Raw genomic sequence first — 57,671 nt, 5'->3', positions numbered from 1 at the left:
TCTGCTTTTATTGTCCCGACCGATGCTGCCGGATTTTCGATTCGGGCTGATTATGACAAAATGGGCGTGCGCGCGTCTAATACGTGTGAACTTGTATTAGAGGACGTGCGGATCCCGAAAGAAAATGTATTAGGCGATCCAGAAAAAGGGTTTAGTCAATTTTTATATACACTTGACGGCGGCCGGATTTCTATCGCTGCACTTGCAGTTGGCATTGCCCAAGCGGCATTTGACCGGGCACTTGCTTATGCGCAAGAACGAAAGCAATTTGGAAAAGTGATTGGTGCTTTCCAAGCAATCCAATTTAAGTTAGCCGATATGGCGATGGAAATTGATTTGGCCCGGACGATGGTGCATAAGGCGGCGAGCTTAAAAGATGCCGGTCAACCGTTTGGCAAAGAGTCAGGATATGCAAAGTTGTTTGCTTCAGAAACAGCCACACGTGTTTGTAATCAAGCATTACAAATTCATGGTGGTTATGGCTATATGAAGGAATATGAAGTGGAACGGATGCTTCGTGATGCGAAATTGCTGGAAATCGGTGAAGGAACGTCGGAAATCCAACGACTCGTCATTGCCCGTCATTTAGGGCTACCACGGACGTAGCAAAGGAGCGAATTGAATGATTAAAAAAATACTAATCGCAAACCGCGGCGAGGTTGCTTGTCGCATTATCCGTACATGTAAGAAAATGGCGATCAAAACGGTCGCAGTTTATTCTGAGGCTGATAAAGACGCATTGCATACGAAACTGGCAGACGAGGCTTATCATATCGGTGGTGCCCGCGTTCATGAAAGCTATTTAAATCAAACACGAATCATTGAAGTCGCAAAAGAATCTGGAGCCGATGCAGTTCATCCAGGGTACGGGTTATTGTCGGAACAAGCGGACTTTGCGACGTTCTGTACCGTAGAGGGGCTCATTTTTATTGGACCTAATGCGACAACGATTGCGGCGATGGGAGATAAATTGCAGGCACGGGAAACGATGGTGAAAGCGGGTGTACCGGTTATCCCAGGCAGTAGCGCAGTGACAACAAAGGAAGAAGCGGTACAAGTTGCACAAGAGATGGGTTATCCTGTCATGTTGAAAGCTGCTTCAGGTGGCGGCGGGATTGGTATTGAGTTGTGTGAGGATGAGGAAGCGTGTGCACTTGCTTATGAGAGAACGCTCAAAAAGGCGCAAATGTTTTTTGGAGATGGTGCGATTTTCATTGAAAAATATATTGTACGTCCGCGCCACATTGAAATGCAAATTGTGGCCGACCAACCTGGAAATGTCGTTATTTTAGGGGAGCGAGATTGCTCAATTCAACGTCGGCATCAAAAAGTCGTTGAAGAAGCACCTTCACCATTTTTGACAAATGAGACGCGGGAAAAAATGATTGCGATGGCCAAGCAAGCAGCAACATTTATTGGCTATGAAAATGTTGGCACATTAGAATGTTTGGTTGCTGAAAATGGCGATTTTTACTTTTTAGAGATGAATACACGTTTACAAGTCGAGCATCCCGTAACAGAGGAGATTTTTGGGATTGACTTAGTGGAATGGCAAATTCGGATTGCCGCGGGAGAGGTATTGCCGTGGGCGCAAAAGGATTTGCAGCCGGAAGGGCATGCACTAGAAGTACGCATTTATGCTGAAGATCCGGTCAAATTTTTCCCATCTCCTGGAACGATTGCGACATTCAAACAGCCAGAAGCACCTGATATTCGCCACGAGTGTCCAGTCGGTGCAGGCAGTGTGATTACACCGTTCTATGACCCGATGATCGCGAAAATGATCGTCAAAAAGGCAACGCGAACAGAGGCTTGCGAAGCGATGGCTGAGGCGTTAGCCGCATATGATATTACAGGCATAAAAACGAATATCCCACTTTTAAAAGAGATTGTTGCTCATCCCATCTTTTGTGCAGGAGAGGCAACGACATCTTTTTTAAATACACACGCAAAAGATTTTGTGTTAGAGAAAAAGACATCTCCGTCTGAATCGTAAATGAGGCGGTAGGTATACTGGGGGTTGAACAACGTGATGAGTGCAATTCAATCGACGATGGCAGGGAATGTATGGAAAATAACTGTGTCCGTTGGAGATGAAGTAAAAGTTGGACAGGAAGTAGCCATTTTGGAATCGATGAAAATGGAAATCCCAATTGAGGCGCAAACGGCTGGAAAAGTGAAGACCATTTTAAAACCAGAGGGGGAGTTTGTGAATGAAGGAGACGACCTCATTGAGCTTGAATGATTTGTTAAAGCAAGGCCCATTAATTACGGCAGTAGAAGATCACTGTGCATGGTTGTATTTCAATCGACCGGAAGCGGCGAACGCATTATCGTTAAAATTATTAAAGGCATTGAAAGCGCAATGTGAAAAGATCAAAGAAGATCGTGACATCCGTGTTGTCGTCCTTACGGCTGCAACGGGGAAAGTGTTTTGTGCGGGCGCAGATTTAAAAGAACGGGCGGCAATGACAGAAGAAGAGGCCATAGAGACGGTCAAATTGATTGGTGAAACTGTCGAAGCGCTCGCGTCTTTGCCGCAGCCGGTCATTGTTGCGGCGGCTGGTCATGCTTTTGGGGGTGGATTGGAATTATGCCTTGCTGGTGATGTGCGGCTCTTCGCGAAGGACGCGCAATATGGGTTAACAGAAACGAGGTTAGCAATCATTCCTGGCGCAGGAGGGACACAACGCTTGCCCCGGCTCATTGGTCCAGGGAAAGCGAAAGAATTGATTTACACAGGAAGGCGTATTTCTGGCGCAGAAGCGTACGCGATTGGGTTATGTGAGCATGCCGTGCCAGTAGAAGAAATGGCAACCGCTGCCCGAGCACTTGCAATAGAAATGGCGCAAAGTGGGCCGCTCGCATTGCAAGCAGCGAAGCAAGCGATCGACGCCAGCGCAGATTTACCGCTAGCTGAGGGGTTACGACGTGAGCACAAGGCATACCAAACGATTTTACACACGAATGATCGGCTTGAAGGGCTTGCCGCGTTTAAAGAGAAAAGACAGCCGATATATAAGGGCAACTGAGGGAGGCATTGACATGACGGTTGAACAAATGCGCAATGAGAAGAAGAAACAAATTGAGCAAGGTGGGAAAGCACATTACCATGAGCAAAATGCGGAAAAAGGGAAGCTGTTTGTGCGGGAGCGTTTGCGCCTTCTTTTAGATGATGATTTGACATGTGAGGACGGCTTGTTTGCCAATAGTGAAGCAGAAGGTTTACCAGCTGACGGGGTTGTTTGTGGTATGGGGACAATTGGTGGGAAGCCTGTTTGCGTGATGGCCAATGATTCAACCGTAAAAGCGGGCTCGTGGGGTGCGCGTACGGTTGAAAAAATCATTCGCATTCAAGAAACAGCGGAAAAATTGCATGTGCCCATGCTTTATTTGGTCGATTCAGCTGGGGCGCGTATTACCGATCAAGTTGAAATGTTCCCAGGACGGCGCGGGGCTGGAAAAATTTTTCATAACCAAGTAAAGTTGTCTGGCAGAATCCCGCAAGTATGCATTTTATTTGGTCCATCTGCGGCAGGAGGCGCGTACATCCCGGCATTCTGTGATGTTGTCATTATGGTTGATGGCAATGCGTCAATGTATTTAGGTTCACCACGAATGGCGCAAATGGTCATTGGTGAAAATGTGACGCTAGAAGAAATGGGTGGCGCGTCGATGCATTGTAGTGTGTCTGGATGCGGGGATATTTTAGCGGCGAATGAACAAGAAGCAATTGAAAAAGCACGTGCTTATTTGCGCTATATGCCAAAAAGCTACGAAGAACAGCCGGCGCGCGAGACACCACGTCCACCAGCGGAATTACCAGGAACGATTGAATCACTCATTCCAGCCAATCAAAACGCACCGTTTAATATGTATGATTTCCTAGACAGACTCGTGGATGAAGAGAGTTTTTTTGAAATAAAAGCGTTATTTGCCCCAGAACTCATTACGGGGTTTGCCCATTTAGATGGTCGGGTCATCGGTATTGTTGCCAACCAACCGAAAGCAAAAGGGGGCGTGTTGTTTCATGACTCGGCTGATAAAGCAGCACGTTTTATTACGCTCTGCGATGCGTATCATATCCCGTTATTATTTTTAGCGGATATTCCCGGGTTTATGATTGGAACGAAAGTCGAACGCGCCGGGATTATTCGTCACGGGGCGAAGATGATTTCAGCGATGGCAGAAGCAACAGTACCAAAAATTTCGGTTGTTGTGCGCAAAGCGTATGGTGCAGGACTATATGCGATGGCAGGTCCAGCTTTTGATCCAGACTGTTGTCTCGCGTTACCACAAGCGCAAATTGCAGTGATGGGACCGGAAGCCGCAGTGAATGCCGTCTATGCGAAAAAGATTGCAGAGCTCCCAGAGGCTGATCGGGCAGCTTTCATTGCTGAGAAACGTGAAGAATATAAAGCAAATATTGATGTGTATCGTTTGGCGTCTGAGCTCGTGATTGACGGGATTGTTAATGGCAATGATTTACGGGCGGAGTTGATCAACCGTTTTCGTTTATATGAGCATAAAAATGTCACATTTACTGAGCGGAAGCACCCTGTTTATCCGGTGTGATGACATTCCATCGGACAGAAAGGAGGTTGTGTATCATGTGGCAACCGACAAAAGCACAAATAGAAAAGACGCGCTTATATCAGTGGATGAAGCGACTAGGTTATATAAATGATGAAGACTTTCACCGTGCTTCAATAGAAAATCCAGACTGGTTTTGGCATGAAGTGGTGCGTACACTTGGGATTGTTTGGAAAAAGCCGTATACATCCGTGTTAAATACGAATGAAGGCATCGCTTTCCCAAAATGGTTCCAAGATGGGACGCTTAATATTGTTGATAGTGCAGTGACGAAATGGACAGAAGACCCGCATATGCGCACGAAAAAAGCACTCGCTTGGGAAGGGGAGTGTGGGGCGACGATCGACATGACGTATCAAGCGCTTGCGGACAATGTCGAGAAACTTGCGGCAGGATTAAGCGCAAGAGGGATGAAAAAAGGAGATATTGCTGGGGTGCTCATGCCGATGACACCGGAAGTGGTCGTAATTATGCTTGCGTGTGCAAAGCTCGGCGTCATCACAACACCGATTTTTTCTGGCTATGGGGAAGAGGCGATTGCGACACGATTGAACGCATGTGAGGCAAGTGTGCTTTTTACCGCCGATGGTTTTTACCGCCGTGGCAACATCATTTCACTAAAAGAAACAGCAGACGCGGCGGCACAGTCTGTCCCTTCTCTAAAACAAATGATTGTGACAAAACGCGTTGGACAGTCAATTGATTGGGTAGAAGGGCGTGATGTGTCATATGACGATTGTTTATCTGTGGAGAGACATGTAGCTACAGTAGCGATGAAAACAGACGAGCCACTCATGTTACTCTATACATCAGGAACGACAGGGCGCCCAAAAGCAGCTGTCCATACGCATAGTGGTTTCCCGATCAAAGCCGCATTTGATGCAGGTATATGTATGGATGTTGGTCGTGAAGATGCTTTATTTTGGTATACCGATATGGGTTGGATGATGGGACCGTTTTTATTGTATGGCGCACTGCTCAATGGCGCAACGCTTGTTCTTTATGACGGGACACCTGACTATCCGCAAAAAACACGGCTATTTGATGTCGCAAAGAAGCATCAAGCGACGCACGTTGGGGTATCGCCTACGCTTATTCGGTCTTTAATGCCACACAAGGAAGCGGTGCCTAGCGACCCCCTTGAACATGTTCGCGTGTTTGCGTCGACCGGAGAGCCGTGGAATGATGATCCATGGTTATGGTTGTATGAAAAAATTGGACGAAAACGCATTCCGATTTTTAATTACAGTGGCGGCACGGAAATTGGCGGTGGGATTTTAGGTAATGTACTGACGAAACCAATTGGCGTATCGACATTTAACTGTGCCCTTCCTGGCATGGCTGCAGCGGTGTATGATCAAACGGGGCAAGCGGTTGAACATGCAGTCGGTGAGCTCGTATTGACGGCACCATGGGTCGGTATGACGGCGGGTTTTTGGCAAGAGCGTGAGCGTTATTTGCAGACGTATTGGCAGAGATTTGAGCATGTGTGGGTACATGGCGACTCGGTGTTGTATGAAAGCGGTGAGTGGCGTATTACGGGACGTTCAGATGATGTCTTAACCATTGCTGGTAAAAGGGTCGGACCAGCTGAAATAGAAACGGTGTTGGTCAGTCATTGTGATGTGATTGAGGCAGCGGTGATTGGTGTAAATGATGATGTAAAAGGAGAGGCAGCACTTGCTTTTGTTGTCGTAAAAGATCAAGTCGTCTTAGATGAAGAATTGATGCAAGTATTACAAACGTTAGTTGAGGTAAAGCTTGGAAAATCTTTACGATTCCGCGCGTGTTACGCAGTGAAGGCTTTGCCAAAGACGCGCAATGGTAAGGTGATGCGCCGTTTGTTGAAAAAAACTTTTCTCGGCGAGGATGTAGGCGACTTGTCAGCATTGGAAAATCATGATAGCTTGCACACCATTCGTGCATTACGCCACCCGTTGTAAAAGGGTGGTTTTTTTATGTATCTAAAATTTTTTTGTCATGATACATAAAATGTATTGCGTTGAGACATTCTATTTTCACATAGGGAGGTGAGATGATATGCAACATCAAAACAACTTGGTTGTACCTGGAGTACAACAAGCACTTGATCAAATGAAGTACGAAATTGCTTCTGAATTTGGTGTCAATCTTGGTCCAGATTCAACTTCTCGTGCGAACGGATCTGTTGGCGGTGAAATTACAAAGCGCCTTGTTCAAATGGGAGCTGGGAAACATTTCTAATTAGGATTCACAAAAATAATAAGCATTGCTTAAAGGGGAAGGCGACGGTCGTCGCCTTCTTACTTTTTAATCACGGATACGTCTTTCATCTTCAGGATTAAAGAAATGTGCTTTGTTCATATCAAGAGCAAGTTCTAGTACGTCACCGCTTTGGACATGGGTACGCGCATTGATGCGGGCGATAAACGACTGTCCAGCAATGTCAGAGTACAACATACTTTCAGCACCAGTGAGCTCAACGACACTAATCGGTGCTGAAATTAATGTGTTCGGGCTTGCCGAAATAAATAGTGGTTCTTCATGAATATCTTCAGGGCGAATGCCTAAAACGATGTCACCATGATCAAAACCTTTTTTACGCAAAAGCGACCGTTTTCCTTCTGGAATTTGGATACGTGTTTCACCAATGACGAAATCAGCCCCATCCAAACGTCCATGCAGGAAGTTCATTGCTGGGGAGCCAATAAATCCACCAACAAACATATTTTCTGGGTGATCATATACATCTTTTGGAGAACCAATTTGTTGCACAATGCCGTCTTTCATGACGACAATACGACTCGCCATCGTCATTGCTTCCGTTTGGTCGTGTGTCACATAAATTGTTGTCGCTTGTAAGCGTTGATGTAATTTAATAATTTCTGCACGCATTTGTACGCGCAATTTTGCATCTAAGTTGGATAAAGGCTCGTCCATCAGAAAGACTTTTGGATCACGAACGATCGCGCGTCCTAACGCAACGCGTTGTCGTTGTCCGCCTGACATCGCTTTCGGTTTGCGATCGAGCATGTGCTCAAGCCCTAAAATATTTGCGGCTTTTTTAATACGTTGGTCAATTTCAGACTGACTAAATTTACGCAGCTTCAAGCCGAATGCCATATTGTCATAGACGTTCATATGTGGATATAAGGCATAGTTTTGAAAGACCATCGCAATATCGCGGTCTTTTGGTGCAACTTCATTCATACGTTTCCCGTCGATGATGAGGTCTCCTTTTGAAATCTCTTCCAGCCCAGCAATCATTCGCAATGTTGTTGATTTCCCGCACCCTGATGGGCCAACAAAAACGATAAACTCTTTATCCTCAATAGTTAAATTGAAGTCGGTAACGGCGCTTACATTGCCCTCATAAATTTTATGAATATGTTTTAATTGAATCGATGCCATGATTATACCTCCATCATTTTCATGTACGTATGTTGTATGCGATTTCAACTTAATTGTACGAGAATTTACAGCTCTTTGGCTATTGTCAAGCTGCACAAAAAGAACGAGTATCACTTGGGCAGATAGACAATGGCTACACGTTTTGTCCCTGAAGGAGGAAATAGGTAATGGCAGCGTGAGGGAAGCGCCTTAAGTCTAGTCCAGTACGATTCATAAATTTGTTCAGACGGTATTGTAAACTATTTCGGTGTAAATGAAGTGCATTCGCTGCTTTTGAGATGTTCATATGATGGTTAAGATAAACGATAATAGCGCGGAGAAGTTCTTGATCCGTGAGTATTGGTGCTGGCAAAAAGTATCTCTTCACCTTCGCAAATTGTGTCGGTGTGATCGTTTGCGTCAGCCATGATATAGCAGTTTCCGCAGCGCATAAGACGTTCTTCTCCGGATGAATATTGTGGGCAAATGAAAACAATTGCTTCGAAAAGTGCAGCGCGTCATGGACATCTTTTATTGGTAACGGCATGCCTTTTAATAAAGCAACATTTGTATAAAAGTCACTTTGAAGGAGTGTTGCGAGCGCTTCAAGGTCGACATCATCTTCTAATGGTTGCACTGCATAGATGAATAGACCTTCTGTCGTACTTTCCCATATGATTGCTGTGTTATGGGGGAAAATATGATGCACAGCTTCTCTGAAGCTTGAGAGATCCATGGGCGCTGTAGTTAATTTGAAGTAAACAGGGATATATGTTTGATGAGGATCAGGATGAGGCGCTTGCTGCTCACGTAAACAGTGAAACCATTTTTTCTCAATCGCTGTTTTTGGTATCATACTTTCGTTAACCTCTGTGAATACGTGCGCAAGGAGCAGTTGCTCTCTTGCCGTGAGTTTCGTTCGATTGAGATGGATGACAGTGCATGTGTGAGGGTCTTGTAAAGACCAGCGGGCGGCTTTATTTTCTCCATTTTGCCAATGAGCATGACTAAAAGCATGTTTAATGTCGTCAATCATTTGATTCATCCTTTTTAAATGCAGTATTCATTGAAAAACAAGCTGGCATGTGCAGCTTGTTTTATGACTTAGCGGGTGGTTCTTCTTCTTTTAACGAGAGAGATTCCTCAATGAGCCCACCTGAGTGCGGATCAACACGTCCACCGCTTAAGCCTTCGTTAATGTAACGGTCGACGTCCATTTCATAGCACGCGCGACCATCACAGTCTTCTTTTGTTTGTTTCCGCTTCAACGTTTATCCCTTCTTTCGTGAGAACGAGTGATCTAATTGTATGACTCGCCTGTCTCATTTAGGATGGGGAGGATGATTCGGTTTTATGCATCGCAGGTTGGTGTTCAGATTCATATACATGATAAAGCATTAAATCGTGAATGGCCTCTTTTAACATAGGCTCTTCTTTTTTAGGGGGTGTTTGCCATGTAATATCTCCATTGTAATGGTACGTACCGGCAATAAATTGTTGTTTATAATAGCATTTAAAGGCCCAAGATTTTTTACGACCAATAGTTGATAATGGTTTATATTCAAAGTGGACAAGCATATCATTTCCTCCAGTCGTGATGAAAAGCTGTTTTTAGTGTAACATAGATGGAGTCATATGTAATGATGACATGCATGTGTAATGTGAATAGAAGGAGGGAGCTTGCTACGATTGAAAATGTAGTAAGCGTTGAGCGTGAATGTAATTGTATTAATTTTATTTATGGCAACCGTAGGTGCGCTCGTTGGTGCGGCGACCAATTTACTTGCCATTCGGATGTTATTTAGACCTTATCGTGCGTACAAAATCGGGCGTTATCAAGTCCCTTTTACCCCAGGTTTATTACCGAAGCGTCAGCAAGAATTGTCGGTACAGCTTGGCCGGATTGTCGGACAGCATTTATTAACAGCAGAAGGGATCGAAAAGCAGCTTGGAGCGAGTCCGTTTGTCAAAGAAATGACGACATGGACGCAGGAAACTGTGCGTGCGTGGTTACAACGTGAGGAAAGTGTGGCATACTTTTTTCAAAAATGGTTTCAGATCGATGTGCGACGAGAACGGTTGACGTCTTTGTCTAAAAAATGGCTCGAAACAAAGTTGACGACATTTTTGGAGGAAAATAAAGATAGACCAGTTGAAGCACTGCTACCTCCAGCGTTAGCACAACAAGTGACAGACTGGTTACCAAAGGCAGTCCATCTGTTTCTAGAAAAAGGGCAACAGTATATTGAGAGTGCAGAGGGGCAGAAAGCCATTTCAAGTATGGTTGAGCGTTTTATAGAAACGAAAGGGAAATTGGGAAGTATGGTTTCGATGTTTATCTCGCGGGAGAAATTAGTCGATATGCTGACACCAGAAATCAAACGCTTGCTGGCGGATGAGCGTACAAAAGAAATGGCGGAGCGCTTTTTACAACAAGAGTGGGAAAAATTTCAAACGCGCCCGTTACAGTCGTTTGAGTTGACAGCATATGTCTCCCCAATATCAGAAAAAGTGATCCTCACATTCGAAGGAGAAGTACCTTTGTTAGATTGGTTAGATGCACCGTTATATACATGGACATCTGCATATGAAAACAATGTTGTTGATGAGTGGGTACCGAATGTGGTACAGCAAGTGCTTGTTTACATACAAGGTCAAGTCAAATCACTGCTACAGAAGTTAAAAATAGAAGAGATCATTCAAGTCCAAGTGGCGTCATTGTCAATGCCGCATCTTGAGAAGTTAATTCTTGCGGTAACAAAGCAGGAACTACGAATGATTACGTATTTTGGTGGTCTAATTGGTGCGGTTGTTGGTTGTTTACAAGCGCTCATTGTCCAGTTTTTGTATTAAAGACATCGCTCAGACTGTATCTTCTGCACAAAACATGTTATAGTCGGTAAGACTGATTTTTGAGGAGCTGATAACATGTCAAAGACATATGACAAGGCACATGAGTTAAAGCAAGCACTAGCAGAAGACGCCGCATTTGTACAACTACAAGATTTACACAAACAAATTGCTGCTGATGATATTGCGCGGAAGATGTTCGATAATTTCCGGAAGTTACAGATGTCATTACAACAAAAGCAAATGCAAGGAATGGACATCTCACCTGAAGAGGCCGAGCAGGCACAAAAGCAGTTTGAGCTCGTTTCACAACATACGCTCATTTCAAAGTTGATGGAAACAGAGCAACAGATGAGCATGATCATTGCAGATGTGAATAAAATTATTACAGAACCGTTAGAAGAGATTTATGGACATTTAGCAGAAGAAGACGAATAACACCATGCGTAGATGAGGCCGGTCACAAAAGTGTGACGGGTCTTTTTTTAGCATCCGAGCGGTTCTACTTATTTGTCTTCTCACATACACCTAAAACAAGCACAAGCTATCTAAGAGGAGGGAACATCACGTGAAGACTTATAAGTTACTCGCAGTAAATATTGATGGTGTATTAGTAGGACCAGATGAGAAGATAAAAAGACGAACAAAGGATGCCATGAACTATTTAAAAAGGAAAGGCGTTAAAATCGTGTTAATGACGTCTAAGCCTTATACTTATGCGAGGAAAGTGGCAAAAGCATTAAAAATGGAATGTATGATTATTGCCCATGGTGGTGCCCTCATTTCCGATACGGAAAAAAAGGAATGGTTCGATCGTTCACTGCATATTGAAGTTGCATTAGATGCGTGTCATGTATTGGAACGGTTTCATGGCGATATTCGCCTCATGTATGATGATCATGCCGTTGCGAGTAAAGACAATCAAAAACAAACATTGCTTGCCCGCATATCGCTTACCTCTCCGGGCGATTACATTGTGTATCCGACGACCTATGTTGATTCCTTATATGAGCAAGTTTTAAAGGAAGGGAAAGGTCCACTTAACTTTACGCTTCGCTTTGAAAATGAATCGGATGCACGCTATGCTCGGGATATACTGGCAGAAGAGGTAGGGGACTTAGATATTGCGCGCACATCAGAGGGAAGCATGATGATACTCGGTCAAGGAGCCGCAAAAGGGCGCGCGTTGCAATGGTTGCTTCGTAGAGAAAACATCGCCGCGGAAGAGTTGGTCGTTATTGGGATGGGAGATGACGATCTAGAAGTTGTCGAGCACGCCGGACTCGGTGTTGCAATGGGGAATGCTAGTCCAGCGGTACAACAACAAGCAAGTTGGATAACGCGTACTGCAGAGGAGGATGGATTTGCTTATATGGTACATGAAGTGTTCCGAAAGCAATTTTCATTGTCAAATAGAGGCGCATTTACACAAAAAAGCGAACGTCTTTAAGGAGGTTCGCTTTAACGTGCGAATAGCAACAGTTTACCGCTACGTGTGAGACGGTGGGTCCGTTCCAATGCATCATTTTTTGCTAACATGTCTTTAGCCAATGCCATGGCTTCTATATCCGATGTCGCATCAAAACGCTCATTGAGGAGTGATGCACCATCCTTTGCGAAAGCTGTTAAAAAATAAACCATGATCATATCACCTTCCTGGTAGCGGTTTCATGTATGTTTGTTGAGGAGCAATCTTTTTTTATAGTATAACATGAGTGGCTATGTCATTCACCTATTTTTTTTTCAAGAATAGAATGGTTAGAGAGGAAGGAGGGAATGAGAATGACCGATGAACATAAGCAATCGCTCATGTCATTAGGACAACAGTATACAAATTATCCAGTGAAATTAACGATGGGAGACGGGCAAGAATTTGAATCCATTATCGAATATGTTGATGAAAATTATTTGTATGTCATGTATCCCGTGGATGAACATGATCAGCCACTTCTTTTGTCTCAAATAGAAGGATATGAGGCAACACAAAACCGGCAATTTGGTTATGGTTATCCTTATTACGGCTATCCACCTCATCGTCCTCGTCCATACGGTTGGCGGCGCTGGATATTACCATTAACAGCGTTGGCGGCAATTGTATTGCTGTAAATATGGTTTCAGGGCTTCTTCATCGGAAGTCCTTTTCTTATTTTTCTTGCTAAAATTTCGGCAAAAAGATAAAAAAGTATGGGAGTGTGGCATAATATTGCATAAAATCGCCCATAATTTCGTTTTTTACATTAAATGATGTAAAATGGGTTTAAACCATCGAGTAAGAGGAGGAAATAAAAGGTGGAACAATATCAAATATATTTAGTTGAAGACGAAGAAAACTTAGCTGAAGTGCTTAAGACGTATTTACAAAAAGAAGGTTGGCAAGTAACCGTATTTACGAATGGACATGACGCCATGCAAGCTGTAAATGATGAACCGCATTTATGGGTTTTAGATATTATGTTGCCTGGAAGAGATGGCTATCAAGTGTTAAAGGCCATTAAGCAACGCGCGGATACACCCGTGATTTTCATTTCGGCACGCGATCAAGATTTAGATCGTGTTCTTGGATTAGAGATGGGGAGCGATGATTACTTGGCAAAGCCATTTTTGCCACAAGAGCTCATCATTCGGGCGAAAAAATTGTTGAATCGTGTGTATGGGACAAGCGTGTTAGAAGTGAACAACATGTTGCTCAGTGGCTATAACATTGATCCTGTGAGTCGTGTCATTGTGGACAAGGAAAATGAAGATGAGGTCATTGAAATGACAACAAAAGAGATGGATGTCACATTGTTGCTAATATCAGAGATTGGCAAAGCTTTTTCACGTGAATTCATTTTGAAGAAGGTATGGGACCGAAAATATATAGGCTCAGCGCGTGCAGTTGACGATGTTGTCCGTCGCGTCCGTAAAAAAATGCCACGATTGCATGTAGAAACATTGTACGGTTATGGATACCGTGTTTTGCGTTCATGATCAAAATGAATTTGACGCGCCGCATTTGGCTCGCGTTTGTCTCGCTCATTGTACTCGTCACATTGTCAATTATGATTGTGTATCCTTTATCGATTAGAGGAACGATGACGGAAGAAACGTATCGCATGATTGAAAATCATATTCAAATGCGTCTGAATGATGAGGTCGATTATTCCTCTAGGCTTGCACCATGGGAACATGGTTTTCATCAAGCGTCAGAAGGAAAAGGAATGATTAGCTACTTCTTGATGCGGTTGCCAGAGGGCAAGGCGAGAATTGACGACACACAAGACCCCATTATTACGAAAATGATGGAGAATGCGGCAAACCAAAAAAAAGAGCGTCAACGTTATGAAATGACGTTTGATGGACAAACATTGTTTTATGTCATGCAGGAGTTAAAGCATGAAGTGTATATTGTTTCGTTTATGTGGGATACCTATCGCGACGAGATGGTTGATCGTCTTTGGGAACGGTTGCTCTATTTAGTCCTTTTAACAAGTGTTCTTAGTTTATTGCCAGCGATATGGCTAAAGCACTATTTAAAACAACCGCTTGCGTTGCTCGGTCACCGACTTGAACAAATCGCAAATCGTAACTGGCAAGAAGCTTTACACTGGGAAGGTGATCCCGACTTTGAACGATTGTCGTTTCAATTTGAAAAAATGAGGAAGAATTTGAACCGGTATGATCGTTCACAAAAGACGTTCATTCAACATGCGTCACATGAACTAAAGACACCTATTATGGTTATTAAAAGTTATGCTGCTTCCGTCAAAGATGGCATGATGCCAAAGGATAGCTTAGAGCAAACAATGGATGTCATTACTGAAGAGGCAAATCGGATGGAACGTCGTGTCATTGATATGTTGTATTATACAAAGCTTGACCAAATGCAACAAGAACAGTTGCAAGTACAAACATTTTTGTTTGGACAACTGGCTTACCAAATTGAGGAGCGTTTTCGTTACCAACGTGACGATGTCACGATTCATGTTGGTGGTGCAGATGTTGTACTTCAGGCTGATTTAGAGCAATGTGAAGTATTACTGGAGAATTTAGTAGAAAATGGTCTTCGTTATGCCACAGGTCATTTATCGATTCGCGCAATTGATCGTTCAAAGACGGTTGATTTGATTGTTGAAAACCAAGGTGAACCGATTGACGACGATTTGACGAAGTTGTTCCAGCCGTTTTATAAAGGGAATAAAGGAAAGTTCGGTTTAGGGCTAGCGATTGTCAAACAAATTGCGACGCTTCATCACGGGACAGCTCAAGTGGAAAATACAGAAGACGGCGTTCGATTCACCATTTCAATTCCTAAACAGTCCTCAACACAACAAGTACCGGCGGAAAAGAAAAAGAAAAAAGAGCGTAGACGAGGAAAGGGTAACGTAGAAAAAAAGTGACATCATGGTAAAAATAAATAGGCCGGATGCAGGATCATACCTGCACCCGGTCTATTTATAATATGTCTGCTGGTGTTTTTTGAAAGGCTGGTTTGTAAAAACGGCGTTGTTCAAGTGCCATCACTCTTTCTGAAAATTGGCCTGGTTCAATGTTCACGAGTGCATCGTTCATCATCGTAATCCTCGCATCGAATTGATCAATAAGGTGAAGGACTTCTGCTTCACGAATCATCGGTGATTTAGGGCTCCCCCACTCCCCTTTCCCATGATGACTGAGGACGAGATGTTGTAACGCGACAACCTCTTCCCCGTCTATGTGTAATTCCTTTGCTGTCTCAGCAATTTCAGCAGCAATAATGGAAATATGACCAATCAATGTTCCTTCTACCGTATATGTTGTATCAATGGCCCCAGATAGTTCTCTTACTTTGCCAAGGTCATGCAAAATGACACCTGCATAAAGCAAGTCTTGATCTATATCTGGATAGAGGTTAACAATGCTTTTAGCAAGGTTTAACATAGAGACAACGTGATAAGCGAGACCAGACATAAATTCATGATGGTTTCTTGTTGCTGCAGGTGACTCTAAAAATGCTTGCTCGTGTTTTTTGATTAATGACCTTGTTAATCGTTGAAGATTGGGGTTGCGAATGTCAAAAATAAATTCATTAATGACCGCAAGCATATCGTCTTTTTGTAACGGAGCAGTACGAATAAGGTCCTCAATTTTCACATGATCATCTGCAGTCACTTGGCGGATGCTGCTAATTTTTAATTGTAGACGTCCACGGTAATCAATGACTTCTCCTCGAACATGTACCATTGTTTTATTACAAAATGTGGTTTCATCTTTTTCGTTAATGCCCCATAGCTTTGCCTCTATTTCGCCAGTTTGGTCTCCTAGTATGAGGGTAAGGAAAGGTTTATGATTACTAGCAATTTGTTTTGTGGCGGTTTTGATGAGTAAGTAGTGGTCAATAGGGGTACCTGCGCGTGCATGCTGAATGCCTTTTTTCATAATTTCACCTCTTGAATGACGGAGTTGTTTTTCAGTATATCATAGCTAGGCGTATGCGTGTCTTTTAATTTCACTAGATGGTCGTTCTACTTCTGCCGGACAAGTCATAGGGTAGCTATATAAGGAATGAAAACATCGGCATAGTCGTCGTTATCCTTATTACACAAGGAGATCAAATATAGTTGGAGGGATGATTGGAAGATGAAGTCAAATCAAATGAGTCAAATGATTGCCTTAGTGTCCGTAGTTGCTTTAGTGATTGCGTTCCTTCTCACACAAACATCACTAGGTACCTTTATTGTCCAAAGTCCGTGGTGGGTATATGCTGTGCTTGCAGGCGTTTTCGTTAGTGGGTATATGTGGCTGAAAACGATGAGGGAAGAGAACGAAGTAGAACAGGAAAGCATTGAACAGGAAGGGCAAGTGTACATGGAACGACTCGAGGAAGCACGCGGGAAAAAAGCGCGACAAGAGTGACTCATGATATGAAAGAAGCAGGTGATCCATGGTGGTCACCTGCTTTTTTAGGTAAGAATGAATTTACTCGTCTTTTTTATCTTCGTCTTTCTTTTCATCCTTCTTTTCTTCATCTTTTTTCTCTGTATCTTCTTTGCTTTCTTCAGCGTCGTCAGCTGGTGGTGTAGCTTCTTCAGGGACGGTGGTCATTTGATCAAGAAATTCTTTTAAGTCGTCATCATGAAGCTTGACTTTGTATTTCTCAATCAGTTCTTTTATGACTGTTTGAATCGGTTTACCATTTTCTTCAATGAATTTCGTTTCAATTGCATCACGATTTGCCTCAAATGTATCGAGACGCTCGGTCACTTCGATGATGTGAAAACCATGATCAGATTTTACCGGTTCGCTAATTTTGCCTACCTCTAAATCGAAGGCCGCGTCGCTAAACTCAGGAACCATTTGCGAACGGTTAAATTCACCGAGGTTTCCATTTTCTTGTTTCGCTGCTTCATCGATAGAGTACTCTTGGACAGCTTCTTCAAAGCTTTTCCCATCGTTTAATTCATCAACGACCTTTTTGGCTGTTTCTTCATCTTCTACCAAAATATGACGTGCTGCAACGCGCTCGTATTCCTCTTTGTTTTCATTGAATTCTTTTTCTAATACTTCATCAGATAGATCAAGACCTTCTGCTTGCAGATGTTTTAGTGCAAGGTTAGGGATGACAAAGCGGTCTTTCACATCATCAAGTGTTTTCAAGTTTTCCGGACCGTCTTTAAGCAATTCAAGTAATTTCTCATCTGATTCAATTTGATTTGCTTTTTTCCACTCTTCAAAACCAGCGTCAATCTCTTCTTTTGAAATGTCTAAGTCTTTGCTTGCACGCAATGGCAAGTCAGTGTAAAGGGCTTGAGAGATACTACCTTGAACGAGTTGGAGTTGTTGGTTATTTTTCGCTTCCTCGTAAAGGCTATCTTTTGTAATGACATTTTCACCATCAATGGTTAGAACGGTGTCACTTGCATCGTTATTGCACGCAGTGAAAAGGGTTAAGCTCGCAATGCTTAAAGCAGTGAGTAACGTTTTCTTCATGCAGCACACTCCTCGAATAAGATCAAAGTAAATTTTAACGCACACCGTAGAACAGGCTTTCTTCTATGTGCATAAGCTTTACTATAGCACAAATGTACTTTGAGAACAATGATCATGTATAAGTGAAAAATTAGGGCAAACGCCCAGTACTTATCTCTTCGTGCTGCATAGGATATGGTAACAAAGCACAGGGGGGTGTTCATATGTCTGGATACCAAGGTGGGCTTGCATTAATCCTTGTTATATTCATTTTACTAGTTATTATTGGAGTGGTGGTTTTTTAGGCAGGCGCACTTCCTGTTGCTTTTGTGAAAAAAATGAAAGAAATAATCAAAGGAGGATGACACTCGTGAGTTATGCTGCTGGTGCTTCTTATAATGGATTTGCTTTACTTGTAGTTTTGTTTATCTTACTTGTGATTATTGGAGCTTCGTGGATTTGCTAATCTCAAGTGTATGCCGCCCAAGTACTTTGGGTGGCATGATACATAGCCTTCCGGAAGTCGGAGATGAGAGGCCGGAATCGGAATAGCCAGAGGTTTAGAGAAGGGTTATCAGAATGGATAATCCTTCTTATTTGATTTTTAGTCATGAAATTGTGTACGCTGGGAGTAGGGATGAGGAGAGCCGGGGTCATCTGACTTCTGGGACGGAGTTCTGACTCTTGGAGAGGGTGGTTTGTTTGGCATCACGTCAGCAGAAAAAGAAAAACGGACGTTTTTATCAGTATGGATTTTATGTTGTGTGCACCATCTTAGTCGTCATTACGGTGACAGTCATCTTTTTTTTCAGCCGTCTCTTTGCGGTACAGGAGGGGCACCTGCCGTCCAGCGAGTATGAGTCAGAAACCGTCGTAGACATGACGTTCACGCGGGAAGAAGTGAATAAATTTCTCGGTCATTTGATGAAACAAGACGGCGATATGCATGGTCAATTTTCATTAACGGACGAGGATGTTCGTTTTTACGGGGAAATTGATACCGTCGTTTCAACCATTGATATCGCCATGACATTTACGCCAGAAGTCCAAACGGATGGTTCTTTATTGTTGCGGGCACATACACTTTCAGCCGGTCAATTATCATTATCACCTGAATATGCGCTGCGCATGTTTATGGCTACGGGGGAATGGCCAGATTGGCTTGAAATATTGCCAGAAGAAGAGGCGCTCGTGTTGCATTTACAAAACATTGAGGCACTTTTTCCATATGGTGTGTATGTGAAAGAGATTGATTTGCCGGGAGACCGTGTGGAACTGTCCATTCAGAAAGTGCTGGACGAAAAATAAGAAGAACGGGAGCATTGGCGAAAAGGGCGTCATTGCTCCCGTTTTTTGTGTGGAAAACTGATTACGGTTTGTCAGTGATGTGTGCACGGATGGCTGTTGCGTAAGTTTTTAAAGCATCAAAGTCAGGTGTGGTCGTTTGCGTATGCCAAAGCGGTCCATACAAACCACTTTCTTCATAGCGTGGCAGGAGGTGTAAGTGGTAATGGAAAACACTTTGTCCTGCCTTCTCGCCGTTGTTATTTAATACATTCATTCCTTGCACTTGAAAGGTTTCCTTTAATGCCGTCGCGATCTTAGGAACAACGGAGAAAAGCTTTGCCGCGCTGTCGGCCGGTAGTGTGTAAATATTTTCATGGTGTGCTTTTGGAATGACGAGTGTGTGCCCTTTCGTTACTTGTGAAATATCAAAAAAGGCAAGGGTGTCGTCGTCTTCATAAATTTTTGTGGCAGGGACATTTCCTTCAACAATTTTACAAAAAATACAGTCTGTATGCATGCCGCTCACCTCGGTCACTTTATTTTCTCTAGTGTACCTGTTCCGTACCGGTGGTGCAATGAATAAACAGTGCGCAATCAACGATATTTTGCTACACTAGAGTGGAAGTAGATGTCGAGGAGTGATTGAGCGTGGGGAATTTATTAGTGATTGATGAATTGACTGGTGGTTATACTCCGAAGAAGCCAGTGTTAGAGCGTGTTTCTTTTGCTGTACAAGCAAAAGAAATTGTTGCCTTAATTGGTTTAAATGGTGCTGGGAAGAGTACGACAATTAAACATGTGCTTGGGTTAATGGAACCGCAAGGCGGAAAAGTGACGATTGATGGACGTACGTTTTCTGAGGATAGCGATACATATCGTCGTTCATTCGCCTACATTCCAGAGACCCCATTATTGTATGATGAGTTGACGCTTTGGGAGCATTTACAATTAACAAGTGTTGCTTATGGAATTGAAGAAGATGTTTTTGTGAAACGAGCAGAGGCACTGCTTGCTGAATTCAACATGACAAGAATGAAAAATTGGTACCCTAGCCACTTTTCTAAAGGGATGCGTCAAAAAGTCATGATTATTAGCGCTTTTTTAACAGAGCCATCGTTGTACGTTGTTGATGAACCTATCGTTGGTCTGGATCCACTTGGGATACAGTCATTTTTAAATTGGATCACACGAATGAAAGAACAAGGTTCAGCTGTACTGATGTCGACACATATTTTGGCTACCGCTGAGCGCTATTGTGATCGGTTTGTCATTTTGCATCAAGGGAAAGTCGTGCTACAAGGGACGCTTGCTGACATGCGCGAGGCCATTGGACAACCAGGGGCGACATTAGATGATATTTATATTGAAATGACGAAGGAAGAGCGGTCATGAAGGATGCATTGACATTATGGCATGAGCGCAAGTCGAATTATTGGAAAGAGGCCCGTGGGTACTTACGTTTTATTTTAAATAGTGGTTTTGTTGTTTCACTATACTTCTTGTTTATTTTCTTGACGATTTATTACCAGCGTTTTGTGGAAACAATGCCGGAGCATTTCCCTGTTGCTTTGTTATTAACATTATTATTTACGTGGCGTCTGACGGCCGGAGGTGTGCGTACGTTTGTCAAACAAGCAGATATTGTTTTTTTACTCCCGTATGAAGCACGGATGCAGCCGTATTTTGCTCGCGCAGTTCGATATTCAATGCTGTGGCAGTTGGCCTATATCATTGTGCTTATGATGGCAGCAGGTCCGCTATTTACGGCACGAATTGGCGAAGGGGCTGTTTTTTGGCTCGCACTTGTCGTGTTACTCGCATTGAAGAGTTGGAACGTATTAGCCGTTTGGAAAGAACAACGCTTGCCGAGCAAAGGAGAACGTGTCTCGCACATTTGTTTGCGACTTTTATTAAATGGTGTGACTGTTTACTTATTATTTGTAAAAGCACCGTATTGGCTCGTACTTGGTTTGTTGGTGTTTATGGTGTTATTGTATGTCTTGTATTGGCGCGGATTCTCGTTAAAGTATACGTTGAAATGGGCGCGGCTGATTGAGGTTGAAAGCAGCATGCTCATGTTCTTTTATCGCATTGCCAATGCATTCATTGATGTACCACAGCTGCAGCAGCAAGTGCGTGAACGAAAGTACGCTTCTTTTATCATCCCTTTCCTTGGCGGGAAAAAGCGAACGGTGTATTCATTTTTATACGCGCGAACGTTTTTGCGTGCGAATGATTACGTTGGGACGTACGTCCGCCTTTTGTTTGTGGGTGGAATTGTGCTGTATATTGTGCCTGCAGGATGGCTGCAAGTAGCGATCGCATTGTTATTTATCCATATGACGATGATGCAGTTGTCGACGCTGTCGTTTCATTATGTGACGAATATGTGGGTTGATTTATATCCTGTACGTGCGGATGAATCAAAAACGTCACTAACAGCGGTCGTGTTGCGCTTGCTTGTCGTACAAGTCGTCTTGTTTAGTTTCGTGATCGTGTTGACACAAGCATTTTTACATGCAGGTGTGATGCTTGTTGCAGGTAGTTTGTTTGCCGTATATGGTAGTTACACACTCATTCACCGTAAGAAAGGGAAGTATCGTCGGGTGCGGTGAGAGATGGTTATAGATAGAAGAAAAAGCGCTAGAACAAATAGCCTGTTCTAACGCTTTTTTTATGGGAAATGTGAGTATCTTTTAGTGACTTAAATGACGTGTGTTAAATCCCAAATAAAGAGCCAAACGGATTAAACCGTGCAAGATAGCTCGACAAAATTGAGAAATGCCCGCTCACGAGAAGAATGCCTAGCACGATCATAAAATAACCGCTCACTCTTTGAATGACAGGCAAATAACGATGCAGGCGTTTCATTTTATGTAAAGATCGACTCCACATGAGCGCAACGGCTAAAAATGGAAGTGCCATGCCAAAAGAATAAACAAGCAGCAGGAAAGCACCTTGCCATGCGGTTTGACTGTTGCTTGCAAGTGCGAGAATGGAAGATAGCGCCAAGCCAATACAAGGTGTCCAACTTGCAGCGAATAAAAACCCAAGTAACAGTGATTGTGAAAAACTGCCTGCGCGCTTCGGTGTCACATGTATGCTTTTATTTGAAAGAAGCGCACGAATGGAAATCAATCCCGACGTTTGTAATCCAAATAAAATGATAATGATCCCACCTACTTGTGCGAGCAATGTCCGGTTGCCAAAAACGAGCTGTCCAATAAATGTTGAGGCAAAACCGAGTAACAAGAAGATGACCGTAAAGCCACAAATAAACCCGAGGCTACGAGACAAAATGATGGCTCTTGGTGCCATCACTGCACGCCCAACGACGTTTGTACCCGTAAGTTGCGATAAGTATGCTGGCATTAATGGAAAGACACAAGGTGAGAAAAAAGAGATGAGTCCTGCAAAAAAGGCAATACTAAGTGTGACATCCATGGCTGATCCTCCTGAGAAATATACATCATACTTGCATTTAGTGTAACATGTGTGTTGACAGAAACAAATAGTGCGCGACTGTGAACATTTTGTGATCAGCGTGTGTACATATGCAAATCCTACTGGAGACGGAGGATAAACCGTACTGTAGCAGTGGTGCTTTTTTTTGGTGAGATGATTATAATAAACAGGGAGGAGGCGTAAGCTTGTGCGCACAAAGTCATTTTTAGGGATGTTGTTTCTCATTATTGGGTTGATATCGTTTTTTATGCTTATCGGCGGGTCTACAGCGCGCCTTGTAGCCCCAGTGTTATTCTGTGGGTTGGGGTTTTATTTTTATCAAGGTGGTAGCAAGTTCTTGTCGTTATTGTTTATGCTCATTGGTGTGGCGATGTTTGTCGACCAATTATTTAGTATTAGCTTTTTTGGCTTGCTTTTTGCTTTCGTATGTTTATATTACGGATTACAATTAGTGAAACAAACAGAAACAGATCGCAGCAGTCATCGTTGGATGAGGTGGCGCAAGCGTGAGGTTGAAGAGGGAGATGTGACTGTTATACCATCAACCTCCGCTGGGGTTTTAAAACCAGCACAGCTTATAACGACAAGAGACATGCGGCGACATTTTATTAGTGATATTCGATATACAGGTGCAGCGTTTGATTTACATGATTTAACGATTTGGAACGGCATTGGTGATATTCGTATGGATTTGGCGAAAGCCATCATTCCAGCAGGAGAAACAGTGCTTGTATTGCAAGTCGGATTAGGTTCAATTACATTATACGTCCCAGATGATGTTGCTGTATCTGTTCAAGCCGGTAGTGTTGTTGGCGATGTGACAATTTTTCAAGAGCGTCAGTCTGGTTTTAATCAACAAGTAAGCATGCGCTCACAAGATTATGAGACAAGTACACGCCGCGTGAAGGTGGTGGCAGCAACATTGGTCGGAGATGTGAAGGTGAAGGAGCTATGAAAAAACATCTTGCCCGCTTTCATTGGCAATTCATTCGTTATTCTTTACTATTAAGTTTTATCGTTACGCTCATTTTAGGCTTTTTTATGTCTTATAAACTTCCACAAGGATTGGTTTCTTTTATTACAAAACAATTTGCAGGCATGCCGCTTATTTTTTGGAGTGTCCTCGTTGTTATTTCAAGTGGCGTGATTGGTGGACTGATGATAGCCATGCCGTTCAAACGCCGACTAGAATCGCTTGTTGAAGGTGTGATGTATTATGAGCGAGGTTCTTTCAGGCATCGGATTGAAGTGTCAGGTGAAGATGAAATGGCTGAGCTTGCAGCACGACTAAATATCATGGCGGGACAGATTGAAGCGAAAGTGTTGTCATTACAACGTTTATCTGTGGAAAATGCCGCAATTAAGCAAAACGTTAGAAAAGCAGCGGTGACGGAGGAGCGACAGCGGCTTGCGCGGGAGCTACATGATGCTGTTAGCCAACAATTGTTTGCCATTTCAATGATGACCGCAGCGATGAAAGGGCAGTTTGCTGATCATAAGGCGTATGACCAATTGGCGCTTATCGAACAAATGGCAAGCGACGCACAGTCGGAGATGAGGGCGTTATTAATGCATTTACGTCCAGCTCATCTTGAAGGAAAGAGCCTTGTACAAGGTTTGAAAAAGTTGTTTGCAGAACTAGAAGGAAAACAAGATATTCAAATCATCGCGGTCATTGACGATGATTTGCGGTTGCCTCCAGCTTTTGAAGACCAGCTATTTCGTGTCATTCAAGAGGCATTTTCCAACATTTTGCGTCATGCAAAGGCAAATACAGTTGATTTCCAGTTAAAGCGCGCTGCCCGAGAATGGCGCCTGCGTATTACAGACGATGGGGTTGGATACGAGGCAGGGAAAATTTCTACAGGCACGTATGGTTTGCAAACGATGAAAGAACGAATCCATGAAATTGGTGGAACGGTACAAGTCGATTCTGTGCCATCTAAAGGGACACGCGTAGAAGCGAAAATCCCGATCGTATGGCAAGGAGATGATAATAAATGATTCGGGTAGTATTAGTGGATGACCATGAAATGGTTCGGTTAGGGTTAAGTGCATTTCTTTCTACACAGGAGGATTTAGATGTATGTGGACAGGCCTCTAATGGGAAAGAAGGTATTGAATTAGCTAAGGCGCACCGCCCTGACGTTGTGTTAATGGACTTAGTCATGGATGAAATGGACGGGATTGAAGCAACTGCAGCACTGACAAGAGAATTACCAGATACAAAGGTCATTGTCCTCACAAGCTATATCGAGGATGAGAAAGTATACCCGGTTATTGAAGCAGGGGCTTTTAGTTATTTGCTGAAAACATCTAGTGCCGTGACGATTGCAGATGCGATTCGGCGCGCAGCAGCAGGAGAAGCATTTATTGAGGCACAAGTAACAAGTAAAATGATGGCAAAAATGCGTGAGAAAAAAAGTGCGCATTTACATGAAGAATTGACAGCGCGCGAGCTAGAGGTACTCAAGCTCATTGGAGACGGAAAAACAAACGCAGAAATTGCGGAGATATTATATATTGGTGTGAAGACAGTAAAAACACATGTCAGTCATATTTTGCAAAAGTTGGAACTTGAAGACCGAACTCAAATTGCAATTTATGCTCATCGGCACGGGCTCGTCCAGTAGGGGACAGAGAGATGATAAAAAAATTACTTATTATAACCGGTGGATTTCTATCGGTCGTTGTGCTTGCTTTTGCTATTTTTACTGCTTTTATATTAGTGGGCACATATCAAATTGATGAAGAAAAGCTAATCATGCATAATGCGAGTGTGCTCGTTGATGGTGATGGAGAGATCATTACAAACTTATTTATGGAAAATCGCGAAGTGGTCGCGGTTGAAGATATCCCTGAGCATGTAGCGCATGCTTTTGTTGCGATTGAAGATGTGCGTTTCTATACTCACCATGGTATTGATATTCGTGCCATTGGACGAGCACTTTATCGAGACATTTTAGCTGGGGCAAAAGTTGAAGGAGGTAGTACAATTACGCAACAGCTTGCCAAAAATATGTTTTTATCGCACGAGAAAGCGTGGTTGAGAAAGACAAATGAAGTGTTAATCGCGATGAACTTAGAGCGTCGTTATAGTAAAGATGAGATTTTGGCAATGTATTTAAACCAAGTTTACTTTGGACACGGCGCATACGGGATTGAAGCGGCTGCACATTTGTATTTTAATAAGTCTGTAAATGATTTGACGGTGTCTGAGGGAGCTATGTTGGCAGCAGTGGTCAATGCGCCCGGAACATACTCTCCTTTCGAAAATATAGAAAATAGTAAGGAGCGACGCGATCTCGTATTAACCGTGATGGCAAAGGAAGGTTATATTACGACAGAGGAAGCAAATGCATATCAAGCAGAAGAAATTGTGACCGATCGTCAAGAACGACAAATAGATGAATCGCTTTATACGTATGTTGATATGGTGATGGATGAGGCACTAGAACGTTATGGTATTAGTCATGAAGAACTATTGACAGGTGGTTACCGTATCGAAGTACCTATAGACCAAACATTGCAACAGCAAACATACAAAGCACTACAAAATGAACGTTATTTTCCAGCAGAGAGCAACGATGCACAAGCGGCGATGATGTTTATGGATGTAGAAAGCGGTGGGATTCTTGCTGTGCAAGGGGGACGCGATTATGTACGGCGTGGGCTCAATCGGGTTTATACGAAGAGATCGCCTGCTTCAACGTTTAAACCACTCGCTGTTTATGCTCCTGCGCTTGAAACAGGTCGTTATACGCCTTATTCAATGTTGACAGATGAACTCTTTCAATACAATAATCAATGGATTCCTGAAAATTATACCCATACGTATACCGGAGAAATGACGATGTATGATGCAATTAAGGAGTCAGCAAATGCACCAGCTGTGTGGTTGTTAAATGAAATGGGTGTGGATCAATCACTCATGTACTTGAGGAAATTTGGCTTTCAGTTACCTGATCGGGACTTGCATATTGCTTTAGGCGGATTGGAGGAAGGGGTCTCACCGTATGAAATGACAGCTGCATATCGTGCATTGGCACATGAAGGCAAGCGTGTTCGTCCCTATGTAATTAAAGCCATTTATGATCAAAATGGACGTATTGTCGGAGATGCTGGACCTGTACAAACAGACGTCGTTTCTCCGCAAACCGCATGGTCAATGACACAAATGCTCACCGGTGTCGTGACAGATGGGACTGGTCAAAGTGATATTCAGACGAAAACTGCTGTCGCAGGAAAAACAGGGACACAACAACACCCTCTTGTAGAAGGTGCGAATAGTGATGTGTGGTTTGTTGGGTATACGCCGGAAGTGGTTGGCGCTGTTTGGATGGGATATGATTCGGCGACAGAAACAAGTTATTTTGCAGGTGGCAGCAATTATCCAACGATGTTGTTTCAAGAGATGGTGAACAAGTTGCCACATGAGCAAGTGACATTTAAGCAACCTGAAGGAACGATAGATTTAGTTGGTTCTAAAGCAATGCGTGCAATTGAAGGATTGACAGCAACGTATTCTCTTGGTGGTGAAGGGCTTGTCAGTGTCGCATTGTCATGGGAAGGAGAAGAGGACTCAGGCATCGAATGGCGTGTGTACACAATTGATGGAGAGCGTCGTGAGCTTGTTGCAGAGTCATTGACCGTTCCACACTTTTCAGAAGGGCGATGGAATCCATTTTCAATCCCTCATTATCAAGTTGTGGCATATGATCCTATTGCGAATGTAGAAGGAGCCGCTTCAGAAGTGGTAGTCCCATCATTTTCATTTTAATCTCATTGAAGCATCTGACCTGCAAGAGAGTAGGTAGATGCTTTATTTTTTCTTGTACTTAATTTAGTATACATGCACATTATGACAATGGGCGCATAAGTTTGAGAGAGGGTAATGTAGTTAAATTGTCCTAGTGGAAAGGCCCATGAGTCCAGTTGCGATGTAAGAAAGTCTTATGTCGATATAGAAAAGGATAGATGTTAAACGATACCCTACCCTACATTTAAGAATTTAATGTAAAGGAGGAATGTATTTTGTCTCAACCGAATATGCCTAATTTTACGCCTGCGATTGATGTTACACGTGAAGATGTCGTCAACCTGTTATTAGCTTCTATCGCGATGGAAGAGATGGGTTTGGCGCATATTATTAATGCAGAGGGCGAAAAAATTCAATACATTTTAGGCACGTTACCAGGTATAACCGGTCCACCAGCAACAATGCAAGATGTCATTGCTGTAAATGAAAGCGTACAGTCAATATTAGATGCAGTCTTTAAAAAAGAGATTGTCTTAGATTCTAAGCTGAAGAGAACAACAGACATTCCGACATTAGTAGGTCCAACGGGTCCAATTGGTCCAACGGGGTCATCAACAGGCCCAACGGGACCAACGGGACCAACGGGACCAACGGGACCAACGGGTCCAACCGGTCCACAAGGTCCAACCGGTCCACAAGGACTCATTGGTTTAACAGGCCCAACAGGTGCACAAGGTCCAACAGGCCCAACCGGTCCAACGGGTCTGCAAGGTGCCATTGGTCCAACCGGTCCAACCGGTCCAACGGGTGCAACAGGCCCAACCGGTCCAACGGGACCAACGGGTGTAACGGGACCGACGGGCCCAACGGGACCAACGGGTGTAACGGGACCAACGGGTGTAACGGGACCAACGGGTGTAACGGGCCCAACGGGACCAACGGGTGTAACGGGCCCAACGGGTGCAACGGGCCCAACGGGTGTAACGGGCCCAACGGGTGTAACGGGCCCAACGGGTGTAACAGGCCCAACAGGTCCAACGGGCCCAACAGGCCCAACGGGACCAACAGGCCCAACCGGCGCACCTGGTCCGACAGGTCCAACGGGTCCACAAGGTCCAACGGGACCATTTGGTTTAACTGGCTTTGGTGGGATTGATCAGTTTCTGTCAGCAGCGACAGATGTTGATCCTGTGACTGTCGCTCAAGGAGATACAATTCCGTTTGTTACTCCAGTACAAAATATTGGAACGGACATTACCATTACGGGCGCAGGTGACGACGAGATTAGTGTACCTGGAGGACGTTTATTTTTACTTCAAATTTATGTAAGTGGTGTACCGAGTGGTGCAACAGATTCATTACAGTTTGTTGTAACCTCTGCAGGTCAAGGACCCTTATTAGCATTACATTCATCTCAAGTAAATGCATACAATGCAGTTTCGGCACAAGTTTTAATTGATACAACGGTTACTGGAGCTGACACAATTACAATCGAAAACAACTCTGGTTCGGCAGTAGATGACTTGTTTGCCAATGTTCAAGTGATGCAAGTACAACCATAAAATAAGAAGACAATGATATTAGTGAGATGGTTATGGAGGAAGGAGGTAATGTCGTTTGTCTCAACCGAATATGCCTAATTTTACGCCTACGATTGATATTACGCGTGATGATGTCATCAATTTATTATTAGCTTCTGTGGCAATGGAAGAGATGGGTTTGGCGCACATCATTAACGCGGAAGGCGAGAAGATCCAGTATGCACTCGGCACGCTACCTGGTGTGACCGGTCCACCAGCAACGATTCAAGAGATACTGGCTATGAATGAGAGCGCGCAAGATATGCTTGACACGATATTTAAAAAAGAAATTATTCTTGAGTCAAAGTTAAAAACCGCTGTCAATATGCCAGCATTTGTTCGTGGTGATGTCGGTCCAACCGGCCCAGTCGGTCCTCCTGGTGGACCCATTGGACCAACCGGTTCAGCTGGGTCTACGGGTCCGGTCGGTGCAGAAGGAGAAACGGGTATTGTTGGTGAAACAGGTCCTATAGGGTCTATCGGTGCAATTGGACTGACAGGTCCCATCGGATTAATTGGTCCAATCGGTGCAACGGGGATTACTGGTCCAACTGGCACTGTTCTTGGTGCTACTGGTGTAGCTGGTGCAACTGGGGTAAGAGGATTAACGGGCCCAACGGGTGGCACAGGTGCACAAGGTCCCACAGGTATTCTTGGTCTCATAGGCGTAACCGGTCTACTCGGTCCGACGGGGATAGTCGGTATCACAGGTGTGACTGGTTTGACGGGTGCCACAGGTGTCACGGGTATAACCGGCCCAACGGGCCCAACGGGCCCAACAGGTCCGACGGGGCCAACAGGTATAACCGGTCCGACGGGTCCAACAGGCATAACGGGTCCAACGGGTCCAACGGGTGCCTTCGGTCCAAGTGGAACAACTGGTCCACCAGGCTCAACCGGTGTTACAGGAGATGTCTTATTTACGAACTTTGCAGGAAGAAGCTCTCTTCTTGGGGCAGCAGGTGTGACTGTAGGAGCAGGTGATCCAATCCCATATGCCATTAGTCATGGCACTGTAGGAGCAAATATTGGTTACAACATTCCTACGGATGAAGTGACATTAGCCCCTGGTAATCAATATTTATTCCAAGTAGAAGTGACGGCAGGGACGACAGCAGCACAGTTGCAATTTGATGTTGTAGTAAATGGTGCGACAGGCGCACCACTGACATCATTACGTTCTATAGGCAACGGATATGCAAATGTCTCAGGTCAAGCATTGATTGAAGCAGTTGCGCCAGGCACTGTTTCAGTTGTAAATGGTAGTACCGGAGCTGCAACCGGGCTCCACTCTTATGTGCAAGTCCGACAAGTAAGCGAGTAAGACCACATTGATAGGTATGATTGTGCCTTTGGAAATAAGGACTCCTTATTTCCAAAGGCGTTTTTTCGGGTAAAAACAAGCTTTGCCATGTATCGCAAAGCTTGTTCAACCTAGTAATCACTTCCTTTAAAATTTTACGGCACATGTTTTCACATTTGTAAAAAATTGCAGCGCTGCTTGCCCTTGTTCTCTCGTATGGGAACTAGACTGTTTCATGCCACCGAAAGGCGCTTGATATTCGACACCCGCCGTTTCAAGGTTGACCCGAACCATCCCAATATTAGCATCGTCAAGAAAACGATGAGCCTCATCGAGTGTCGTTGTGAAGATTGATCCGCTCAACCCGTAGTCTGAAGCATTGACAAAGGAGATCACTTCGTCGTAACTGGAAAAGGTTTTTACAACGACAACCGGTCCGAATATTTCTTCTGTCATGAGCGGATGATCATTGTCAACACCGGTTACAATGAGGGGGCGAATATAGTACCCATCTTCTTGGATCGTGTCGTCATTCTCATATAAAACTGTCGCTTCCGTTTGTGCCATGTTGATGTAATCGGTGACATGGTCAAATTGTACTTTCGAGGCAACGGGTCCTAAGTAGCATGAAGGATCGTCAGCTGGCCGCAATTTAACAGCGGTCATTTCTGCTTTTAGAGCAGTGAGGAAAGCATCTTGTACATCTTCATGCACATAAACTCGGCTTGTTGCGGTACATTTTTGCCCAGCTGAGCGAAATGCGCCACTTGCAATAGCGGCGGCTGCCGATTTTAAGTCAGCACTCGGCATGACGACGGCGGCATTTTTCCCGCCCATTTCCGTTTGATATTTTATATTACGAGCGGCACAGGTGCTAGCAATAGTTGTGCCTGTCACTGTGGAGCCAGTGAAAGAAAGACATTGAATGTTGGCTTTTTCCACGAGGAAGCGTCCGACTTCTTGCCCTTTTCCAAGCACCATATTGATCACGCCGTCTGGTAAGCCAGCTTCTTTAAAAATCTCGCAAAGACGGAAAGCGCTCAGTGAGGCTTGTTCAGCAGGTTTCCACACGATGGTATTGCCACAAATGAGGGCGGGGGCAATTTTCCAAATTGGGATCGCCACTGGAAAATTCCACGGCGTAATGACACCCACAACACCGAGGGGAACATGTTTTTTATATTGGAGCACTTGGTGCTGACTTGAAGGGATAACATCGCCATGCGCGCGCACACCTTCGCCAGCATAGTAGCGCAAAAGTTGGATCCCGCGACCGACTTCGCCAGTCATTTCCTTTATCGGTTTGCCCATTTCGCGCGAGGCGAGTTGAGCTAATTCATCTTTATGCTCTTCAAGCTTGTTTGCCATTTGATAGAGGACGGCGCCGCGCGCTTCGCCAGTCATCGCTTTCCACTGCTTGAGCGCCGTATGGGCAGCAGCTTCCGCTTCTTCCACTTGTGCCGTGTTGGCGTAATGAAGATGCCCGACAAGTTCAGAGAGGCGCGACGGATTATACATATACTTGTCAACGTGACCAATGGTTGTGGCCATTCCATTAATCCAGCTTGATGCATGGATGGTGGCAATCGTTTGTTTCATGATAGGATCTCCTCCTTAAGAATTTTGCACATAGCGTGTGACTTGCACTTGCGCCTCTTTAATGGCGTTGTATGTCTCATTATCAAGCGGCAAGCGCGGTGGGCGCGTTGGCCCAACTGGCTGCCCAGCGAGGGACATCATATACTTAATTGATTGGACAAGTTGTGGATCGGCATCGTAATGAAAAAGTGGCAGGAGCTGTTGGTATAACGGGAGAATGCCGGCGATGTTTCCTGCGCGGGCTTGTGTAAAAAGTTCAATTCCCTCTCGTGGGAGTGCGTTTGGCACACCAGAAATCCATCCAGTTGCGCCAGCGATCGCGCCTTCCATCGCCAAATCATCCACACCGATCATCACTTCCAAATCGGTTTGCGTCAAAATATCGTGGACGCGACGAATGTCACCACTAAATTCTTTTACGCCGACGACATACTGTAGTTTACTTAATTGCGTCAGCAAAGCGGGTGTCAGGTCAGCTGCATAGTCGCGTGGATTATTATAAGCAATAATTGGGATGCCGACGTCATTTAATGCTGTATAATGAGCGATAATCTCGGTTTCACGTGGATTGTAGTTAATAGGTGGCAACGCCATGATACCGCTTGCACCATGATCACGGGCATGTGTTGCCCAATAGACTGCTTCGCTTGTGGAAGGAGCGCCGGTGCCAACGACAACTGGCACTTTGCCTTTACTTACGGCGATAACCGTCTCGACAACGGTTGCGCGTTCTTCTTTTGATAATGTGGCATATTCACCGAGCGATCCTGCTGGCACAAGACCGTCTACCCCTTCTGCAATCAGCCACTCACACAGTTCTTTCAGCCTCGGAATATCAACGCTGTAATCTTCTTTCATCGGGGTGACAAGTGCGACATATACACCTGGAAATGATGGCATGTGAATCACGCTCCTTATACATTTTGTTATGTTTGTTCGCATGCAAGTTTGTATAGTTGTTGCCGTCCGTTTTTTACGTTTGGGTGAAACTGAATCAGTGCTTGCGCGCGGGTTGTTTGTACTTGTGCCATTGCCTGCTGTAATGCTGTACAGACGTATTTTTTAAAGGAATGGCGGGCAACGGATAATCCAGCAACATGTCCTTGTGCTTTTGCAACCTTGGCGCTTTCAATCCCAGTAATATTACCAGCAACATATAAGTGTGGCACGGGTGTCGTCATGTCTTCTGCATGTTCAGGTACTGCGCCGCCGAGTGAGGCGATTTCGCGTAGCGGACACGTTGTCAGTCCAATCAATTCAGTTAAAGGGGTGAGCCCGCCGGCAATCGCGACAAAATCAACTTGTTGTTCTGTTTCGCTCCCGGGGATGATTTCTCCTTCTTGCGTAAGTGAAGCGATCGAAACGGCTGTTACTGTTGAATCGCCAATGATGTCGGTGACGGCCTTTTTCAAATGAATTGGCACACCCCAAACTTGGAACCCGTTTTTCGGATAATAGCGTAAAGATTGCTTTTGAATAAACGTTGACTTGCGTGCGAGTGCGCCGCCAATTTTAAAAAAGGGCGAAGGTGCTAAATGGGCAAGCCGGAGCATTTGTTTGAAAACATCGCGGGGCTGAGCGTCACTTTTTGTGAATACGTTTGTTGGTGGCAAATAAAAACCAGCAATGTCGACCCCACAAAGAATGAGCTCACGCGCAATCGCAAAAGAAAGGGCGTTGATGCCGATAATAACGCCTTTATGTCCCGGTTTGACATGATGGACATTCGTCATCACTTGCGCGGCGCCAATCGACATGACGCCGGGTAATGTCCAACCAGGGATAGGGAAGCTTTTTTCAATCGCGCCTGTTGCCAGCAGGAGTGCTTTACTAGAAAATGTGCCTTTTGTCGTGTGCACACACCACGACGATTGTTTTTCAAGATGATAGACGCTTGTTTGTAAGCGGATTTCTACGCCTAGTGAGATTGCTTCTGTATGCAATGTGTGCGCTTCTTCGATACCGTTCCACCAAACGTTTTTCTTTTCTTCGTGCAGTTGGCCGAGTAATCGCCCACCCGGTTTCATGAATTCATCGACAATGAGGACACGCAGTCCGTTTTTGGCAGCGGCAATGCTAGCAGCGAGTCCGGCAGGTCCTGCGCCGATGATGATCAGGTCCATTTGTCACTGCTCCTTTCTTGAAAAGGTGTAGGTAGCACCGTACCAGAATACACGGTCATTCCTGCTTGGACAGGAGTGAGACAGGCCCGCTCGCTTTCTTTTCCGTCTACGGTGACCCGGCATTCAAAACAGTGACCGATGTTGCAATAAATTCCGCGTGTCTCGCCTGTTTCTTCATGCCGTCTTAAAATCCGCACGCCACGAGCGAGTAAGGCGCTCGCAATGGTGTCGCCTTCAATCGCTTCGTATGTTGTATCATCAAACTGGAACGAAAACGTCTGTGGTGTTGCGGGGATGTTAAGAATTGGATGCTGTTTTATCCGTAAAGGGTGGTTCATCGTGATCACCTCCAAATCGCGAGAACGGAATGGGACGTACCGGTGGACGATAAGTTAAGGTGAGCGCGTCTTTTTGTTGCTGCCAGCAGCAGTCACCAACAATCGCATCAATGAAAGGACGACACATTCTGCCACCGCATTGGCCCATCCCGGCACGTGTGCGCAACTTGATCTCTCGGGTAGAACAATTGTATGTGCGCATCGTTGAGAGGAGCGTCTGTAAGTGAACGCTTTCACAACGACAAACAATGATGTCCGCTTGTTTCGGCATAGGCATGCACCTCCTAATGAGATAGACTGCAATAATGGTGCCAACGAAATAGTGGAGAGTGGGTTGTGAGAACGGGGAGCATCTGTCTAAAAGTCTAGACAACGAGATAAGGGTTTCTCATTTTTTAGACCGGAAAAGAAAAATGATGTTTCATACGTGCCGTAAAACATCATTTTAAAATCCCAAGTTTATTCATTTTGTTGTACAACGTCGCGCGCGATATGTTTAACAAATGAGCAGCTTCCTCTTTATTACCATTTGTATGAGTCAATGCGGCTTGTATGCTTTGTCTTTCTTGATCGGTCAGCGCTTCTTTTAGCGGGCGGATGGTTATCGCGCTTGATTGTGTATCGCCGATAAGTGTTTGGTGCGTGTTAACCGTAGAAAAAGAGAGATCTTTTAAGTGTAGCTGATTGTCTGTTGAAAACACGACAAGTCGTTCGATTGTATGCTGTAGTTCGCGGACATTGCCTGGCCATGCGTAATCCATTAGCGCGAGCATCACTTCTTTTGGAATGACGTGAATAGATTTACGGTAAGTTTGTGCGTATTGAAATAAAAAATGATGGCTTAACGCGACGATGTCTTCTTTACGTTCACGTAGCGGAGGAATATTGATGGTAATAATATTCAAACGAAAATAAAGGTCTTCGCGAAAGAGTCCTTCGGCAATCATCTTTTCTAAATCTTGATTTGTTGCCGCGATGACGTGGCAGTGCAATTGCTTTTGTCTTGTACCACCAACGGCGAAGTACGTTTCTTCTTGGAGGACACGCAACAGTTTTACTTGCATGTCAAGCGGTAGCTCACTAATTTCATCGAGAAATAAAGTGCCGCCATCAGCAAGGGCAAATTTCCCTTTTTTCCCTTGACTGCTCGCACCGGAAAAGGCTCCTTTTTCATAGCCAAATAGTTCACTTTCAAACAAATGGTGCGGGATTGCACCGCAGTTGACAGCGATGAAAGGTGCGGTTGGATCAGGATGGCGCATGTGATGGAGGGCGCGTGCAAATAGTTCTTTGCCGACGCCAGATTCTCCGAGCAGGAGCACACGGGCAGGGGTTTGTCCAACTTGTTTGATTTTCTCAAAAGTGTTTGCGAGGGCAGCACTCGCGCCTTTAATATGATAAAAAGGGTCATGCACCGGTTGCATGGAGGATACACGTTGTTGTAAAGAGTGAATCGTTTGTTTGGCAGAGTGGAGTGCTTTTGTTAATTGTGTTTGTGTAGTCACATCTGTTTCTGATGCGACGGCGCCAATAATCTTTCCATGTAATCGGATAGGATTGGCATTAATAAGCACGGCTAAATCTTCCCGCGGTTCGTGCTGTTTTTGATAAACGCTTTGACCCGTTTTCATAATGTCGAGGTTAAGAAGCATAGATTCAGGAAAAAAGGTACGCATGTCTTTACCAATAATGTCGGTCGATTTAATTGAGAAAAGTTTCTCTGCGCCTTTTGTCCATACGGTCGTACGACTCTCTTTATTAATGGCACTAATGCTACTATTGGTTGTCGCTAAAATGGTGTCGGCATACGCCTTTAAGTGCTCGTATGAAGACGCCAATTCTGGAAATAATGCTTGGATTTGAATAAAACCAAGTATTTTTTGTTTATCAAAGACAAGGACATATTCTGTTAAAGACTCGCAGCGGTGGAGGAAGGTGTTTAAGTCATCTTTAGCGACTGTTTCTACACGTTTCCATGGAATATCGTTGAGAGAAGTTTGTATTTGAAGGAACGCTTTTAAGTAAACGCTTTCTAAAGCAAAGTAGCTCGTCCCATCTGTAAGGAATGTCACGTCGTGCCCAAGGTTGTGTGGATGTAACTCGTCTTGATTTACATGGTAGATTGTCACGTTGGTTTGTAAAAAGTCGAGGTAACGAGGTGTAGCATCAATCATGAAAACCCCTCCAAGAACAAATTGATAAAACGATATCTTTATTTTACGAATGGTTGGCTCGTTTGTCCATGTTGTTCATGGCATGAATTTTGCAAGTCTCATTGTAAGAAAGGTGGCGGGGACGATGAAAACAGAAGTGGCTGTCATTGGTGGCGGCATTATTGGCTGCGCAGTCGCGTACTACACGGCAAAGTTAGGTTATGACGTGACGGTCATTGAAAAAGGAGAATTAGCATGCGGCACAAGTTCTCATTGCGATGGCAATGTCCTGGCAATTGATAAAGAGCCAGGATTTGATAGTCAAATGACATTAAAAAGCCAACAATTGCTGGATGAGTTAGCAAAAGAGCTGCCACTGTCATTTGAATACCGTAAGCCTGGAAGTATCCTCGTGTGTGAAACAGAAGCAGAGATGGTGGCGGCGGAAAAGTGGGTGCAGCAACAAACCGATGCTGGGCTTGATTTCCGAATGCTTGACCAGCAAGATATTCGACATGAGTCGCCGTATCTTGCAGAAGACCTTTTAGGCGGTCTCGTATGTCACTCAGACTCGACAGTGAACCCGTACATGTTAACGTATGCGTTGTTTGCGGGCGCGAAGGCGTATGGGGCGAAGCTATTAAAGCATACGGCGGTAAAAAATATTGTCCGTGATCAAGAGCGTGGTACGTATACGATTGAAACGACAACAGGGCAAGTTGCGACAAAAAAGGTGGTGAACTGTGGCGGGGTGTGGGCACCAACGTTTGGCGAGATGGTTGGACTTGATATCCCGATTGTGCCACGGAAAGGGCACATCCTCGTTTCAACGCGACAAGTACCCGTTTCTCCGCGAAAGGTGATGGAATTTAGTTATTTAATGACTAAATTTGGGCAAGAACGTGTCGTTGATCATGAGACTGAAAAATATGGTGCTGCACTCGTATTTGAACCGACAGCAAGCCAAAATTTTTTACTTGGATCGAGTCGTGAATTTGTTGGTTTTCACCAACAAGTGAACTGGCAAGCGGTACGTGCGATTGCCCGGCGTTGCATGCGGTTTTATCCGAAGTTGGCAGACATGCATTTGCTGCGTGTATATTTTGGCTTTCGTCCGTGGACGCGTGACCATTTACCGATTGTTTCACCAGTTGCACAATTGCCAGGTTATTACATTGCTGCAGGTCATGAAGGAGACGGGATCGGTTTGGCGCCGATTACTGGAAAGGTCATGGCTGAAATAATCCACGGTTGTGAGCCATCAATTGATCCGTATCCTGTTCGTTTCGAACGATTTGAAAAAAAGGAGGTTGTGACTTGAATATAGATCAGCTCGTGACGACGATTGACACACATACCGGTGGCAACCCGACGCGTACCATTTTGTCAGGTGCACCTAAATTACAAGGACAGACGATGAGTGAACGAATGTTGGATATGAAAGCCAATCATGATTGGTTTCGTCAAGCATTAATGAATGAACCGAGAGGGCATAGTGTCATGTCAGGGGTAGTGTTACAAGATCCGTGTCATCCCGATGCGGATATTGGGGCCATTTTTATTGAAACAGGCGGTTATTTGCCGATGTGTGGCCATGATACGATCGGTTGTGCGACAGCTTTAATTGAAGCAGGACTTGTGGATGATGAAGGATCGGAAACAAAGATTGTTTTTGATACGCCAGCAGGACTTGTCCCGGTGGAAATTGATGTGCGGGCAGGACGCGCCCGTGCGGTGTCATTTTGTAATGTGCCTTCGTTTCACTATAAACAAATTACCTTGGATGTAGCAGAATTTGGTTTGCTCACAATAGATATTGCGTATGGCGGCAACTTTTATGGGATCATTTCAGCTGAAGAAGCGGGATTAGTGATGGATCCGAAAAATACGCAACCGTTGATTGATGCTGCCATTCGCATTCGTCAAGCAGTCAATGCGTCAGAAACAATTGTCCATTCAGAAAATCGATTTATCTCTGGACTGACCCACATCGAATTTTACGGTGAACCGACACACCCCCATGCGGATGTAAAAAATACAGTGATTGTGCCCCCCGGGGGGATTGATCGTTCTCCGTGTGGTACCGGAACATCTGCCAAGATGGCGACGTTATTCACGGAAGGAAAGTTAAACATTGGTCAGACGTTTGTACATGAAAGCATTGTGGGATCTGTTTTTTATGGCGAAGTGTTAAAACAGGTACAGGTTGGTGCACATGTCGGTGTCGTAAATAAAATTAAAGGGCAAGCATACGTAACTGGACACCATCAGTTTTTACTGAGTAAAGAAGATCCGCTGCGGGATGGTTTTTTGTTGGTTCCGGAGATGGAAGCACATGGGGGCGATGGATCGTGAGGACAGAAATGTATGCAGCAGCAACAGATATTCACGTAGCTGGAGAGATGTTCCGAGTTGTCTCGTGGCGGGACACTCATTGTCTTCAAGTGAAAAATTTGGCTGATTATCAAGATATGATGCTAAAAGATGTCTCGCTACGTCGGACGATGCGCGAACCAAGGGGACATAAAGACATGTATTTGTGCGTATTGACCCCGCCTGTCTCTGAAAAAGCACAAGCGGGCGTCGTGATCATGAATGTATCAGGTGCATGCCGTTATCACGCCGGTGCCTATGTTGCGGTTGCGACATACCTGATGGAAGTAGAAGGAAAGAGAAAAGACGTCATGCAATTTGATGGGCTGACGGGGAGGATAGAAGTGATGATTGATCGTCAGTCAAGGCATTATACGATTCGTGAGCTGATTTATGAAATGGACGATAGTGGAAGGGTCGTTACGATGGATGAGGTGATTCAGGTCGAAAAAACATCGCTTGATCTTTCTGTCGATATGCTCACACATGTCCGAGAAGCATGGCTAAACGCAAGACGTTGTTATGACCCGTTTGATTTATTATTCCTTTACAATGAGCGAACGTTTTTAACGGTTACTAACGCAGGACATATAGACCGTTCGCCGTTGTCTGGGGCGATGGTACATGCACAGTTGAAAAAACAAGATGGCATGGTAAGCATTCAAAACTTCCTTGGCCACGAAATCAATGGAGAAAGAAAAGATCACGTTCTTTACCTATATCCTCATGCATTTGTAGTTGGCCTTATGCGGTTTGTTGTTGATCCAGAAGATCCGTTGAAAGAGGGATTTTGGATTGAGTGAATAGGTGCAAAGTAATTGTGATTGGATTTGAAAAAATAAAAGAGCTATCCAAAGGGTATATATGGTGATCTTTTGGATAGCCTCACGATGTTTTGAACCTATTTTCGTTTGTAATAACAGTGTTTACGTCAATCGGTGCATAGACCATATTGTTCCAGATGGTGCGATAGCGCCAACATTGAGAGAAATGGTCAGTCCATCAGCTATATAGAAGAGTCCAATGACGTCGCCTGCATTAAGAAAGACATCTCCCGCTAAAGTGACGGAGCTATTGCCTAATATGGCTCGTAAGTTTAATACTAGCGCAACGTTAACATCCAATATCGGGATAAGTCCAGTGATAAGATCTGTAAAAGGTGGCACGGTCCTCCGAATGACAAAGGAGGGATTAATATTTCCACCGAGAGTTACACTAATGGCCGCTGTGGTTTGGTAACTAATGATCGCCTTAATTGCGTATCTTCCAGTGATTGGCACTGTGTAGTTTCCGGTAACTGGATCAAATCCTGTTCCTGGATAATAAGGCGAAGTGACCCCCCAATTATCTAATTGTGTAGTCGAGCTAACGACTGAAGCAACCCTTTGCGCCGAAAAACCAGTGATTGCAACGTTAAGTCCAGTAGGTCCGGTGATGCCACGGGGTCCAGTGGCTCCAGTAGCGCCAGTAGCCCCGGTCGTTCCAGTAGCCCCGGTGGCGCCAGTGGCTCCGGTAGCACCAGTGGCTCCGGTAGCACCAGTGGCGCCAGTAGCGCCAGTGGCTCCGGTAGAGCCGGTAGCGCCAGTAGCCCCGGTGGCGCCAGTAGTTCCGGTCGTTCCGGTGGCTCCGGTAGCACCAGTAGCGCCAGTAGCGCCAGTGGCTCCGGTAGAGCCGGTAGCACCAGTAGCCCCGGTAGCGCCAGTGGCTCCGGTAGCGCCAGTGGCTCCGGTAGCGCCAGTAGCCCCGGTAGCGCCAGTGGCGCCGGTAGAGCCGGTGGCGCCAGTAGAGCCGGTAGCACCAGTGGTCCCGGTAGCGCCAGTAGTTCCGGTAGCACCAGTGGCCCCGGTCGTTCCAGTAGACCCGGTGGAGCCAGTGGCTCCGGTAGCACCAGTGGTCCCGGTCGTTCCAGTAGATCCCGTGGCTCCGGTAGAGCCGGTAGCACCAGTGGCCCCGGTAGCGCCAGTAGTTCCGGTAGCACCAGTGGCCCCGGTCGTTCCAGTAGACCCGGTGGAGCCAGTGGCTCCGGTAGCACCAGTGGTCCCGGTCGTTCCAGTAGATCCCGTGGCACCAGTAGTTCCGGTAGCACCAGTGGCCCCGGTCGTTCCAGTGGCGCCAGTAGTTCCGGTCGTTCCAGTGGCGCCAGTAGAGCCGGTGGTCCCGGTAGCGCCAGTGGTCCCGGTAGAACCAGTGGCTCCGGTCGTTCCAGTAGTCCCGGTAGCGCCAGTAGTTCCGGTAGCACCAGTGGCCCCGGTAGTTCCAGTAGCCCCGGTGGCACCAGTAGTTCCGGTAGCACCAGTGGCCCCGGTAGCGCCAGTAGTTCCAGTAGCGCCGGTAGAGCCAGTAGAACCGGTGGAACCAGTGGCTCCGGTAGCGCCCGTAGCACCAGTGGCACCAGTGGCGCCAGTAGTTCCGGTAGCACCAGTGGCCCCGGTAGAGCCGGTAGCGCCAGTAGTTCCGGTCGTTCCAGTGGCCCCGGTAGCGCCAGTAGCTCCGGTCGTTCCAGTAGTCCCGGTAGCGCCAGTAGTTCCGATCGTTCCAGTGGCCCCGGTAGCGCCAGTAGCGCCAGTGGCTCCGGTAGAGCCGGTAGCGCCAGTAGCCCCGGTAGAACCAGTAGCTCCGGTCGTTCCAGTAGTCCCGGTAGCGCCAGTAGTTCCGGTAGCACCAGTGGCCCCGGTAGCGCCAGTGGCGCCAGTGGCTCCGGTAGCACCAGTAGCCCCAGTGGCCCCGGTCGTTCCAGTAGCCCCGGTGGCACCAGTAGCCCCGGTAGCACCAGTGACCCCGGTAGCGCCAGTAGTTCCAGTAGCGCCGGTAGAGCCAGTAGAACCGGTAGAGCCAGTAGAACCGGTGGAACCAGTGGCTCCGGTAGCGCCCGTAGCACCAGTGGCGCCAGTAGCTCCAACAATGTCTATTAAATTAATAAGCTCTGATAATATAAGTATAATAAATTTTATAAGATGATCCTTACTGGATGTTGAACAGCAGAGTGACTGACATGAGCATTTTTTAACACTTGTTGTATAATCGCAAAAACAACGGCAGCTCCTATGAGACATGTGTTTTCCTCCTTTCTACGGAGCGTGTATTAATAATGGGTTTATGCATAGGAATGATCTTTTGAAAAAGAGTGACGGGGGAGTTGTGAAAAATGTCTCCTAAGTTAGACGGTGAACTGACCAGATGGTCCCTGTACCTACAGCCCCTCCTAAGTTAAGGTTGAGTGTTAGACCACTAGCTTCATAGAAAAGACCAATAACGTCCCCGGCATTCAGTGATACGTCAGCGGTTAATGTGACAGAGTTACTGCTCAAAATGACGCGTAAAGGCAGTAGTTCAGTATAGAAAGATCCTTCTTGAAATAATTATGCTAGTTGACATTTGCTGAAGTAAGGTGATAATAAATAGGAAAATATTGACCGATATTTGCCTGCCGTATCATATGTGAATGGATCAATTTCGTGACAATCGTGTATTAGGTGTATACAAGTGTGAACAAGGTTATTATGATAAAGAGAGAGGTCACCACCACATATGTAAACATGTTGTGGGAAAGGGGATAGATAAGTGAGTGTAGGAAGAACAGCATTTAATGACAACTTTTTAAAGGCATGCCAAGGAGAGGTACATAATCGTGTACCAGTTTGGTATATGCGTCAAGCAGGGCGATCTCAGCCAGAGTATCGTAAAATTAAAGAAACCCATTCATTATTTGATATTACTCATGACCCAAAGTTATGTGCATATGTGACCAAACTACCAGTCGAGCAGTACGACACAGATGCAGCAATTTTATACAAAGATATTATGACGCCGCTTCCTTTTATCGGTGTGGATGTGGAAATTAAATCAGGTATTGGACCAGTCATTGGGAATCCGATCACATGTATGGCTGATGTAGAAAGGTTGGGGACATTACAACCTGAGACAGATGTACGACATGTATTAGACACAATTAGGTTGTTACGCAAAGATTTAATGGTGCCACTCATCACATTTGGTGGTGCACCGTTTACGATTGCGAGCTATATGATTGAAGGCGGTCCGTCACGCAATTATCACCGGACAAAGGCATTCATGTACGGGCAGCCGGATGCATGGGCACGTTTAATGGACAAGCTTGGCGACATGACGATTGCTTATATTCATGCGCAAATTGATGCTGGTGCACAAGCCATTCAATTATTTGATTCGTGGGTTGGTGCATTGAATCGAGATGATTATATTCGTTATGTTCAACCAGTTGTTACGCGTATTTTGCATGCGATCAAGCCAAAAGGTGTGCCGCTTATTTTACATGGTGTCGGTGCAACCCATTTGTTAACGACTTGGCAAGAGATGCCTGTTGATGTGTTAGGGATGGACTGGCGCATGTCAATTTCTGAAGCACGGGCGCAAGGTGTACATAAAGGGATTCAAGGAAACTTGGACCCGTCTCTTTTGCTTGCACCATGGGCGGTCATTGAGGAGAAAGCGAAAGAAATTTTGGATCAAGGAATGCAATCGGAACGGTTTATTTTTAATTTAGGGCAAGGTGTGTTTCCAGAAGTGAAGCCTGAGACGTTAAAGCGTTTAACAGCCTTTATTCATGCGTATTCGTTTGAAAAAAAGCAACAACTGAAAGGATAAATAAACATGAAAAAGAAAATTGGGTTGCTCGTGATGGCGTATGGAACCCCACGAAGAAAAGAAGAAATTGAACCTTACTACACCCACATTCGCCGTGGGCGACCACCTTCTCCAGAAGCACTTGCTGATCTGACAGCGCGCTATGAGGCAATTGGTGGCATTAGTCCACTAGCAGAAATTACGGATGCGCAAGCGAATGGGTTGGCAAAAGTGCTTAATGAACACCAAGAAAAATATGAGTTTGTGCCATATCTTGGTTTAAAACATATTGAACCGTTTATTGAAGATGCCGTGAGACATATGAAATCAGACGGCATTGAAGAAGCGGTGTCGCTCGTGTTAGCGCCGCACTTTTCTACATTTAGCGTGAAATCATATAATGACCGTGCGCTACGTATGGCAACAGAAATTGACGGACCAAAGATTCATACAATAGAAAGTTGGTACGGGGCACCATCCTTTTTACGTTATTGGCAGGAAAATATTGAAAAAGAGATGAAAAAAGTAGACGATCCAAGCAAAACATGTGTCGTTTTTTCAGCACATAGTTTACCAGAAAAAATTATCGCTACAGGTGATCCGTATCCACAACAATTACAAGAAACAGCTGATAAATTAGCTGAGCTTGCAAATATTTCTCATTATGCAGTTGGTTGGCAAAGCGAAGGGAACACACCTGAGCCATGGCTCGGTCCAGATGTACAAGATTTGACACGTGATTTGCATAAGCAATTTGGTTACACGGCATTTATGTATTGTCCAGTCGGATTTGTTGCGGAACATTTGGAAGTGCTTTACGACAATGATTACGAATGTAAAGTGGTAACCGATGAATTAGGCGTAGACTATTTCCGTCCGCCGATGCCAAATGCTGATCCTGCTTTTTTGCAGGTACTTGCAAGTGTCGTGGAGAAACGGCTTGTAGAGGTTCGTTATGACGCGTAAACCACGCATTGCGATTATTGGTGCGGGGATCACAGGGCTGGCAGCGGCTTGTTGGTTAGAAGAACATGGCTTTTGTGATTACGATGTATTTGAAGCGAGTGGACGAGCGGGTGGAAAGATTTGCACATATGACACAGATGGCTTTGTCATTGAGGGTGGTCCCGACTCCTATTTGGCAAGGAAAACACGTATGACCGACTTTATTAGGCGTATCGGTTTAGAAGACGATTTGACGTATAATCATCGTGGAAGTGCGTTTGTGCTTAAGCAAGGTAGGCTACATGAAACGCCAAAACAAGCGGTACTTGGTATCCCAACAGACTTAGGTTTATTCTCGCAAACAACGCTTTTATCTGAAGAAGGAAAGGCGCGTGTTGTAAAAGAACAAAGGATTCCTCGAGTGGTCAAAGATGGTGGGGATATATCAGTTGGCACGTTTTTTCGAACAAGGTTTGGGGACGAGATGGTAGACGTCCTGATTGAACCATTGCTTGGTGGCATTTATGGTGGCAATATTGACGAACTGAGTATGAAAGCAACCTTTCCTGTCTTCTTAACACTTGAAGAGACATATGGGAGTGTCATAAAAGGACTACAAGAAACGAGGACAAAAAGTGACACCACTAAAAAACAAGGACTGTTTTTAACCGTTCGATCTGGACTTTTATCTGTTGTAGCAGCAGCGAGTCAATCATTGCGGAAAGATGCGTTACATTTGAACACAGTAGTTACCGCAATAGACAAAACAGAATCAGGAACATACCGTATATCATTTGATGGAGAAGACGCGTGTGTATATGATGCGTGTATTGTGACAACGCCACCAAAACAAGCGGCGGCACTGTTTGTGAATCGCACCCCTTTTTCGTACGTGGAAAACATGGAAGCGACGTCTTGTGCAACTGTGGCACTTACTTTTTGCGATGAACAAGTAAACAATACACATGAAGGAACTGGTTTTGTCGTTGCAAGAGGTGGCGATGAAGTCATTACTGCATGTACGTGGACGGATCAAAAGTGGCCGCATACATCGCGAGAAGGTTACACGCTTTTACGTGCATACGTTGGGAGACCGGAAGATGAAAGCATCGTCGACGCATCTGATGAAGACATTGTGACCGCTGTGTTAAGCGATTTAAAAAAGGTGATGGAGATAAAAGGTGCACCGCTTTTTTATAAAGTGACGCGCTTTAAGCAGGCAATGCCGCAATACAAAGTAGGTCATGTTGAAGAAGTCACCATGTTTTATGAACGAATGGCCAAAATGTATCCACGTGTTCATGTTGTTGGCGCGGCTTTTCAAGGTGTTGGCTTACCTGATTGTGTTGTGCAAGGAGAAGAAGCAGCCAAAGAATTAGTACATGAAGAGAGCTGACGCATTGCCCGCGCCAGCTCCTGTCACTTTTTTTCCTTACCAGTGGAAGTGCGTATATTTATTTCTCACAGCTTCTTGCTCTTGCGCCATTTTCTCTTCTTGTACAAAGAGCTCAAGCTCTTCAGAAGAGTAGGACCGCTTTTTAATCGTGACTGTGAAAAAGATAAATGAAAAAGTCATGATTGGTTCCTCCTTTCATACAGAGGTGCCGTTTCAGGTAAACCCTAGCACCTGTTCCCTCAAAGTTGGTTGTTTTGATTTTTGTTTACAATTTGTATTCATCTGTTCGTCTCCTCCCTTATTTTTCCATCTTCTGCACACAAAAAGGCCACAGAAATGCCTGCGGTTTGGTGTACGTATGATGCTAGTGCAGGCGCATGCCCTGCGACTTTTTTAAAAGTCACTTCCGCACAAAAAAACGGACATAAGGAGGAGGACATGAACTTATATACAGTTGTGGTGTGCGTGTTGATGCAAATAACATTGTCATGTTGGCTCGCTCCTTTCCTGTGTTAGAATTGACTTCTCATACACAGTATAAAGGACTTGAGCCAATTTGTAAAATACTTTTTTTCAAGTACGTGATATTGTATTCTTGACGACATGTCAAAAGAACTTCTTAATAATATGTTTTAACATTCGGATAAGATATACTCATTGGTAGAAGACAACGATGTTGCTTCAATGTTTATACCGTGTTGATCTTTAAAAATAACTAGAGGACTGACTAAAAGGTGCGCTTTATGTTACACTAAAAGGCGTGCAGTATGAGTTGTGAACCAACAATAAGAAAAACCTTCTCTTTGTAGATGCAAGGCAGTTCACTGTTGGCATACGCATTGTGTAATGATTTTCTTAGCTGATGAAGATCACTTGGACATGCATGTGGTTGGCATACATGTGTAAACAAGCAATCAACAATAACTAGTATATGAAGGACTCATAATTGTGTGCAGGTAATCATCCAAAAAGGATGAATTTAGGCGAGGTGGAAACATGTTTATTGATAAAGTGACCGTGTATACGAAAGGCGGCGACGGTGGAAATGGGATGGTTGCTTACCGTCGTGAAAAATATGTGCCGGATGGTGGTCCTGCTGGCGGTGATGGTGGAAGAGGCGCAAGTGTGATCTTCGAAGTGAATGAAGGGTTACGTACGTTAATGGACTTTCGGTACAATCGTCACTTTAAAGCACCACGTGGAGAGCATGGGATGAGTAAAAATATGCATGGAAGAAATGCCTCTGATCTTGTTGTCAAGGTCCCCCCTGGTACGATCGTTCGTGATGAGGCCACGGGTACGTTATTGGCGGACTTGACGGCGCATGGCGAGCGTGCGGTTGTCGCAAAAGGTGGTCGTGGCGGTCGTGGCAATGTACGATTTGCGACGCCAGCCAATCCCGCACCTGATCATGCGGAGAATGGCGAGCCTGGACAAGAGCGTATGATTGTATTGGAATTAAAAGTGCTGGCTGATGTCGGTTTAGTAGGATTCCCGAGTGTTGGAAAATCGACGTTGTTGTCTATTGTCTCAGCGGCAAAACCGAAGATTGCGGATTATCACTTTACAACGCTAACGCCAAACTTAGGCGTTGTTAATACACAAGATGGTCGAAGTTTTGTCATGGCTGACTTACCTGGTCTCATCGAAGGCGCGCACGCGGGTGTCGGACTTGGTCATCAATTTTTACGACATATTGAGCGGACGCGTGTCATTGTCCATGTGGTTGATATAGCTGGTACAGAAGGACGCGATCCAGTTGATGATTATCGGAAGATTAATGATGAATTGGCACAATATCATATGCGTCTAACAGAGCGACCACAAATTGTCGTTGCAAATAAGATGGATATGCCTAATGCAGCAGAGCAGTTACAACGTTTTAAAGAAGAAGTCGGCAAAAATGTCGTGGTTCACCCAATTTCTGCGATCACAAAAGAAGGTGTACGCGAGCTGTTGCTCATCATTGCAGATGCACTGGATGAGGCGCCTGAATTCCCTCTTTATGAAGAAGAAACAGAGACGGAGGAGCGGGTCGTTTATAAACACGAGAAACCCATCGAGCCGTTTATCATTACGCGTGGCGATGACGGTGTGTTTGAAGTACATGGTGCTGAATTGGAGCGAATCTTTAAAATGACCGATTTTGCCCGCGATGAGTCCATTCGTCGCTTTGCGCGTAAAATGCGGGCGATGGGTGTAGATGCAGCGCTCCGCGAACGAGGCGCGCAAGATGGGGATCTCGTGCGTGTATTAAAGTTTGAATTTGAGTTTGTGGAGTAAGGTATAAACGAGGAGCCGGTATTGTTTGACTGACCGGCTTGTTCGGGTTTGATCAAAAAATTGCGCGAAATGATCTTCCAACAAGATTGACGCCCGCTACTCGCTCCGTGTATACTTAAATTGAGCAGTGCATAAAATAGTAAAAACCGCAGATGGTCATACACCTGCGGCTTGCAATAACCGGACTCCTCTACAAGGGAGGACGGCAAGAGTAAGGTGTTTCCCACCCACTGGCTTGTCCGGCTCAAGGGTGGGATTATTTTTGGCGTTGTGCCAATGTAATAATGGAGACGACTAATCCAGCAAAGGCAATCATTAATACCAAAGACTGAAAGACGCTCATCGCGACACCCCCTTTCTTACGGGGAATGCCGTCCACCCTTGAGAATCCATATGTTATTGCAAGTCTATCGTAACATAGCAAGAATCATTTTGAAAGCGCTAACATCAGGCGTGAACTGCGCGACCATATTAATGGTACGCAGCTATAGCAAAAATCCTTCCTTTCCTAATATTTCAAGTGCAGCTTCAAGCTGTTCCTCCCGTTCAAAAGCAACACGGTGTAAATGTACACCATCGGTCAAGGTTGATAACAGCGGTGCATTTGTTGCGCTCATTTTTTGGCAAAACCGATCAACATCTTGGCGGCTGGACAGGTGAAGGGTACCTGTCATCTCACCGTAGACCGGGTGTTCCACTGTGACGTCAAGCACCGTGATGCCGTGATCAACAAAAATATACAGCTCGTCCGTCATTTTGTCGGGAGGATGCTTGAGGGCAATAACGCGCGTGCGTTGTTCGGTTTTCCTATCCTTTAAATAAATATAACCTTGGGGTGTCGCTAAAATCGGCGCCTCTTTTGCTTTTAAAATCGACATATCTTGGACAATCACTTGCCGACTAACACGTGCGCGCTTGGCAAGTAGTTGTCCTGGGAGCGGTTGCGTTGCTTCTTTGAGCCATTCAATTAAAGCTTTGCGTCTGTTTTCTCCATGTAATTTTTTGTTTTCCATATGTGACCTCTTTCAATAATGAGTTTTTCAAACGTGTGTAGCATGGTTTCAATTTCTATTTCGGTGGTCGGTTCCCCGAGTGTGATCCGAATGTAGCGGTCACTATCAGCCCGACTTAGCCCGATCGCTTTCAATGCTTCAGATGGCTCAGTTTGTCCAACACGGCAAGCAGGTCCAATCGCAATTTGAATGCCGTGACGATCACATTCTAGCATAAATTGTTGTCCGCTCCAGCCCTCGACTAAAAAAGCGAGATGCATCGGCAGGCGCGTCTTTTTTGCACCGACAAGTGTGAAGGCGGACGACGTTGTTAAGGTGGTGATCACGTGGTCACGGAGGTGCGATAGCTTATACATACACGTTTCCTGAACAGTCAGTGCATGATCAATGGCACTTGTAAATGCAGCAATGGCAGGCACGTCGACAGTCCCGGGACGAAAGCCGTTTTCGTGATTTGCTCTCGTGTAGAATGGGAGCCAGTGATGCCGGTTGGCAATATACGCGGCACCAATCCCTTTAGGTGCGTAAAGTTTGTGGGCAGAAAAGCTAGCTGCATCGACCTCGTGTAAAGGAAGTGGAATCTTCCCGAGTGTCTGTACACAGTCGCTATGGAAAATGATATCATGTTTTCGTAAAATCGCGCTAATGTCAGTGATCGGTTGAATCGTGCCAATCTCTGAAGAAGCGTGGGCGAAGGAAGCGAGCGTGGTCGTCGGACGAATCGCCTTTTTTAATGATGATAGGCAAAGAAAACCCGCATGATCTACGGGAATATAAGTTACTTCGTATCCAATACTTTCCAAGTGATCAAACGTTTCTAGAACAGAGGGGTGCTCAGTTTTCGTCGTGAGCAAATGTTTGCCTTTTTTCTCGTTTGCGAGAGCAAGTGATGTGATCGTTAAAAAATTTGCTTCTGATCCGGAGCCGGTAAAGAAAATTTCATCTGCACTTCGCCCGATCTTTCGGGCAAATGTAGCTCGGCAACGTGAAAGGATCGTTTGTGCTTCGATTCCGGCAGTATGGTTGCTATTCGCATTGGCAAAAGCGATCCGTGCTGTCTCGACATAAGTGGTTAAACTTTGTTCTGACATCGGGGTTGTTGCGCTATAATCTAAATAAATCATTTGCTATATCTCCTCACGAAAGTCGTAAATTTGTATTGTCTTTTCCTCTATTTTATGTAAATATAGGTGACAAGACAACTGTAAAGTAGGTGAGTCGATGAAACAATCTCCGGTTGTCATTATCGGTACAGGAGTTTCAGGGCTGATGGCTGCACATCTATTAGCAGACCATCTCCCAGTCATATTAGTGACAAAAGGTGAGGTGAAACAAAGCAACTCTTCTCTAGCCCAAGGTGGTATGGCAGCGGCTGTTGGTGCACACGATCATCCACACGATCATGCACAGGATACGCTTCAAGCCGGTTATCATCATAACCATTTACAAAATGTATATAAATTAACAGAAGCGGCACCACATATTGCACATCAATTGCGCGCACTTGACGTGCCGTTTGAGCAGTCTCAAGGCAACTACGTCCTCGGTCACGAAGGCGCACACGGCAAGCGTAGAATTTTGCATGCGTATAAAGATCAGACAGGAAAAGCAATCATTGACTGTTTGTGGCATCACGTCCAAGGGCGTGTGCAAATTCTTTCACATGAAATGGTGACGTCAATTGAAGTGGAAAAGAAGGCAGTCATTGGTGTTGTGACGACGAAGCGCGCAATTACGTCGCGATGTGTCATTTTAGCAAGTGGCGGCGCAGGTCAGTTATATACACGGACATCCAATGTTTCGTTTGCAACTGGTGATGGATTCATGCTAGCTTATCGCGCTGGGGTGGTGTTAAAAGATCTTGAATTTGTGCAGTTCCACCCAACTTTGTTAAAAAGTGAGCAAGGTGCACTTGTTAGTGAAGCGGTACGTGGAGAAGGGGCTTACCTTGTCAATAGATACGGTCAGCGTCTATTAGCTAACTACCCGAATGGCGAGTTAGAAAGCAGAGATGTGGTTGCACGTGTTTTGTTTGATGCAATCAAAGACGGGGAAGAAGTTTTCTTAGACGCGCGTCACTTGCCGCAGTTTCAAGAGCGTTTCCCATATATTGCAAAGTGTTGTATAGCAGCAGGGATTGATCCAACGAAAGCGTATATCCCCGTTGAACCAGGCGCCCACTTTTTATGTGGCGGTGTTGAAACAGATGATAACGGCTTAAGTGCAGTAGGTGGCTTATACGCCGTTGGTGAAGTAGCATGTACAGGGGTGCACGGCGCGAACCGTTTAGCAAGTAATTCGTTATTAGAAGGACTTGTATTTGCCGAGCGTGCGGCAAACCATATTTTACAGCATGACCAATATAAAATTTGTGAGCGAATGGGATTGAATCATACGGCACCACCGCTTTCACACGCCTTACCTACGCGGACGTTATTACAACAACATATGACTGAGTTTGTTGGCATTAAACGAACGAGACAAGGACTGCTTTACATGCGTGAATGGTTACAATCATTTATAAATACTTCTGCAGCGCCAAGAGTAGATGCGCAAACATGGTGGGAAGATGTGCATTTGTTCGAGCTTGCCTGCTTGATGACAGAGGCGGCTTTGCAACGAACAGAGTCACGTGGAAACCATATTCGCACAGATTTTCCAGAGGCAGTACCGGAGTGGCGTACAGTCGATGTTTGTTTTCAACATACAAAGGAGCCATTTCTTAAAGTAAATAAAGATGAGCAGGTGGAATGCGATGAACACATTTGTACTTGATACACAAATTGAGCAGTTTTTACAAGAAGATATTGGACGCGGCGACGTGACAACAGAAGCGATTTTTACAACTGAACGAGCAGAGGCAGTCATTGTCGCAAAAGAAGCAGGGATCTTTGCTGGTGAAAAAGTTGTTGAACGGATGTTTACCAAATTTGGGACCGAATTGACAGTGAAACACGTGATGAAAGATGGGGAGTCGCTTGTTGCCGGTGTCGAAGTGTTACGTGTCTATGGCTCGGTGAAGCAAATGCTCATCATTGAGCGTGTGTTGCTCAATTTGTTGCAGCGGTTATGTGGCATTGCCACATTAACGAGGCGGGCGGTGGAAACGTTGGCCGATCCAACCATTCGTTTATGTGACACACGGAAAACCACCCCTGGGTTACGTATGTTGGAGAAGTACGCCGTTCGTATCGGTGGTGGCTGCAATCATCGCAAAGGACTTGATGATGCAGTGATGTTAAAAGAAAATCATATTGCGGCCTGTGGATCCATCGCTGAAGCAGTTGCCCGTGTACGTCAGTATGCTGGACCATTGTTAAAAATTGAAGTGGAAACGACAAATGAAGATGAAATACGTGAAGCAGTGGCAGCACAAGCAGACGTCATCATGTTTGACAATGCCACACCAGATGAAATCAAACGTTACGTACAACTTGTGCCAGAAACGATTGCAACGGAGGCTTCAGGAGGGATTTCCATGGAAACGCTGCCACTTTATCGCGGGACGAAAGTCGATTATCTCTCTCTTGGATTTCTAACCCATTCTGTTCGATCCATTGATTTAAGTATGCTCATCCAGAAATCGGAAATTAGAAGCCGGAAAGTGAAAGTCTGACTTCCCGCGCCGAGCTCTGTATTCTTAATAGGAGGTTTTTTCTATGCAATTAACAGCAATGACCCGCCTGCCGGACATGTACCGGCAAATGTCGATGGCGGAAAAGCAGGAACGGATAAAAAAAGCAAAAAAATTTTTTGGCACGGATTTACTCATTCCCGGGCACCATTATCAGCGTGAAGAAGTCATTCAATTTGCCGATGTAACAGGAGACTCATTGCAATTAGCCCAGCTTTGTGGGCAAGAAAGTGCACCTTTTATTGTCTTTTGTGGTGTGCACTTCATGGCGGAAACAGCTGACATGTTAACCACAGCAAATCAACGGGTCATGTTACCGGATTTGCAAGCTGGCTGTTCGATGGCAGACATGGCGACGATGGCGCAAACGAATCGCGCATGGGACGCGTTAACAGCGCAATTTAGTGACACCATTTTGCCGTTGACGTACGTCAACAGTTCTGCCGATATTAAAGCATTTTGTGGCCGTCATGGGGGCGCATGTGTGACTTCTTCTAATGCAGCCAAGATGATTGAGTGGGCTTTTTCTCAAAAGGAGCGATTATTATTTTTACCGGATCAGCATCTAGGGCGTAACACAGCAGCGGCACTCGGAATTCCGCTGGCGCAAATGGCTGTTTGGAATCCGTTAACACATGAACTAGAAATGGCGGAGGATGTGTCTTGGCAAGAGATTAAAGTGATTTTATGGAAAGGACATTGCTCTGTCCATGAAAAGTTCACTGTTGAACAAATTGCCACCATTCGTGAGAAAGAGCCTGAGACAAAGATCATTGTTCATCCTGAATGTACGTATGAAGTTGTGCAAGCTGCAGATGATGCGGGCAGTACCCATTATATTATTGAGCAATTAAAACGCGCAGCACCTGGTACTTCTTGGGCTGTGGGCACAGAAATGAATTTGGTCAATCGGTTAGCGATGATTCATCAAGATAAACACGTCTATTCCTTGAATAAAACGATGTGTGCCTGTCTCACAATGAACCGAATTGATTTAGAGCACTTGGCGTGGACGTTAGATTTATTGCAAGAAGGTGTGTATCAATATGAAATTAAGGTCGAAGAAAAAGTCGCTGTAGATGCCAGGTTAGCACTGGAGCGGATGCTTGCACATGTGTAAATTTATCATCAAAAGCGTGGACGTCATGTTCACGCTTTTTTGGTCTAAGTCGTCATGATTGTTCATAAATTGGTGATGGATCGTTATTCCGGTATTCCTAAGAGAAAAACAAGACATGTTAATACTGTTACAGTTTGGATAACGCATGCACATCAATTGAGGAGGGAATTTTCATGAGGATTCATATTGTGCAAAAAGGAGATACATTATGGAAGTTGGCAAAAAAGTATGAGGTCGATTATGAACAATTAAAAGAGGCGAATCATGCGTTGTCTAACCCGGAAATGTTAATGCCTGGCATGAAAGTAAAAGTGCCAACAGGTACAGTGGCGGTGCGTAAGGAATCACAGCAGACAACAGAAGAAAAAAATGAGCCGGTCATCTCCATTAAAGGTTCGACAAAAGAACGGGATGAACAGTCTTATGATGAGATGAATCAATCATCTGCTCAAGAAACAATGACGCAAACGCACGTTTCAAATCAACGAGCGCCACAACCATTACCTCCACGTCCGGCGTGTCCTAATTGTGGATCTGGATCGTATATGGGAACGACGCAGCCAAATTATCCAAACGCACAAATGCACCGCGTATCACCTGCTGCACCGCCATTTTATGGAAATGAAAAACAATACCCAATGCCAATGAATCCGCCATCATCTTATCCAAATACAGGCAGTCAATCAAGAGGAAGCCATCAAAATATGCGTATGCAAATGCCTGTTGGTACGGCTCCTCAAATGAGTGCACCACCTTCTCCGGCAAGGTACCATCCGTCACAAACAAATGTTTTACCTTTACAAGAGATGTCACAGTATAATGGAGCGTTAGATCAAGGGACACAACATATTAATGAGCAGTTTAGGCAGTCTGAAACAGTTGACTACAGAAGTATTCCAACAAATAATTATGGCTCTCCTCCTGGCGCACCGCAACAAACAAATACGTATCATACTCAAAAAATTGGAAGAGAAGTTCCGGAATATCGCAATGGACCACCAGCGCCAATGAATACAGCACCGCCACATGTCTCTGGTTTTTATCAAGATAGGTCAGATCATGTTGGGCAAATGGGTTATCCGTCACCGCCCCCTGGAATGGCCAACCAGCCTCCAAGTGCACCACCACAGATGCCTCCACACCATAGACAGGCGCCTGCGTATGTAACGACCCGACCACCAGCTTCCACCGCCGCTTACCAGCAAATGTATGAGCCGCCACGAAATGCCCCAATGGCACAAACGCCCCAAATGGTAAATGGTTACCATGAAAAAAATGAGTATTACGATTAAAAGAAGCACGGGAAAGGCCGATGAGAATGCGTCGGCTTTTTTCCTTTGGTGGGAGAGGCAACATCTAACAGGTTAACAGTGAAATTTACGCGCAAACTATAAAGGAAAGGGGGGAATGAGCATTGAAAAAAATGACGTTATCAGTGCTTTGCGCGACTGTGCTTGTCAGTAGTTTGACGGCTTGTGGAAATACAACGGGTATGGAGTCACAACGTACGCGTACACAGATGGATGAGCGTATTGTCGACGGTGATCGTGCTTATCCGTACGATTATAATGCAGGGTATAAACGTAATCGAATCCAAAATAATCAAGGCACATCCAAATATAGCCGAACAATCCGAGATGACGTAGGGATGAATACGAGTCGTACCCGTGCATATCAATATAAGAACGGCGCAAGCGATGGCATACGGGCAAAAGTGATACCCGAGGAGCGGGGTATTACTGGAAATAATCGTGTAGGTATGGTGGATGAAGACGGATTTATTAACAGAATGGGGCGGAGAGACAACCGTGGCATGATGTTTCAAGGACAAGGATACAACAAGCGAGGTCATCATCGCGCCACACAACGTGTGAACGAAACGCCGTTGCAATATCATCGTGATTACTATGGCAAAGAAGTGCGTCGCATCACAGAAGAGGTTGAAAAAATTGATGGAGTTATAGAAGCGCGTGTCATGATCCATGGCAATGATGTTGTTGTTGGATACGTGCCAGATGATGGTGATGACGGTGTGCATGCACGCGTGAAAGCAGAAGTAGCACGCTTAGTTGGTGAAGACAAAAATGTGACGGTCACATCTGATGATTACGCATTTTCAACATTGCGGAAAATGGACGACCAATTGCGTTCTGGAACGGCATTTGAAGAAATGGAAGACACATTTACCGATATGCTTGACGACATGCGTGATATGTTAAGGCAACCGATGCGTTAAGGTCTCATAAATCAACAAGATGGTTTGGCGCAAGAACCTTGCGTCAATCCATCTTGTTTTTCAGCACTTCTTTTAGCTTACAACTAGCGTAGACACCATCTCTGTGTGACCTGTGCCACACGGGATACTACAAATAATTTTGTATTCCCCAGGTTCTAACGTTGTGGTGACGCTGTCGTCGCCACTAATCTCAACATCTGTTCCCTCAATCACAACCCCGTGGTGTCCCTCTGTATTTTCCAATGTAATGGTGACTTCTCCAGCGGGAACTTCGTATTTTTCTTTGTCAAAATTCCAATTCATTGCGCGAATCGTTAACACTTCATCTGCTTGCTTCGCCTCATTCGCTGGCTCAGCCGTTTCATCTGCTTTGTTGCTATTTCCGCAAGCGACGAGTGCCAATAGGCATAATGGAATGAATAACTTTTTCATTGCTTTCATTGTTTACACGCTCCTTTCTATCCTTTGTTTCCATTTTAATGGGTTTTATACGGTGGTAATAAAACATTTTGTGAAAATGATGTGAAAACTGTTTTGTATTGAACATGTTGCCAGGGTGACGGAATCAGATCGGTATGATAAAATAGAAATAGGTGTTCGTCTTTAGAGAGGAGCGAATTGATGATTGATTACATAAAAGGAACCCTTGTGAAAATAGCGCCCACATATATCGTTGTTGATGTTGGCGGCGTTGGCTACCAAGCACATTGTGCAAATCCATATCGTTTCTCGCAATGGCTTGATACAGATGTAACGATCGCTACATATCATTATGTGCGTGAAGATAGTGAGCGACTTTTTGGTTTTCAAACGGAAATGGAACGAGAATTGTTTGAGCAATTGTTGAATGTATCTGGGATTGGCCCTAAAGGGGCGTTAGCGTTGCTTGCGGCTGGTGAGCCTACTGAAGTTGCGCGTGCGATTGAAGCGGAAGATGAAGCGTTTTTAGTGCGTTTTCCAGGTGTAGGGAAGAAGACTGCCCGGCAAATGATTTTAGACTTGAAAGGAAAGGTGAGCGTGTTTTTAGAGGCAGGCGTGCCACTTCCTGGAGAGGATGCACACACAACTGCAGAGACATCTGAAGCGTTGATAGATGCACTTGAAGCATTGCGTGCCCTTGGATACAGTGAGAAAGAGCTGAAAAAAGTTAAAAAACAACTACAAGGAGAAGGGTTGTCAACGGAGACGTATGTACGTCGGGCGTTACAAATGATGCTGAAATAAGCATATACAAGGAAGGAATGGATGATTTCCAGTAAATGTTATTCCTTGTATAGAAAGGAGTGTCTCTGAATGGAGGAGCGGCTTGTCACCGGGACAGCGAGTGAACAAGAAGAGCGAAATGAAACGCAGTTACGCCCACAAACGTTGGCTGATTACATCGGACAAGAAATTGTTAAACAAAACTTGTCTGTGTTTTTAAAGGCTGCGCGTATGCGCAAGGAAGCGTTAGACCACGTGCTTTTATACGGGCCGCCGGGGCTTGGCAAGACAACACTAGCCGCGATTATTGCCGCGGAAATGGGTGGAGAGTTACGGGTCACATCAGGACCGGCAATTGAAAAAGCGGGTGACTTGGCGGCAGTGTTAACGGCACTTGAGCCGGGCGATGTTCTATTCATTGATGAAATTCACCGTCTTAACCGTGTCGTTGAAGAAGTGCTTTATCCGGCAATGGAAGATTTTTGTCTTGATATTGTCATTGGGAAAGGACCGACCGCTC

At 45.0% G+C, this 57,671-nt stretch carries 59 protein-coding genes (2 of these 59 cut by a window edge); 38 read left to right on the top strand and 21 right to left on the bottom strand.

Going from position 1 to position 57,671, the window contains the following annotated elements; translation table 11 throughout:
* The 7 genes from BLT29_RS07670 to BLT29_RS07640 form a co-directional block, all read left to right on the top strand.
* Positions 1-606 carry the 3' portion of an acyl-CoA dehydrogenase family protein gene (locus BLT29_RS07670; RefSeq protein WP_090775737.1) on the top strand. The gene continues 546 nt to the left of window position 1, outside the view, so the window shows 606 of its 1,152 coding nt (coding positions 547-1,152); the start codon falls outside the window, past its left edge; its stop codon occupies positions 604-606.
* A 16-nt stretch (positions 607-622) separates the two neighbouring features.
* Positions 623-1,996: an acetyl-CoA carboxylase biotin carboxylase subunit gene (locus BLT29_RS07665; RefSeq protein WP_090775736.1), complete on the top strand. Its 1,374-nt coding sequence runs from the start codon at positions 623-625 to the stop codon at positions 1,994-1,996.
* 36 nt (positions 1,997-2,032) lie between these two features.
* Complete coding sequence (locus BLT29_RS07660; protein ID WP_090775826.1) at positions 2,033-2,245, top strand: acetyl-CoA carboxylase biotin carboxyl carrier protein subunit; 213 nt, start codon at positions 2,033-2,035, stop codon at positions 2,243-2,245.
* Positions 2,214-3,032, top strand: coding sequence for an enoyl-CoA hydratase-related protein (locus BLT29_RS07655; RefSeq protein WP_090775735.1), 819 nt, complete (start codon positions 2,214-2,216; stop codon positions 3,030-3,032). The genes BLT29_RS07660 and BLT29_RS07655 overlap by 32 nt, the downstream gene beginning before the upstream one ends.
* 13 nt (positions 3,033-3,045) lie before the next feature.
* Positions 3,046-4,575, top strand: a complete 1,530-nt coding sequence (locus BLT29_RS07650; protein ID WP_090775734.1) for an acyl-CoA carboxylase subunit beta — start codon at positions 3,046-3,048, stop codon at positions 4,573-4,575.
* Positions 4,576-4,610: 35 nt separating this feature from the next.
* A complete protein-coding gene (locus tag BLT29_RS07645) occupies positions 4,611-6,536 on the top strand; it encodes an AMP-binding protein (protein WP_090775733.1) in 1,926 nt (641 codons plus the stop codon).
* A gap of 97 nt (positions 6,537-6,633) precedes the next feature.
* Positions 6,634-6,816, top strand: coding sequence for an alpha/beta-type small acid-soluble spore protein (locus BLT29_RS07640; RefSeq protein WP_090775732.1), 183 nt, complete (start codon positions 6,634-6,636; stop codon positions 6,814-6,816).
* Between the two features lie 66 nt (positions 6,817-6,882).
* Here BLT29_RS07640 and BLT29_RS07635 read toward each other — a convergent pair whose 3' ends face one another.
* From BLT29_RS07635 to BLT29_RS07625, 4 genes are all read right to left on the bottom strand, one after another.
* Positions 6,883-7,983 (bottom strand): ABC transporter ATP-binding protein, encoded by a 1,101-nt coding sequence (locus tag BLT29_RS07635; protein ID WP_090775731.1) that lies wholly within the window; start codon positions 7,981-7,983, stop codon positions 6,883-6,885.
* A 133-nt stretch (positions 7,984-8,116) separates the two neighbouring features.
* On the bottom strand, positions 8,117-8,998 hold the full coding sequence (locus BLT29_RS07630) for a PucR family transcriptional regulator (RefSeq protein ID WP_176763859.1): 882 nt from the start codon (positions 8,996-8,998) through the stop codon (positions 8,117-8,119).
* Between the two features lie 61 nt (positions 8,999-9,059).
* Positions 9,060-9,230 (bottom strand): hypothetical protein, encoded by a 171-nt coding sequence (locus BLT29_RS13370; protein WP_176763849.1) that lies wholly within the window; start codon positions 9,228-9,230, stop codon positions 9,060-9,062.
* Between the two features lie 58 nt (positions 9,231-9,288).
* Positions 9,289-9,540, bottom strand: coding sequence for a DUF5342 family protein (locus BLT29_RS07625; RefSeq protein ID WP_090775729.1), 252 nt, complete (start codon positions 9,538-9,540; stop codon positions 9,289-9,291).
* Between the two features lie 135 nt (positions 9,541-9,675).
* On the opposite strand from BLT29_RS07625, the gene BLT29_RS07620 reads away from it, so the two are divergent.
* The 3 genes from BLT29_RS07620 to BLT29_RS07610 all read left to right on the top strand — a co-directional run bounded on the left by BLT29_RS07620 (position 9,676) and on the right by BLT29_RS07610 (position 12,262).
* Complete coding sequence (locus BLT29_RS07620) at positions 9,676-10,815, top strand: DUF445 domain-containing protein (RefSeq protein WP_141769867.1); 1,140 nt, start codon at positions 9,676-9,678, stop codon at positions 10,813-10,815.
* A 75-nt stretch (positions 10,816-10,890) separates the two neighbouring features.
* Positions 10,891-11,250, top strand: coding sequence for a YlbF/YmcA family competence regulator (locus tag BLT29_RS07615; protein WP_090775727.1), 360 nt, complete (start codon positions 10,891-10,893; stop codon positions 11,248-11,250).
* Positions 11,251-11,380: 130 nt separating this feature from the next.
* Positions 11,381-12,262 carry an HAD family hydrolase gene (locus BLT29_RS07610; protein ID WP_090775726.1) on the top strand — a complete coding sequence of 294 codons (882 nt, stop codon included), beginning with the start codon at positions 11,381-11,383 and terminating at the stop codon, positions 12,260-12,262.
* A gap of 11 nt (positions 12,263-12,273) precedes the next feature.
* On the opposite strand, the gene BLT29_RS07605 is transcribed toward BLT29_RS07610, so the two are convergent.
* Positions 12,274-12,453 carry a YhzD family protein gene (locus tag BLT29_RS07605; protein WP_090775725.1) on the bottom strand — a complete coding sequence of 60 codons (180 nt, stop codon included), beginning with the start codon at positions 12,451-12,453 and terminating at the stop codon, positions 12,274-12,276.
* 141 nt (positions 12,454-12,594) lie between these two features.
* Between BLT29_RS07605 and BLT29_RS07600 the strand changes: the two genes are divergently transcribed.
* The 3 genes from BLT29_RS07600 (at position 12,595) to BLT29_RS07590 (ending at position 15,191) form a co-directional block, all read left to right on the top strand.
* Positions 12,595-12,918 (top strand): hypothetical protein, encoded by a 324-nt coding sequence (locus BLT29_RS07600; RefSeq protein WP_090775724.1) that lies wholly within the window; start codon positions 12,595-12,597, stop codon positions 12,916-12,918.
* Between the two features lie 183 nt (positions 12,919-13,101).
* Positions 13,102-13,782 (top strand): response regulator transcription factor, encoded by a 681-nt coding sequence (locus BLT29_RS07595; protein WP_090775723.1) that lies wholly within the window; start codon positions 13,102-13,104, stop codon positions 13,780-13,782.
* The gene (locus BLT29_RS07590; protein WP_090775722.1) at positions 13,779-15,191 is read left to right on the top strand and encodes a sensor histidine kinase; all 1,413 of its coding nucleotides are present in this window, start codon (positions 13,779-13,781) and stop codon (positions 15,189-15,191) included. The genes BLT29_RS07595 and BLT29_RS07590 overlap by 4 nt, the downstream gene beginning before the upstream one ends.
* 55 nt (positions 15,192-15,246) lie before the next feature.
* On the opposite strand, the gene yhaM is transcribed toward BLT29_RS07590, so the two are convergent.
* Positions 15,247-16,209, bottom strand: a complete 963-nt coding sequence (gene yhaM / locus BLT29_RS07585) for a 3'-5' exoribonuclease YhaM (RefSeq protein WP_090775721.1) — start codon at positions 16,207-16,209, stop codon at positions 15,247-15,249.
* A 201-nt stretch (positions 16,210-16,410) separates the two neighbouring features.
* Between yhaM and BLT29_RS07580 the strand changes: the two genes are divergently transcribed.
* Entirely contained in the window at positions 16,411-16,686 is a 276-nt protein-coding gene (locus tag BLT29_RS07580) for a sporulation YhaL family protein (protein WP_090775720.1), read from the top strand.
* A 63-nt stretch (positions 16,687-16,749) separates the two neighbouring features.
* Here the strand turns inward: BLT29_RS07580 and BLT29_RS07575 are convergent, their stop codons facing one another.
* Complete coding sequence (locus BLT29_RS07575; protein ID WP_090775719.1) at positions 16,750-17,760, bottom strand: foldase protein PrsA; 1,011 nt, start codon at positions 17,758-17,760, stop codon at positions 16,750-16,752.
* 340 nt (positions 17,761-18,100) lie between these two features.
* Between BLT29_RS07575 and BLT29_RS07570 the strand changes: the two genes are divergently transcribed.
* The gene (locus BLT29_RS07570; protein WP_090775718.1) at positions 18,101-18,205 is read left to right on the top strand and encodes a YjcZ family sporulation protein; all 105 of its coding nucleotides are present in this window, start codon (positions 18,101-18,103) and stop codon (positions 18,203-18,205) included.
* 236 nt (positions 18,206-18,441) lie between these two features.
* Positions 18,442-19,047, top strand: a complete 606-nt coding sequence (locus BLT29_RS07565) for a YpmS family protein (RefSeq protein WP_176763858.1) — start codon at positions 18,442-18,444, stop codon at positions 19,045-19,047.
* Positions 19,048-19,108: 61 nt separating this feature from the next.
* Here the strand turns inward: BLT29_RS07565 and BLT29_RS07560 are convergent, their stop codons facing one another.
* Positions 19,109-19,543: an HIT family protein gene (locus BLT29_RS07560; protein ID WP_090775716.1), complete on the bottom strand. Its 435-nt coding sequence runs from the start codon at positions 19,541-19,543 to the stop codon at positions 19,109-19,111.
* 131 nt (positions 19,544-19,674) lie between these two features.
* Here BLT29_RS07560 and BLT29_RS07555 point away from each other — a divergent pair, with 131 nt between their 5' ends.
* Together BLT29_RS07555 and BLT29_RS07550 are read left to right on the top strand one after the other, a co-directional pair.
* Positions 19,675-20,418 carry an ABC transporter ATP-binding protein gene (locus BLT29_RS07555; protein ID WP_090775715.1) on the top strand — a complete coding sequence of 248 codons (744 nt, stop codon included), beginning with the start codon at positions 19,675-19,677 and terminating at the stop codon, positions 20,416-20,418.
* Entirely contained in the window at positions 20,415-21,641 is a 1,227-nt protein-coding gene (locus BLT29_RS07550; RefSeq protein WP_090775714.1) for an ABC transporter permease, read from the top strand. Before BLT29_RS07555 ends, BLT29_RS07550 begins: the two co-directional genes overlap by 4 nt.
* A 103-nt stretch (positions 21,642-21,744) precedes the next feature.
* Here BLT29_RS07550 and BLT29_RS07545 read toward each other — a convergent pair whose 3' ends face one another.
* Positions 21,745-22,470: a cytochrome c biogenesis CcdA family protein gene (locus tag BLT29_RS07545; RefSeq protein WP_090775713.1), complete on the bottom strand. Its 726-nt coding sequence runs from the start codon at positions 22,468-22,470 to the stop codon at positions 21,745-21,747.
* Positions 22,471-22,678: 208 nt separating this feature from the next.
* Here BLT29_RS07545 and liaF point away from each other — a divergent pair, with 208 nt between their 5' ends.
* The 6 genes from liaF to BLT29_RS13880 all read left to right on the top strand — a co-directional run bounded on the left by liaF (position 22,679) and on the right by BLT29_RS13880 (position 30,154).
* Complete coding sequence (gene liaF, locus BLT29_RS07540) at positions 22,679-23,446, top strand: cell wall-active antibiotics response protein LiaF (protein WP_090775712.1); 768 nt, start codon at positions 22,679-22,681, stop codon at positions 23,444-23,446.
* Complete coding sequence (locus BLT29_RS07535; protein WP_090775711.1) at positions 23,443-24,495, top strand: sensor histidine kinase; 1,053 nt, start codon at positions 23,443-23,445, stop codon at positions 24,493-24,495. Before liaF ends, BLT29_RS07535 begins: the two co-directional genes overlap by 4 nt.
* The gene (locus tag BLT29_RS07530; protein ID WP_090775710.1) at positions 24,492-25,124 is read left to right on the top strand and encodes a response regulator transcription factor; all 633 of its coding nucleotides are present in this window, start codon (positions 24,492-24,494) and stop codon (positions 25,122-25,124) included. The genes BLT29_RS07535 and BLT29_RS07530 overlap by 4 nt, the downstream gene beginning before the upstream one ends.
* A gap of 11 nt (positions 25,125-25,135) precedes the next feature.
* Complete coding sequence (locus tag BLT29_RS07525) at positions 25,136-27,271, top strand: transglycosylase domain-containing protein (protein ID WP_090775709.1); 2,136 nt, start codon at positions 25,136-25,138, stop codon at positions 27,269-27,271.
* Between the two features lie 254 nt (positions 27,272-27,525).
* On the top strand, positions 27,526-28,812 hold the full coding sequence (locus BLT29_RS07520) for an alpha-helical endospore appendage domain-containing protein (protein WP_090775708.1): 1,287 nt from the start codon (positions 27,526-27,528) through the stop codon (positions 28,810-28,812).
* A 55-nt stretch (positions 28,813-28,867) separates the two neighbouring features.
* Positions 28,868-30,154 carry an alpha-helical endospore appendage domain-containing protein gene (locus tag BLT29_RS13880; protein ID WP_176763857.1) on the top strand — a complete coding sequence of 429 codons (1,287 nt, stop codon included), beginning with the start codon at positions 28,868-28,870 and terminating at the stop codon, positions 30,152-30,154.
* Between the two features lie 126 nt (positions 30,155-30,280).
* Here BLT29_RS13880 and BLT29_RS07505 read toward each other — a convergent pair whose 3' ends face one another.
* The 6 genes from BLT29_RS07505 to BLT29_RS07480 all read right to left on the bottom strand — a co-directional run bounded on the left by BLT29_RS07505 (position 30,281) and on the right by BLT29_RS07480 (position 36,367).
* On the bottom strand, positions 30,281-31,711 hold the full coding sequence (locus BLT29_RS07505; protein WP_437182632.1) for an aldehyde dehydrogenase family protein: 1,431 nt from the start codon (positions 31,709-31,711) through the stop codon (positions 30,281-30,283).
* Positions 31,712-31,747: 36 nt separating this feature from the next.
* The gene (locus BLT29_RS07500; protein WP_090775706.1) at positions 31,748-32,632 is read right to left on the bottom strand and encodes a dihydrodipicolinate synthase family protein; all 885 of its coding nucleotides are present in this window, start codon (positions 32,630-32,632) and stop codon (positions 31,748-31,750) included.
* A 26-nt stretch (positions 32,633-32,658) separates the two neighbouring features.
* Positions 32,659-33,855, bottom strand: coding sequence for an NAD(P)/FAD-dependent oxidoreductase (locus BLT29_RS07495; protein ID WP_090775705.1), 1,197 nt, complete (start codon positions 33,853-33,855; stop codon positions 32,659-32,661).
* Complete coding sequence (locus tag BLT29_RS07490; RefSeq protein WP_090775704.1) at positions 33,846-34,193, bottom strand: (2Fe-2S)-binding protein; 348 nt, start codon at positions 34,191-34,193, stop codon at positions 33,846-33,848. Before BLT29_RS07490 ends, BLT29_RS07495 begins: the two co-directional genes overlap by 10 nt.
* Positions 34,153-34,464 carry a (2Fe-2S)-binding protein gene (locus BLT29_RS07485; RefSeq protein ID WP_090775703.1) on the bottom strand — a complete coding sequence of 104 codons (312 nt, stop codon included), beginning with the start codon at positions 34,462-34,464 and terminating at the stop codon, positions 34,153-34,155. The genes BLT29_RS07490 and BLT29_RS07485 overlap by 41 nt, the downstream gene beginning before the upstream one ends.
* A 169-nt stretch (positions 34,465-34,633) precedes the next feature.
* Positions 34,634-36,367 (bottom strand): sigma-54 interaction domain-containing protein, encoded by a 1,734-nt coding sequence (locus tag BLT29_RS07480; protein WP_090775702.1) that lies wholly within the window; start codon positions 36,365-36,367, stop codon positions 34,634-34,636.
* Between the two features lie 124 nt (positions 36,368-36,491).
* Here BLT29_RS07480 and BLT29_RS07475 point away from each other — a divergent pair, with 124 nt between their 5' ends.
* Genes BLT29_RS07475 through BLT29_RS07465 form a run of 3 tightly spaced genes read left to right on the top strand, consistent with a single transcriptional unit; the run spans position 36,492 to position 39,522 of the window.
* Entirely contained in the window at positions 36,492-37,667 is a 1,176-nt protein-coding gene (locus BLT29_RS07475; protein ID WP_090775701.1) for an NAD(P)/FAD-dependent oxidoreductase, read from the top strand.
* Positions 37,664-38,701: a proline racemase family protein gene (locus BLT29_RS07470; RefSeq protein ID WP_090775700.1), complete on the top strand. Its 1,038-nt coding sequence runs from the start codon at positions 37,664-37,666 to the stop codon at positions 38,699-38,701. Before BLT29_RS07475 ends, BLT29_RS07470 begins: the two co-directional genes overlap by 4 nt.
* A complete protein-coding gene (locus tag BLT29_RS07465; RefSeq protein ID WP_090775699.1) occupies positions 38,698-39,522 on the top strand; it encodes a proline racemase family protein in 825 nt (274 codons plus the stop codon). The genes BLT29_RS07470 and BLT29_RS07465 overlap by 4 nt, the downstream gene beginning before the upstream one ends.
* A gap of 123 nt (positions 39,523-39,645) precedes the next feature.
* Here the strand turns inward: BLT29_RS07465 and BLT29_RS07460 are convergent, their stop codons facing one another.
* Positions 39,646-41,772 carry a hypothetical protein gene (locus BLT29_RS07460; RefSeq protein ID WP_090775698.1) on the bottom strand — a complete coding sequence of 709 codons (2,127 nt, stop codon included), beginning with the start codon at positions 41,770-41,772 and terminating at the stop codon, positions 39,646-39,648.
* Between the two features lie 508 nt (positions 41,773-42,280).
* Between BLT29_RS07460 and hemE the strand changes: the two genes are divergently transcribed.
* The 3 genes from hemE to hemY are packed head-to-tail and all read left to right on the top strand — an operon-like array spanning position 42,281 to position 45,662.
* Entirely contained in the window at positions 42,281-43,342 is a 1,062-nt protein-coding gene (gene hemE, locus BLT29_RS07455; protein WP_090775697.1) for a uroporphyrinogen decarboxylase, read from the top strand.
* A 6-nt stretch (positions 43,343-43,348) separates the two neighbouring features.
* Positions 43,349-44,287, top strand: a complete 939-nt coding sequence (gene hemH / locus BLT29_RS07450; protein ID WP_090775696.1) for a ferrochelatase — start codon at positions 43,349-43,351, stop codon at positions 44,285-44,287.
* On the top strand, positions 44,277-45,662 hold the full coding sequence (hemY, locus tag BLT29_RS07445; protein ID WP_090775695.1) for a protoporphyrinogen oxidase: 1,386 nt from the start codon (positions 44,277-44,279) through the stop codon (positions 45,660-45,662). The genes hemH and hemY overlap by 11 nt, the downstream gene beginning before the upstream one ends.
* A 36-nt stretch (positions 45,663-45,698) precedes the next feature.
* Here hemY and BLT29_RS07440 read toward each other — a convergent pair whose 3' ends face one another.
* On the bottom strand, positions 45,699-45,842 hold the full coding sequence (locus BLT29_RS07440; protein WP_090775694.1) for a YrzI family small protein: 144 nt from the start codon (positions 45,840-45,842) through the stop codon (positions 45,699-45,701).
* An 816-nt stretch (positions 45,843-46,658) separates the two neighbouring features.
* Here BLT29_RS07440 and obgE point away from each other — a divergent pair.
* The gene (obgE, locus tag BLT29_RS07435) at positions 46,659-47,945 is read left to right on the top strand and encodes a GTPase ObgE (protein ID WP_090775693.1); all 1,287 of its coding nucleotides are present in this window, start codon (positions 46,659-46,661) and stop codon (positions 47,943-47,945) included.
* 256 nt (positions 47,946-48,201) lie between these two features.
* Here the strand turns inward: obgE and BLT29_RS14030 are convergent, their stop codons facing one another.
* The 3 genes from BLT29_RS14030 to BLT29_RS07425 form a co-directional block, all read right to left on the bottom strand.
* Entirely contained in the window at positions 48,202-48,288 is an 87-nt protein-coding gene (locus BLT29_RS14030) for a putative holin-like toxin (RefSeq protein ID WP_367576289.1), read from the bottom strand.
* Between the two features lie 142 nt (positions 48,289-48,430).
* Positions 48,431-48,958, bottom strand: a complete 528-nt coding sequence (locus tag BLT29_RS07430) for a transcription repressor NadR (protein WP_090775692.1) — start codon at positions 48,956-48,958, stop codon at positions 48,431-48,433.
* Positions 48,913-50,082: an IscS subfamily cysteine desulfurase gene (locus BLT29_RS07425; protein ID WP_090775691.1), complete on the bottom strand. Its 1,170-nt coding sequence runs from the start codon at positions 50,080-50,082 to the stop codon at positions 48,913-48,915. Before BLT29_RS07425 ends, BLT29_RS07430 begins: the two co-directional genes overlap by 46 nt.
* Positions 50,083-50,179: 97 nt before the next feature.
* On the opposite strand from BLT29_RS07425, the gene nadB reads away from it, so the two are divergent.
* The 5 genes from nadB to BLT29_RS07400 all read left to right on the top strand — a co-directional run bounded on the left by nadB (position 50,180) and on the right by BLT29_RS07400 (position 55,948).
* Positions 50,180-51,733 (top strand): L-aspartate oxidase, encoded by a 1,554-nt coding sequence (nadB, locus tag BLT29_RS07420; protein ID WP_090775690.1) that lies wholly within the window; start codon positions 50,180-50,182, stop codon positions 51,731-51,733.
* Positions 51,714-52,574, top strand: a complete 861-nt coding sequence (nadC, locus tag BLT29_RS07415) for a carboxylating nicotinate-nucleotide diphosphorylase (RefSeq protein WP_090775689.1) — start codon at positions 51,714-51,716, stop codon at positions 52,572-52,574. Before nadB ends, nadC begins: the two co-directional genes overlap by 20 nt.
* A gap of 43 nt (positions 52,575-52,617) precedes the next feature.
* Positions 52,618-53,712 (top strand): quinolinate synthase NadA, encoded by a 1,095-nt coding sequence (gene nadA / locus BLT29_RS07410; RefSeq protein ID WP_090775688.1) that lies wholly within the window; start codon positions 52,618-52,620, stop codon positions 53,710-53,712.
* Positions 53,713-53,885: 173 nt separating this feature from the next.
* Positions 53,886-55,004: a SafA/ExsA family spore coat assembly protein gene (gene safA, locus BLT29_RS13875; RefSeq protein ID WP_090775687.1), complete on the top strand. Its 1,119-nt coding sequence runs from the start codon at positions 53,886-53,888 to the stop codon at positions 55,002-55,004.
* A gap of 131 nt (positions 55,005-55,135) precedes the next feature.
* The gene (locus tag BLT29_RS07400) at positions 55,136-55,948 is read left to right on the top strand and encodes a YhcN/YlaJ family sporulation lipoprotein (protein WP_245701166.1); all 813 of its coding nucleotides are present in this window, start codon (positions 55,136-55,138) and stop codon (positions 55,946-55,948) included.
* 72 nt (positions 55,949-56,020) lie between these two features.
* Here BLT29_RS07400 and BLT29_RS07395 read toward each other — a convergent pair whose 3' ends face one another.
* Positions 56,021-56,389: a cupredoxin domain-containing protein gene (locus BLT29_RS07395; protein ID WP_245701155.1), complete on the bottom strand. Its 369-nt coding sequence runs from the start codon at positions 56,387-56,389 to the stop codon at positions 56,021-56,023.
* 180 nt (positions 56,390-56,569) lie between these two features.
* On the opposite strand from BLT29_RS07395, the gene ruvA reads away from it, so the two are divergent.
* Together ruvA and ruvB are read left to right on the top strand one after the other, a co-directional pair.
* Entirely contained in the window at positions 56,570-57,172 is a 603-nt protein-coding gene (ruvA, locus tag BLT29_RS07390; RefSeq protein ID WP_090775685.1) for a Holliday junction branch migration protein RuvA, read from the top strand.
* A gap of 69 nt (positions 57,173-57,241) precedes the next feature.
* Positions 57,242-57,671 carry the 5' end (the start) of a Holliday junction branch migration DNA helicase RuvB gene (ruvB, locus tag BLT29_RS07385; RefSeq protein ID WP_090775684.1) on the top strand. The gene runs 581 nt beyond the window's last position, so 430 of the gene's 1,011 nt are visible here — the first part of the coding sequence; it begins with the start codon at positions 57,242-57,244; the stop codon falls past the right edge of the window.

It is taken from the genome of Shouchella lonarensis (genome assembly GCF_900096965.1).
Classification (GTDB): Bacteria; Bacillota; Bacilli; order Bacillales; family Bacillaceae_D; genus Shouchella; species Shouchella lonarensis.
The sequence above is the reverse complement of the archived record's forward strand: the minus strand, read 5'-3'. Positions and strand labels throughout refer to the sequence as shown.

Coding starts and splice junctions, on each gene's coding strand:
- BLT29_RS07665 (WP_090775736.1), top strand. CDS start 623: ATGATTAAAAAAATACTAATCGCAAACCGCGGCGAGGTTGCTTGTCGC.
- BLT29_RS07660 (WP_090775826.1), top strand. CDS start 2,033: ATGAGTGCAATTCAATCGACGATGGCAGGGAATGTATGGAAAATAACT.
- BLT29_RS07655 (WP_090775735.1), top strand. CDS start 2,214: ATGAAGGAGACGACCTCATTGAGCTTGAATGATTTGTTAAAGCAAGGC.
- BLT29_RS07650 (WP_090775734.1), top strand. CDS start 3,046: ATGACGGTTGAACAAATGCGCAATGAGAAGAAGAAACAAATTGAGCAA.
- BLT29_RS07645 (WP_090775733.1), top strand. CDS start 4,611: ATGTGGCAACCGACAAAAGCACAAATAGAAAAGACGCGCTTATATCAG.
- BLT29_RS07640 (WP_090775732.1), top strand. CDS start 6,634: ATGCAACATCAAAACAACTTGGTTGTACCTGGAGTACAACAAGCACTT.
- BLT29_RS07635 (WP_090775731.1), bottom strand. CDS start 7,983: ATGGCATCGATTCAATTAAAACATATTCATAAAATTTATGAGGGCAAT.
- BLT29_RS07630 (WP_176763859.1), bottom strand. CDS start 8,998: ATGATTGACGACATTAAACATGCTTTTAGTCATGCTCATTGGCAAAAT.
- BLT29_RS07625 (WP_090775729.1), bottom strand. CDS start 9,540: ATGCTTGTCCACTTTGAATATAAACCATTATCAACTATTGGTCGTAAA.
- BLT29_RS07615 (WP_090775727.1), top strand. CDS start 10,891: ATGTCAAAGACATATGACAAGGCACATGAGTTAAAGCAAGCACTAGCA.
- BLT29_RS07605 (WP_090775725.1), bottom strand. CDS start 12,453: ATGGTTTATTTTTTAACAGCTTTCGCAAAGGATGGTGCATCACTCCTC.
- BLT29_RS07600 (WP_090775724.1), top strand. CDS start 12,595: ATGACCGATGAACATAAGCAATCGCTCATGTCATTAGGACAACAGTAT.
- BLT29_RS07590 (WP_090775722.1), top strand. CDS start 13,779: ATGATCAAAATGAATTTGACGCGCCGCATTTGGCTCGCGTTTGTCTCG.
- yhaM (WP_090775721.1), bottom strand. CDS start 16,209: ATGAAAAAAGGCATTCAGCATGCACGCGCAGGTACCCCTATTGACCAC.
- BLT29_RS07580 (WP_090775720.1), top strand. CDS start 16,411: ATGAAGTCAAATCAAATGAGTCAAATGATTGCCTTAGTGTCCGTAGTT.
- BLT29_RS07575 (WP_090775719.1), bottom strand. CDS start 17,760: ATGAAGAAAACGTTACTCACTGCTTTAAGCATTGCGAGCTTAACCCTT.
- BLT29_RS07570 (WP_090775718.1), top strand. CDS start 18,101: ATGACACTCGTGAGTTATGCTGCTGGTGCTTCTTATAATGGATTTGCT.
- BLT29_RS07560 (WP_090775716.1), bottom strand. CDS start 19,543: ATGCATACAGACTGTATTTTTTGTAAAATTGTTGAAGGAAATGTCCCT.
- BLT29_RS07550 (WP_090775714.1), top strand. CDS start 20,415: ATGAAGGATGCATTGACATTATGGCATGAGCGCAAGTCGAATTATTGG.
- BLT29_RS07545 (WP_090775713.1), bottom strand. CDS start 22,470: ATGGATGTCACACTTAGTATTGCCTTTTTTGCAGGACTCATCTCTTTT.
- BLT29_RS07535 (WP_090775711.1), top strand. CDS start 23,443: ATGAAAAAACATCTTGCCCGCTTTCATTGGCAATTCATTCGTTATTCT.
- BLT29_RS07530 (WP_090775710.1), top strand. CDS start 24,492: ATGATTCGGGTAGTATTAGTGGATGACCATGAAATGGTTCGGTTAGGG.
- BLT29_RS07525 (WP_090775709.1), top strand. CDS start 25,136: ATGATAAAAAAATTACTTATTATAACCGGTGGATTTCTATCGGTCGTT.
- BLT29_RS07500 (WP_090775706.1), bottom strand. CDS start 32,632: ATGCCATCATTTCCAGGTGTATATGTCGCACTTGTCACCCCGATGAAA.
- BLT29_RS07495 (WP_090775705.1), bottom strand. CDS start 33,855: ATGGACCTGATCATCATCGGCGCAGGACCTGCCGGACTCGCTGCTAGC.
- BLT29_RS07490 (WP_090775704.1), bottom strand. CDS start 34,193: ATGAACCACCCTTTACGGATAAAACAGCATCCAATTCTTAACATCCCC.
- BLT29_RS07485 (WP_090775703.1), bottom strand. CDS start 34,464: ATGCCGAAACAAGCGGACATCATTGTTTGTCGTTGTGAAAGCGTTCAC.
- BLT29_RS07480 (WP_090775702.1), bottom strand. CDS start 36,367: ATGATTGATGCTACACCTCGTTACCTCGACTTTTTACAAACCAACGTG.
- BLT29_RS07475 (WP_090775701.1), top strand. CDS start 36,492: ATGAAAACAGAAGTGGCTGTCATTGGTGGCGGCATTATTGGCTGCGCA.
- BLT29_RS07460 (WP_090775698.1), bottom strand. CDS start 41,772: ATGTCTCATAGGAGCTGCCGTTGTTTTTGCGATTATACAACAAGTGTT.
- hemH (WP_090775696.1), top strand. CDS start 43,349: ATGAAAAAGAAAATTGGGTTGCTCGTGATGGCGTATGGAACCCCACGA.
- hemY (WP_090775695.1), top strand. CDS start 44,277: ATGACGCGTAAACCACGCATTGCGATTATTGGTGCGGGGATCACAGGG.
- BLT29_RS07440 (WP_090775694.1), bottom strand. CDS start 45,842: ATGACTTTTTCATTTATCTTTTTCACAGTCACGATTAAAAAGCGGTCC.
- obgE (WP_090775693.1), top strand. CDS start 46,659: ATGTTTATTGATAAAGTGACCGTGTATACGAAAGGCGGCGACGGTGGA.
- BLT29_RS14030 (WP_367576289.1), bottom strand. CDS start 48,288: ATGAGCGTCTTTCAGTCTTTGGTATTAATGATTGCCTTTGCTGGATTA.
- BLT29_RS07430 (WP_090775692.1), bottom strand. CDS start 48,958: ATGGAAAACAAAAAATTACATGGAGAAAACAGACGCAAAGCTTTAATT.
- BLT29_RS07425 (WP_090775691.1), bottom strand. CDS start 50,082: ATGATTTATTTAGATTATAGCGCAACAACCCCGATGTCAGAACAAAGT.
- nadB (WP_090775690.1), top strand. CDS start 50,180: ATGAAACAATCTCCGGTTGTCATTATCGGTACAGGAGTTTCAGGGCTG.
- nadC (WP_090775689.1), top strand. CDS start 51,714: ATGAACACATTTGTACTTGATACACAAATTGAGCAGTTTTTACAAGAA.
- nadA (WP_090775688.1), top strand. CDS start 52,618: ATGCAATTAACAGCAATGACCCGCCTGCCGGACATGTACCGGCAAATG.
- safA (WP_090775687.1), top strand. CDS start 53,886: ATGAGGATTCATATTGTGCAAAAAGGAGATACATTATGGAAGTTGGCA.
- BLT29_RS07400 (WP_245701166.1), top strand. CDS start 55,136: ATGACGTTATCAGTGCTTTGCGCGACTGTGCTTGTCAGTAGTTTGACG.
- BLT29_RS07395 (WP_245701155.1), bottom strand. CDS start 56,389: ATGAAAGCAATGAAAAAGTTATTCATTCCATTATGCCTATTGGCACTC.
- ruvA (WP_090775685.1), top strand. CDS start 56,570: ATGATTGATTACATAAAAGGAACCCTTGTGAAAATAGCGCCCACATAT.